The organism is Georgenia thermotolerans (genome assembly GCF_009193185.1).
GTDB lineage: Bacteria > Actinomycetota > Actinomycetes > Actinomycetales > Actinomycetaceae > Georgenia > Georgenia thermotolerans.
The window spans coordinates 1-57671 of the sequence record NZ_VUKF01000007.1 but is presented as its reverse complement, the minus strand read 5'-3'; the positions used below and the strand labels follow the sequence as shown (position 1 = coordinate 57671).

The 57671-nt window shown below is 73.1% G+C and carries 52 protein-coding genes (1 of these 52 running past the window's edge); 22 read left to right on the top strand and 30 right to left on the bottom strand.

Going from position 1 to position 57671, the window contains the following annotated elements:
• From GD970_RS04895 to GD970_RS04845, 11 genes are all read right to left on the bottom strand, one after another.
• Window positions 1–997, bottom strand: partial view of an acyltransferase family protein gene (locus tag GD970_RS04895; protein ID WP_170297213.1) — the 5' portion only. The gene continues 179 nt to the left of window position 1, outside the view; 997 of the gene's 1176 nt are visible here — the first part of the coding sequence; it begins with the start codon at window positions 995–997; the stop codon falls past the left edge of the window.
• A 137-nt stretch (window positions 998–1134) separates the two neighbouring features.
• Window positions 1135–1926: an ABC transporter ATP-binding protein gene (locus GD970_RS04890; RefSeq protein WP_152201498.1), complete on the bottom strand. Its 792-nt coding sequence runs from the start codon at window positions 1924–1926 to the stop codon at window positions 1135–1137.
• Complete coding sequence (locus GD970_RS04885) at window positions 1926–2840, bottom strand: ABC transporter permease (protein ID WP_152201495.1); 915 nt, start codon at window positions 2838–2840, stop codon at window positions 1926–1928. Before GD970_RS04885 ends, GD970_RS04890 begins: the two co-directional genes overlap by 1 nt.
• Window positions 2841–2847: 7 nt before the next feature.
• A complete protein-coding gene (locus GD970_RS04880; protein ID WP_152201493.1) occupies window positions 2848–3855 on the bottom strand; it encodes an ABC transporter substrate-binding protein in 1008 nt (335 codons plus the stop codon).
• A gap of 220 nt (window positions 3856–4075) precedes the next feature.
• Window positions 4076–4960 carry an NAD(P)-dependent oxidoreductase gene (locus tag GD970_RS04875; protein ID WP_152201491.1) on the bottom strand — a complete coding sequence of 295 codons (885 nt, stop codon included), beginning with the start codon at window positions 4958–4960 and terminating at the stop codon, window positions 4076–4078.
• Window positions 4957–5583, bottom strand: a complete 627-nt coding sequence (locus GD970_RS04870; RefSeq protein WP_170297214.1) for a DAK2 domain-containing protein — start codon at window positions 5581–5583, stop codon at window positions 4957–4959. The genes GD970_RS04875 and GD970_RS04870 overlap by 4 nt, the downstream gene beginning before the upstream one ends.
• Window positions 5584–5588: 5 nt before the next feature.
• Complete coding sequence (locus GD970_RS04865) at window positions 5589–6590, bottom strand: dihydroxyacetone kinase subunit DhaK (protein WP_152201486.1); 1002 nt, start codon at window positions 6588–6590, stop codon at window positions 5589–5591.
• Between the two features lie 35 nt (window positions 6591–6625).
• Entirely contained in the window at window positions 6626–7705 is a 1080-nt protein-coding gene (locus GD970_RS04860) for an ABC transporter permease (RefSeq protein ID WP_226925167.1), read from the bottom strand.
• Window positions 7702–8790: an ABC transporter permease gene (locus GD970_RS04855; RefSeq protein WP_152201483.1), complete on the bottom strand. Its 1089-nt coding sequence runs from the start codon at window positions 8788–8790 to the stop codon at window positions 7702–7704. Before GD970_RS04855 ends, GD970_RS04860 begins: the two co-directional genes overlap by 4 nt.
• Window positions 8787–10301, bottom strand: coding sequence for a sugar ABC transporter ATP-binding protein (locus GD970_RS04850; RefSeq protein ID WP_152201481.1), 1515 nt, complete (start codon window positions 10299–10301; stop codon window positions 8787–8789). The genes GD970_RS04855 and GD970_RS04850 overlap by 4 nt, the downstream gene beginning before the upstream one ends.
• Before the next feature lie 61 nt (window positions 10302–10362).
• Window positions 10363–11406, bottom strand: a complete 1044-nt coding sequence (locus tag GD970_RS04845; protein ID WP_152201478.1) for a substrate-binding domain-containing protein — start codon at window positions 11404–11406, stop codon at window positions 10363–10365.
• A gap of 214 nt (window positions 11407–11620) precedes the next feature.
• On the opposite strand from GD970_RS04845, the gene GD970_RS04840 reads away from it, so the two are divergent.
• Window positions 11621–12373: a DeoR/GlpR family DNA-binding transcription regulator gene (locus GD970_RS04840; protein WP_152201476.1), complete on the top strand. Its 753-nt coding sequence runs from the start codon at window positions 11621–11623 to the stop codon at window positions 12371–12373.
• Window positions 12374–12611: 238 nt separating this feature from the next.
• On the opposite strand, the gene GD970_RS04835 is transcribed toward GD970_RS04840, so the two are convergent.
• Window positions 12612–13979, bottom strand: coding sequence for an aspartate aminotransferase family protein (locus GD970_RS04835; protein WP_152201473.1), 1368 nt, complete (start codon window positions 13977–13979; stop codon window positions 12612–12614).
• 23 nt (window positions 13980–14002) lie between these two features.
• Entirely contained in the window at window positions 14003–15529 is a 1527-nt protein-coding gene (locus GD970_RS04830) for a CoA-acylating methylmalonate-semialdehyde dehydrogenase (RefSeq protein WP_152201471.1), read from the bottom strand.
• A gap of 334 nt (window positions 15530–15863) precedes the next feature.
• On the opposite strand from GD970_RS04830, the gene GD970_RS04825 reads away from it, so the two are divergent.
• Window positions 15864–17360: an NCS1 family nucleobase:cation symporter-1 gene (locus GD970_RS04825; protein WP_152201468.1), complete on the top strand. Its 1497-nt coding sequence runs from the start codon at window positions 15864–15866 to the stop codon at window positions 17358–17360.
• Window positions 17361–17474: 114 nt separating this feature from the next.
• Window positions 17475–19103 (top strand): PucR family transcriptional regulator, encoded by a 1629-nt coding sequence (locus GD970_RS04820; protein ID WP_152201465.1) that lies wholly within the window; start codon window positions 17475–17477, stop codon window positions 19101–19103.
• Between the two features lie 10 nt (window positions 19104–19113).
• Here GD970_RS04820 and GD970_RS04815 read toward each other — a convergent pair whose 3' ends face one another.
• The 4 genes from GD970_RS04815 to GD970_RS04800 all read right to left on the bottom strand — a co-directional run bounded on the left by GD970_RS04815 (window position 19114) and on the right by GD970_RS04800 (window position 24812).
• Window positions 19114–20049: an HAD family hydrolase gene (locus GD970_RS04815; RefSeq protein WP_152201463.1), complete on the bottom strand. Its 936-nt coding sequence runs from the start codon at window positions 20047–20049 to the stop codon at window positions 19114–19116.
• 526 nt (window positions 20050–20575) lie between these two features.
• Window positions 20576–22258 (bottom strand): hypothetical protein, encoded by a 1683-nt coding sequence (locus tag GD970_RS04810; protein WP_152201461.1) that lies wholly within the window; start codon window positions 22256–22258, stop codon window positions 20576–20578.
• A 330-nt stretch (window positions 22259–22588) separates the two neighbouring features.
• Window positions 22589–23572 carry a UDP-glucose 4-epimerase GalE gene (galE, locus tag GD970_RS04805; RefSeq protein WP_152201458.1) on the bottom strand — a complete coding sequence of 328 codons (984 nt, stop codon included), beginning with the start codon at window positions 23570–23572 and terminating at the stop codon, window positions 22589–22591.
• A gap of 145 nt (window positions 23573–23717) precedes the next feature.
• Window positions 23718–24812: an LCP family protein gene (locus GD970_RS04800; protein WP_226925166.1), complete on the bottom strand. Its 1095-nt coding sequence runs from the start codon at window positions 24810–24812 to the stop codon at window positions 23718–23720.
• 503 nt (window positions 24813–25315) lie between these two features.
• Here GD970_RS04800 and GD970_RS04795 point away from each other — a divergent pair.
• Genes GD970_RS04795 through GD970_RS22045 form a run of 6 tightly spaced genes read left to right on the top strand, consistent with a single transcriptional unit; the run spans window position 25316 to window position 32215 of the window.
• A complete protein-coding gene (locus GD970_RS04795) occupies window positions 25316–25636 on the top strand; it encodes a hypothetical protein (protein WP_226925165.1) in 321 nt (106 codons plus the stop codon).
• A gap of 33 nt (window positions 25637–25669) precedes the next feature.
• Window positions 25670–27028 (top strand): hypothetical protein, encoded by a 1359-nt coding sequence (locus GD970_RS04790; RefSeq protein ID WP_152201455.1) that lies wholly within the window; start codon window positions 25670–25672, stop codon window positions 27026–27028.
• Window positions 27025–28635 carry a hypothetical protein gene (locus tag GD970_RS04785; RefSeq protein WP_152201453.1) on the top strand — a complete coding sequence of 537 codons (1611 nt, stop codon included), beginning with the start codon at window positions 27025–27027 and terminating at the stop codon, window positions 28633–28635. Before GD970_RS04790 ends, GD970_RS04785 begins: the two co-directional genes overlap by 4 nt.
• A complete protein-coding gene (locus tag GD970_RS04780; RefSeq protein WP_152201451.1) occupies window positions 28632–30179 on the top strand; it encodes an ATP/GTP-binding protein in 1548 nt (515 codons plus the stop codon). Before GD970_RS04785 ends, GD970_RS04780 begins: the two co-directional genes overlap by 4 nt.
• Window positions 30163–30690: a hypothetical protein gene (locus GD970_RS04775; protein WP_152201449.1), complete on the top strand. Its 528-nt coding sequence runs from the start codon at window positions 30163–30165 to the stop codon at window positions 30688–30690. Before GD970_RS04780 ends, GD970_RS04775 begins: the two co-directional genes overlap by 17 nt.
• Before the next feature lies 1 nt (window position 30691).
• Complete coding sequence (locus tag GD970_RS22045; protein ID WP_226925164.1) at window positions 30692–32215, top strand: M23 family metallopeptidase; 1524 nt, start codon at window positions 30692–30694, stop codon at window positions 32213–32215.
• 61 nt (window positions 32216–32276) lie between these two features.
• On the opposite strand, the gene GD970_RS04765 is transcribed toward GD970_RS22045, so the two are convergent.
• Both GD970_RS04765 and GD970_RS04760 read right to left on the bottom strand, forming a co-directional pair.
• A complete protein-coding gene (locus tag GD970_RS04765) occupies window positions 32277–33530 on the bottom strand; it encodes a lanthionine synthetase C family protein (RefSeq protein WP_152201447.1) in 1254 nt (417 codons plus the stop codon).
• Window positions 33531–33727: 197 nt separating this feature from the next.
• Window positions 33728–34366, bottom strand: a complete 639-nt coding sequence (locus GD970_RS04760; protein ID WP_152201444.1) for a TetR/AcrR family transcriptional regulator — start codon at window positions 34364–34366, stop codon at window positions 33728–33730.
• 403 nt (window positions 34367–34769) lie between these two features.
• Here GD970_RS04760 and GD970_RS04755 point away from each other — a divergent pair, with 403 nt between their 5' ends.
• From GD970_RS04755 to GD970_RS04720, 8 genes are all read left to right on the top strand, one after another.
• Window positions 34770–34991 (top strand): Flp family type IVb pilin, encoded by a 222-nt coding sequence (locus tag GD970_RS04755; protein ID WP_152201441.1) that lies wholly within the window; start codon window positions 34770–34772, stop codon window positions 34989–34991.
• Between the two features lie 90 nt (window positions 34992–35081).
• Window positions 35082–35471 (top strand): TadE family protein, encoded by a 390-nt coding sequence (locus GD970_RS04750; protein ID WP_152201439.1) that lies wholly within the window; start codon window positions 35082–35084, stop codon window positions 35469–35471.
• Window positions 35459–36448 carry a pilus assembly protein TadG-related protein gene (locus GD970_RS04745; protein ID WP_152201436.1) on the top strand — a complete coding sequence of 330 codons (990 nt, stop codon included), beginning with the start codon at window positions 35459–35461 and terminating at the stop codon, window positions 36446–36448. The genes GD970_RS04750 and GD970_RS04745 overlap by 13 nt, the downstream gene beginning before the upstream one ends.
• A gap of 10 nt (window positions 36449–36458) precedes the next feature.
• Entirely contained in the window at window positions 36459–37199 is a 741-nt protein-coding gene (gene cpaB / locus GD970_RS04740) for a Flp pilus assembly protein CpaB (protein WP_152201433.1), read from the top strand.
• Window positions 37196–38392, top strand: a complete 1197-nt coding sequence (locus GD970_RS04735; RefSeq protein WP_152201431.1) for an AAA family ATPase — start codon at window positions 37196–37198, stop codon at window positions 38390–38392. Before cpaB ends, GD970_RS04735 begins: the two co-directional genes overlap by 4 nt.
• Complete coding sequence (locus tag GD970_RS04730; RefSeq protein ID WP_226925163.1) at window positions 38392–40083, top strand: CpaF family protein; 1692 nt, start codon at window positions 38392–38394, stop codon at window positions 40081–40083. The genes GD970_RS04735 and GD970_RS04730 overlap by 1 nt, the downstream gene beginning before the upstream one ends.
• A complete protein-coding gene (locus GD970_RS04725) occupies window positions 40080–41012 on the top strand; it encodes a type II secretion system F family protein (RefSeq protein WP_152201428.1) in 933 nt (310 codons plus the stop codon). The genes GD970_RS04730 and GD970_RS04725 overlap by 4 nt, the downstream gene beginning before the upstream one ends.
• Before the next feature lie 10 nt (window positions 41013–41022).
• Window positions 41023–41928: a type II secretion system F family protein gene (locus GD970_RS04720; protein WP_152201426.1), complete on the top strand. Its 906-nt coding sequence runs from the start codon at window positions 41023–41025 to the stop codon at window positions 41926–41928.
• Here the strand turns inward: GD970_RS04720 and GD970_RS04715 are convergent.
• Both GD970_RS04715 and purE read right to left on the bottom strand, forming a co-directional pair.
• Complete coding sequence (locus GD970_RS04715) at window positions 41918–42151, bottom strand: hypothetical protein (protein ID WP_152201423.1); 234 nt, start codon at window positions 42149–42151, stop codon at window positions 41918–41920. The genes GD970_RS04720 and GD970_RS04715 overlap by 11 nt on opposite strands.
• A complete protein-coding gene (gene purE / locus GD970_RS04710) occupies window positions 42144–42647 on the bottom strand; it encodes a 5-(carboxyamino)imidazole ribonucleotide mutase (protein WP_152201633.1) in 504 nt (167 codons plus the stop codon). Before purE ends, GD970_RS04715 begins: the two co-directional genes overlap by 8 nt.
• A 194-nt stretch (window positions 42648–42841) precedes the next feature.
• On the opposite strand from purE, the gene GD970_RS04705 reads away from it, so the two are divergent.
• A complete protein-coding gene (locus GD970_RS04705; protein WP_152201421.1) occupies window positions 42842–43321 on the top strand; it encodes a hypothetical protein in 480 nt (159 codons plus the stop codon).
• Window positions 43322–43490: 169 nt separating this feature from the next.
• Here GD970_RS04705 and GD970_RS04700 read toward each other — a convergent pair whose 3' ends face one another.
• Window positions 43491–44711: a 5-(carboxyamino)imidazole ribonucleotide synthase gene (locus GD970_RS04700; RefSeq protein WP_152201419.1), complete on the bottom strand. Its 1221-nt coding sequence runs from the start codon at window positions 44709–44711 to the stop codon at window positions 43491–43493.
• A 187-nt stretch (window positions 44712–44898) separates the two neighbouring features.
• Between GD970_RS04700 and GD970_RS04695 the strand changes: the two genes are divergently transcribed.
• Window positions 44899–45360 (top strand): GtrA family protein, encoded by a 462-nt coding sequence (locus tag GD970_RS04695; protein WP_226925162.1) that lies wholly within the window; start codon window positions 44899–44901, stop codon window positions 45358–45360.
• Here the strand turns inward: GD970_RS04695 and GD970_RS04690 are convergent.
• The 8 genes from GD970_RS04690 to GD970_RS04655 form a co-directional block, all read right to left on the bottom strand.
• Window positions 45318–46442 (bottom strand): hypothetical protein, encoded by a 1125-nt coding sequence (locus tag GD970_RS04690; protein ID WP_152201416.1) that lies wholly within the window; start codon window positions 46440–46442, stop codon window positions 45318–45320. The genes GD970_RS04695 and GD970_RS04690 overlap by 43 nt on opposite strands.
• 100 nt (window positions 46443–46542) lie before the next feature.
• A complete protein-coding gene (locus GD970_RS04685) occupies window positions 46543–47211 on the bottom strand; it encodes a response regulator transcription factor (RefSeq protein ID WP_152201413.1) in 669 nt (222 codons plus the stop codon).
• Entirely contained in the window at window positions 47208–48443 is a 1236-nt protein-coding gene (locus GD970_RS04680) for a sensor histidine kinase (RefSeq protein ID WP_152201411.1), read from the bottom strand. Before GD970_RS04680 ends, GD970_RS04685 begins: the two co-directional genes overlap by 4 nt.
• Window positions 48444–48658: 215 nt before the next feature.
• Window positions 48659–49981, bottom strand: a complete 1323-nt coding sequence (locus GD970_RS04675) for a sensor histidine kinase (RefSeq protein WP_152201409.1) — start codon at window positions 49979–49981, stop codon at window positions 48659–48661.
• 6 nt (window positions 49982–49987) lie between these two features.
• Window positions 49988–50674 (bottom strand): response regulator transcription factor, encoded by a 687-nt coding sequence (locus GD970_RS04670; protein WP_152201407.1) that lies wholly within the window; start codon window positions 50672–50674, stop codon window positions 49988–49990.
• A 253-nt stretch (window positions 50675–50927) separates the two neighbouring features.
• On the bottom strand, window positions 50928–52133 hold the full coding sequence (locus tag GD970_RS04665; RefSeq protein ID WP_152201404.1) for an adenylate/guanylate cyclase domain-containing protein: 1206 nt from the start codon (window positions 52131–52133) through the stop codon (window positions 50928–50930).
• Between the two features lie 142 nt (window positions 52134–52275).
• Window positions 52276–53121: a biotin--[acetyl-CoA-carboxylase] ligase gene (locus tag GD970_RS04660; protein ID WP_152201401.1), complete on the bottom strand. Its 846-nt coding sequence runs from the start codon at window positions 53119–53121 to the stop codon at window positions 52276–52278.
• Between the two features lie 115 nt (window positions 53122–53236).
• Window positions 53237–54028 carry an SGNH/GDSL hydrolase family protein gene (locus tag GD970_RS04655; RefSeq protein ID WP_226925175.1) on the bottom strand — a complete coding sequence of 264 codons (792 nt, stop codon included), beginning with the start codon at window positions 54026–54028 and terminating at the stop codon, window positions 53237–53239.
• 340 nt (window positions 54029–54368) lie between these two features.
• Here GD970_RS04655 and GD970_RS04650 point away from each other — a divergent pair, with 340 nt between their 5' ends.
• The 3 genes from GD970_RS04650 to GD970_RS04640 all read left to right on the top strand — a co-directional run.
• Entirely contained in the window at window positions 54369–55994 is a 1626-nt protein-coding gene (locus GD970_RS04650; RefSeq protein WP_152201397.1) for an acyl-CoA carboxylase subunit beta, read from the top strand.
• Entirely contained in the window at window positions 55991–56377 is a 387-nt protein-coding gene (locus GD970_RS04645) for an acyl-CoA carboxylase subunit epsilon (RefSeq protein WP_152201387.1), read from the top strand. The genes GD970_RS04650 and GD970_RS04645 overlap by 4 nt, the downstream gene beginning before the upstream one ends.
• Before the next feature lie 187 nt (window positions 56378–56564).
• On the top strand, window positions 56565–57671 hold a 1107-nt coding region (locus GD970_RS04640; protein ID WP_152201384.1), incomplete at its 3' end, for a zinc-binding dehydrogenase.

Sequence of the window (57671 nt, the reverse complement as noted above, 5' to 3'; positions counted from 1 at the left end):
CCGCGAGGACCACCCAGCGGTTGGCATGCGGGGCGAGCTGGGCGATAGCCCACCAGCCCCAGTACTCGTGGATGAGGTAGAGCGGGTAGGTCAGCGCCCCCAGGGGCACCAGCCACGACCAGCGCAGGTGCTGGACGCGGGTGAGGGCGACGAGCGCGACGGCGGCGAAGCAGCCCACAGTGGCGAGCCCGAGGACCCACGGGTTCGGGGTGAAGACGGTGTTGGCCGTCAGCGCGTGCATCTGCCAGGGCACGTTGTTGCGCAGCGCCAGCGCCACGTTGAGCGCGAGCAGCAGCCAGGGCGCCTTGGCGTGGCCGTCCCGGTCCAGCAGGTAGAGCAGCATGCCGCCGGCGAAGTACGGGGCGTACTTGTCCAGCAGCACCGTCGCGACGGCGTTGGGGCCGCCCAGCTCGAGCACGACCTGGGCGGCCACCGGCCACAGCGCGCAGAACCAGAGGAGCCGGCGCCGGGTGATGCCCCAGGCGACGAGCGCGATCATGAGCAGGTAGAACCGGAGCTCGACCCAGAGGGTCCAGTACACCCCGTCGACGTGGCGGACCTCGAAGAGGGACTGGAGCATCGTGAGGTTGACGAGCGCCTCGGTCACGGTGATGTCCTTGCCGCCCGGCCAGATCCACAGCAGCAGCACCGACGTCGCGATGACCGCGATCCAATAGCCCGGGTACAGCCGCGCCACCCGCGAGGCGACGACGTGCGGCACGTCGCGCCCCCACGCCGTCATGAGGATGACGAAGCCGGAGATGACGAAGAACAGCTCCGGGCCCAGCGAGAAGTACATGCTGACGTGGCCCAGCCCCGGGAAGACGTGGCCCGGCTCGTCGCCCCACACCTGGGACCAGCGCGCGGTGAAGTGATACAGCACCACCCCGGCGGCGGCCAGGAAGCGGAGCCCGTCGAGGGCGTACAGGCGCGGGCGGGAACGCGCCGACGTCGCGGCCGCCGACTCTGGGACTGCAGGGCTCAGGACGGTCACCACCCTGGCCACGCTAAGACGGACTTAGTCCATCCGCATCCGGAAAGTCACGATTCGATCACGGCCGGAATGACTGCGGCGTCGATCGCTGCAGGACGAGGTGAGCGCCGGCCCGAGCGATCCGGGCCCGGACGTGTGACCTACTGCAGCATCGTCCGGTCGTCGAGCCGGGCGCCCTTGATCTTCTCGAACTCCCCCAGCAGGTCCGCCACCGTGGTGGTCGCCTTGGTGGCGGCGTCGAGGTCGAGGATGATCCGGCCCTCGTGCATCATCACCAGCCGCGTGCCCAGGCGCAGGGCCTGCTCCATGTTGTGGGTGACCATGAGCGTGGTGAGGCGGTGACGCTCCACCGCCTCCGCCGTCAGCCGGGCCACGAGCTCGGCGCGCTGGGGGTCCAGCGCGGCGGTGTGCTCGTCGAGCAGGAGGATCTTCGGCCGGCTGAAGGTGGCCATCAGCAGCGACAGCGCCTGGCGCTGCCCGCCGGAGAGCATCCCGACCTTGGCCTTGAGCCGCGTCTCCAGGCCCAGCTCGAGGGTGGCCAGCTCGCGGGCGAAGAGCTCGCGCTTGGCGGCGGTGACCCCGCGGCGAAGACCGCGCCGCCGCCCCCGCTCGTAGGCCAGGGCGAGGTTCTCCTCGATGGTCATGTCCGGGGCGGTGCCGGCCATGGGGTCCTGGAACACGCGGGCGACGTCGCGGGCGCGCTGGTGGTCGGCCAGCGCCGTGACGTCCGTGCCGTCGACGGTGACCGTGCCGGTGCCCGGGCGCAGCTTGCCGGCGGCGACGTTGAGCAGCGTGGACTTGCCGGCGCCGTTGGAGCCGATGACGGTGACGAACTCCCCCGGCTCGAGCGCGAGCGAGACGCCGCGCAGGGCGACGCGCTCATTGGCGGTGCCGGCGAAGAAGGTCTGGGTGATGTTCTCGAGGCGCAGCATCAGGCGTCCACCTTCGTCGTCGTCCCGGCGACCTGGGTGCGGCGCACCCCGAGCCGGGAGCCGATCCGCCAGGACCCGCTCCACTGGGGCAGCACCAGCGCGCCGACCACCAGGACGGCGGAGATCAGCTTCATGTCGTTGGGGTCCAGGTTGACCATCAGCGCCAGCTGGATGACCACCCGGTACACCACCGAGCCGAGCACCACCGCGAGGGTGGCGATGACGATGGTCCGGCTGCCGAAGATCGCCTGGCCGATGATCACCGAGGCCAGGCCCGCGACGATGAGGCCGATGCCCATGCCGATGTCGGCGTAGCCCTGGTACTGGGCGATGAGCGCCCCGCACAGGGCCACCAGGCCGTTGGACAGTGCCAGCCCGAGCACCTTCATCCGGTCGGTGCTCACGCCGAAGCTGCGGATCATCTCCGCGTTGTCGCCGGTGGCCTGCAGCGCGAGCCCGAGGTCGGTGTGCAGGAACCAGTCCAGGAGCACCTTGAAGACGAGGGCGACGACGGCGAAGATCGCCACCGCCACCGCGGTGCCCATGAGGCCGCCCTCACGAAGCGGCGTGAGCAGGGTGTCCTCCCGCAGGAGCGAGAGGTTGGAGGTGCCCATGATCCGCAGGTTGATCGAGTACAGGCCGACCTGGGTAAGGATGCCGGCGAGCAACGGATTGATCTTGCCCTTGGTGTGCAGGATCCCGGTGATCGCCCCTGCCGCCAGGCCCGCGGCGATGGCCGCGAGCGTGGCGAGCAGGGGGTTCGTGCCGCCCACGATGAGGATGGCGGCGACGGCGGCGCCGGTGGTGAAGCTGCCGTCGACCGTGAGGTCCGGGAAGTCGAGGATCCGGAACGTCAGGTAAACCCCCAGGGCCATGAGCCCGTAGATCAGTCCCAGCTCGAGGGCGCCGATCATGCGCGGTCTACTCCTCGACGGTGACGTCGGCGCTGTCGAGCAGCTTCTGCGGAATGGTCACGCCCATCCGCTCGGCGGCGGCGGGGTTGACGTACAGCTGCAGGTCGGTGGGCTTCTCGACGGGCATCTCGGCCGGGTCCGCGCCGTCCTTGAGGATCTTCACCGCCATGAGGCCGGTCTGGTAGCCGAGCTGCTCGTAGTCGAAGCCGTAGGTGGCGACGCCGCCGTTGGCCACCGAGTCGCCCTCGCCGACGATGACCGGCACCTGCTTGGTCTCGGCCACCTGGAGGACGGCGTCGAGCGCGGAGACGACGTTGTTGTCGGTGGGGACGTAGAAGGCGTCGACGTCGAGGGAGTTCGCGGCCTGCTGCACCTCGCCGGAGGCGGTGATGGTGCTCAGCTTCAGGGTCAGGCCGAGCTTCTTGGCGGCCTCCTCGGCCAGGTCCACCTGCACCTGGGAGTTGACCTCGCCGGAGGAGTAGACGACGCCGACGGTCTTCGCCTCCGGCGCGAGCTCCTTGACCAGGCTGAGCTGCTCCTCGACGGCGTTGAGGTCGGAGGTGCCGGTGATGTTGCCGCCGGGGGCCTCCCAGCTGTCCACCAGGCCGGCCTCGGCGGGCTCGGTGACCGCGGTGATGAGGATCGGGATGTCCGTGATCGCCTGGGCGGCGGCCTGCGCCGTCGGGGTGGCGATGGCCAGGACGAGGTCCTTGCCGTCGGAGGCGAACTTGTTGGCGATGGAGGTGGCGGTGGCCTGGTCGCCCTGGGCGTTCTTCTCGTCGTAGGTGACGTTCTCGCCCTCGACGTAGCCGTTCTCGGCCAGCGCCTTCTTGAAGCCCTCGCGGGCGGCGTCGAGGGAGGTGTGCGAGACGATCTGGGTGATGCCGATCTCGACGGCGTCCTGCTTGCCGCCGGCGGCGTCGGTGTCTGCCTTGGAGCCGGAGCTGCAGGCGGAGAGGGTGAGGGCGGTGGCCGCGAGTGCCGCGGTGAGGATGCTCGTCGTCGAGCGCTTCATGGGGATCCTTCCGGACAGGCGGGCCGACTGTGGCCCATCGTTCGGTCGCCGGTCGGGGGGTCCGGCGCTGGGACCTGGCGGCCCCGTGTGGGGGCAAACTGTAGTGGACCGTCCAATAAGTGGGGCGCGTTCGTCTCACGTGTCGGCGAACCGGGGCCCCACAGACGGAGGTGCGGCGGGTGGCCACGCCACCCGCCGCACCATCATCAGCCTCGCGACCTCAGCGCTGGGCGAGGTCGACCTCCGCCCAGCCGGCGAGGACCTTGATGAGCGCCGAGGCGTTGAGCTCCCCCAGCCCCGCGGTCATCGCCGCGTCGAGCGTCTCGGCCGCGACCATCGCCCCGGGCACCGGCGCGCCGACCTGCGCGGCGAGCTCGCCGATCAGCCGGACGTCCTTGCGCATGAGGCGCAGCGCGAAGTTCGGGGCGTAGTCGTCCGCGAGCACGGCCGCGCCGACGCCGTCGTAGATCGGCGTGCGGAAGTCCGTCACGGCGACCACCTCGAGCACCTTGGCCAGGTCCAGCCCGGCGGCCCGGGCGAGGGTGAGCCCCTCGCCGAGGGACTGCAGCTGGGCCGCGACGAGCAGGTTGCCCACGAGCTTCATCCGCGCGCCGGAACCGGCCGGGCCCATGTGGTGCACCGACTCGCTCACGGCCTCGAGCACGGGGCGCACACGGGCGAACGTCTCGGCGTCGCCGCCGACGACGACCCACAGCCCGCCGGCCTCGGCCTCGCCCTTGGACCCGAACACCGGCGCGTCGAGGATGGCGACGCCCCGCTCGGCGTAGGCCGCGTGCTCCTCGTCGCTGAGCGCCGCGGAGATCGTCGACATGTCCACGACGACGGTCGGGGCCGCGACGTGGGCGATCACCCCGTCCTCCCCCAGGGAGACGGCGCGCACCGCGGCGTCGTCGGACAGGCAGTAGAGCACGACGTCCTGGCCGCGCACGGCCTCGGCGATCGACGCCGCCGCGCGGGCGCCGGGGACCTCGGGGCGCGTCCCGGGGGTGCGGTTCCACACCGTGACCTCGTGCCCGGCGGCCACCAGGTTGGTGGCCATGCCGCGGCCCATGGTGCCCAGGCCGAGGACCGCGACGGCGCTCATCGCGCCACCACCGCCGCGGCCTTCTGCCAGGACTGGAGGAACCGCAGCATCGCCGTGGCACCCGGGTCCTGCAGGCCGATGCTGCGCTCCTGCAGCCAGGACGCCCGGCCCCGGCGGGACTGCAGGTCGCGGGTCTCGACGACGGCCTTCTCGGCCGCGGCGATGGCGTCCTCCAGACCGGCCGGGCCGTCCGCCGCGGCAGCGAGGGCGTCGGCGGCGGGCAGGATGGCGTCGAGGATCGTCTTGTCCCCCAGCTGGGTCTTGCCGCGCTGGGCGATGTTGTCCCCGGCCGCGCGGACGAAGGTCGCCGCGGCGGCGACGTCGACGTCCTCGACGTCGGCCCACGCCTTGGACCCGGCGAGCAGGCCGCCGGCGACCAGCGCCGCCATCGTGGAGGGGTTGGCGTTGGCGAACGCCTTGGCGGCGGCGCGGGCGATCTCGGCGGGGCGGGCGTCCTCGGCGATGGCGTCGAGGGCCTCGATGACCGCGTTGGCGCCGAGCGAGACGGTGATGCCGAGGTCGCCGTCGCCCAGCGCCTGGTCGAGGTCGCGCAGCTCGTCGGCGTACGTGACCAGCTCCGCCAGGCTGCGCTGGATGGCGCCGACGAGCTCTGTGGACTGCATGATGATCAGACCTCCTGGAAGAACGGGGACGCGGCGGGCGCGTCGAGCAGGGCGAGGCGGGCGTCGTCGAGCGTCAGCAGCGAGATGGACGCCCCGGCCATCTCCAGGCTGGTGGCGTACTCGCCGACGTAGCGGCGCTCGATGGTCACGCCGCGGTCGGCGAGCAGCTGGTGCACGCGGCGGTACATGACGTACAGCTCCTCCAGCGGGGTCGCGCCCAGCCCGTTGACGAGCACGGCCACCCGGTCGCCGGAGGTGAGGTCGAGGTCCTCGACCAGCGCGGAGACGAGGCGGTCGGTGATCTCGTCGGCGGTCTCCAGCGGGCCGCGGTGGATGCCGGGCTCGCCGTGGATGCCGATGCCGATCTCCATCTCGCCGTCGGGCAGGTCGAAGCTCGGCTCCGCCGTGGTCGGCAGGATCGTCGGGGACAGGCCGATGCCCATCGTGGCGGTGTGCTCGACGACGTCCTCGGCGACCGCGGCGACTTCCTCGAGGCTGTCGCCGCGCTCGGCGGCGGCGCCGGCGGCCTTGTAGGCGAAGAAGATGCCGGCCACGCCGCGGCGGTCGTGCTTGCGACCCTTGGGCTGGCTGGCGACGTCGTCGCGGCCGAGCACGGTGCGGGTCTCGATGTCCTCGAGCTCGGCCAGGTCCGCGGCGAGGTCGAAGTTGAAGACGTCGCCGCCGTAGTTGCCGTACAGGTAGAGCACCCCGCGGCCGCCGTCGACCGCCTTGGTGGCCTCGAAGACCTGCTGGGAGCTCGGCGAGCTGAAGACGTTGCCGATCGCCACCCCGGAGGCGAGCCCCTTGCCGACGTAGCCCTTGAACAGCGGCAGGTGGCCGGAGCCGCCGCCGGTGACGATGCCGACCTGGCCGGCGACGGGGGCGTCCGCCCGGACGAGGATCCGCGGGTCCTCCCCCGGCGTCTTCACCTGGTCGGGGTGGGCCAGGAGGATGCCCTCGATCATCTCGTCGACGAAGTTCTCGGGCTTGTTGATGATCTTTCTCATGACGTTCCTTTCGTCGAAGCTTTTCTGGAGGACGCTCACGCGGTGGTCGTCGCGCTGACCGCGCCGACGGGCGGTGCCGGCCGGCGTCGCCGCCGCCACTTGACCTGGTCGAAGACCATCACCGCCACGAGGATCACGCCCTGGGCCATGGCGTACTCGAAGGCCGACAGGCGCACCGCGGTGAAGCCGCTCTGGACGATCTGCAGGGTGAGGGTCGCCAGGACGACGCCGAGCACGGTGGCGAAGCCGCCGTTGGGGTTGGTGCCGGCGAGGACGGCGATGACCACGACGAGCAGCACGTACGAGGCGCCGTAGTCCGCCGAGGCGGTGGGGTTGCGGGCGAGGAACAGCACCCCGGCGATGCCGCCGAGCAGGCCGGTGGTCAGGTAGGTGCTCATGAGCACCCGGGAGCTGTTGATGCCGGAGAAGCGCGCGGCCATCGGGTTCGCGCCCTGCAGCGTCACCTTCAGGCCCAGCGGCGTGCGGTTGACCAGCAGGCCGATCGCCAGGGCGACGAGGATGAAGACGACGAACAGGGTGGGGATCCCGCCGACCGTGGACTGCCCGAAGGCCGTCAGCCCCGCCGGGGCGCCGTAGAGGGTCTTGCCGCCGGTCCAGGCCACCGCGATGCCGTTGTAGATCTGCATCGTGCCCAGCGTCGCGAGGATCGGGGTGATGCCGACCCAGGCGACGAGGACGCCGTTGAGGAACCCGCCCAGGACGCCCACCGCGACGCCCACGAGCAGGATGACCGGGAACAGCTGCTCGGCCCGGGCCGGGTCGCCGGCCGCGATGGCCGTGTACAGCGTCGACATGGTGATCGCGGTGAGGTTCGCGATGGACACGAGCGAGAGGTCGATGCCGCCGGTGAGCATCGCGAGCATCATCGCCAGCGCGAGCACGCCGACCTCGGGCGAGGCGAGCGCGATGTTCTGCAGGTTGATCGGGCCGAGGAACACCGCCGGGTTGAGCACGGTGAACAGCGCGAACGCCGCGACGACGAGCAGCAGCATCCGCCGCGCGCTGCGGTCCACGTGCACCGTGGAGAGCAGGTCCTTCCACCGGGAGTCGACGGACCGGTTGAGCCGTCGCATCGGCTGCTGGGCGTCGTTCATGCCGTCACCTTCTCGTGCTGGACGGGGGTCGTCGCCGGGCCGGCCGCGGCGTCGTCGGACTCGTCGATGGTGCGGATCCGGCGGGCGGAGCGGCGGGCGGCGATCGCCTGGACGCCCACGCCGATGACGAGGAGCAGGCCGACGGCGGTGCGCTGCCAGGCGCTGGGCACCCCGGCGAGGATGAGGCTGTTGTTGATGACCTGGATGAGCAGGACGCCGAGCACGGTGCCGGTCACCGAGCCGCGGCCGCCGAAGATCGACGCCCCGCCCAGGACGACCGCGGCGATGATGTCCAGCTCGTCGCCGACCAGCTCCTGCGGGGTGCCGCTGCGGCCCATGATCATGTAGATCATGCCGCCGACGGCGGCCATCATCCCGACCAGGACGTACATCCAGACCTGGGTGCGGACCACGCGGATCCCGGCGCGGCGGGCGGCCTCGGCGTCGCCGCCGATGGCGTAGATGCTGCGGCCGAACATCGTCCGGCGCAGCATCCAGGCGATGAGGACCGCGAGGAGGATGGCCGGGACGACCATGACGTGCAGGTAGGCGTTGCCCGTCGGGGAGGTCACGGCGACGAGGTTGGTCGTCGAGACCGACGCCATCCCACCCGGCAGGTCGGCGATGTAGCGGGAGCCGACGTAGGTGAGCAGCGCCCCGGTGAAGATGCCGCGGGTACCGAGCGTGACGATCATCGTCGGCAGGCGGAACTTGGCGATGATGAAGCCGTTGATCGCCCCCAGGGCGGCCCCCAGGACCAGCGCCATGACGAAGGCGCCGACGAGGCCGAGGTCGTACCCGCCGGCCAGCTGCAGCTTGATCGTGGTGTAGGCGGCGAAGACCGCGATCGCCGCGAACGACATGTCGATGCCGCCCGAGATGATGACCAGCAGCACCCCGAGGGCGAAGATCATCGGCACGATCGCGCTGCGCAGGATGCCGAACGCGGTCGGGAGCGAGAAGAACACCGGGTTGGCGATCGACATCCCGATGACGAGCACGAGCAGGACGAGGACGAGGACGCCCTCGTTGTTCCGCCCGCGCAGGCGGCGCAGCAGTGCCGCCCTGGACCTGTCCGCACTCATGCGGCCACCTTCTTCCGGATGCTGTCGACGTCGACGTCCTCGCCGGCGAGCTCCTCGACGATGCGGCCGTGGCGCACCACGAGGACGCGGTGGCAGCAGGCGACGAGCTCGGGGACGTCGTCGGAGATGACGATGACGCCCATGCCCTCGGCGGCCTGGGCGCGCAGGATGTCGAGGATCTCGGACTTCGAGCCGACGTCGACGCCGACGGTCGGCCCGTTGAGCATGAGCACCTTGGGCCGCCGCGCGAGCCACTTGGCGAGCACCACGCGCTGGGCGTTGCCGCCGGAGAGGGAGCGCACGGGGGCCTGGACGTTCGGCGCCTTGACCCGCAGGCGGCGGAACAGGGTGTCGATGGTGGAGCGGATCGCGCGCTTGTCGAGGGTGCGCCAGCGGGTGCGGTGCCCCTCGGCGGAGCTGGCGATGATGTTGTCGGCGATGGACTTCTCGAGGAACAGGCCCTGGGTGAGGCGGTCCTCGGGGACGTACCCGATGCCGGCCGCGATGGCGTCGTCGATGCGGCGCACCGTCGTGGGGACGCCGTCGACCTTCACCGTCCCGGACTCGTAGGGGTGGACGCCGAAGAGGGACTCGGCGATCTCCGTGCGGCCGGAGCCGAGCAGGCCGGTCAGGCCGAGGATCTCGCCGCGGCGCAGCGTGAAGGAGACGTCGTGGAACGCGCCCGGGAGGGTCATCCCCTCCACCTCGAGCACCGGCGCGGCGCCGGGGGCGAGCTCGGTGACCCGGCGCGAGTCGTCGACCTCCTGCCCGGTCATGTGCTGGGCGATCGCGCGGGGGTCGAGGTCGGCGGCCGGGGCGGTGACGACGTGCTTGCCGGAGCGCAGCACGGTCACCCGGTCCGAGATCGCCAGGACCTCGTCGAGCTTGTGGGAGACGAAGATGAACGCCACCCCGCGCGCCCGCAGCCGCTCGACGATCGCGAACAGGTGCGCGACCTCCGTGTGGGTCAGGGCCGTGGTGGGCTCGTCCATGACGATCACCCGCGCCTCGTTGACGAGGGAGCGGCAGATCGCCGTCAGCTGCCGGTCCGCGACCGACAGGGTGCCGACCTCGGCGTCCAGGTCGAGGGCGAGGCCGAGGTCGTCGATGATCCGCTGGGCGGCCGGGCGCGCGGCGCGCGGGTTGAAGAACCGCCGCCGCGCGCCGACCGCCGAGGTGAAGACGATGTTCTCGGCGACCGTGAGGTTGGGGAACAGCGAGAAGTCCTGGTAGATGACCTGGATCCCGCTCTTGATGGCGTCGGTGGGGTCCATCGACGCGAACGACTCGCCGTCCACGACGATCGCGCCGGCGTCGGGCTTCTCCGCGCCGGAGATGATCTTGATGAGGGTGGACTTGCCGCAGCCGTTCTCGCCGGCGAGGCACAGCACCTCGCCGGGTCGCAGGTCGAGCGAGACGCCACCCAGGGCGGTCACGCCACCGAACGTCTTGACGATGTCGCGCACCTCGAGGACGGGTGCAGGGGTGCCCGAACGGGCCGTGGTTGTCATGCCGTGCGCCTCTCAGCACCGGCGCGGGGCGGGCCGCTGCGCCCGCCCCGCGCCTGTGGGATCAGAAGTTGTACTGCTTGGCGGCCTCGGCGTCGGCCGCGATGCCGGCGTCACCGACGAAGACGTTGTCGTAGCCGTCCATCTTCTTGAGGCTGGTGTAGCCCTCGATGCCCAGGTCGGTGCCCTCCTCGATCGTGCCGCCGTCGGCGAGGATGCGGGCGATCTCCAGCTGGGCCTCGCCGGCCAGCGCCGGGTCCCAGAAGAAGATCTTGTCGATCGAGCCGGTCGCCAGGTACTTCGCGGCGGCCGAGGGGATCGAGGTGCCCATGTTGCAGACCTTGTCCTCCAGGCCGGCCTCCTCGATCGCGCGGGCGATGCCCGGCACGTCGTTGCCGGCGGAGCCCTGGAAGCCCTTGATGTCCGGGTGCTTCGCGAGGATCTCCTTGGCCTTCTCGTACGCGGCCGTCTCGTTGTCGGTGCTCTCGATCGGGGTCTCGACGCGCGTCATGTTCGGGTAGTTCTCGGTCTGGTAGTCGTAGGCGGCGCCGACCCACTCCATGTGGGTCTTGGCGGTGAGGCCGCCGACGAACTGGACGTACTTGCCCTCCTCGTCCATGCACTGGGCGAGGTTCTCCATGATGTCGATGCCGTAGTCGGCGTTGTCGAACGCCTCGATGTCGATGTCGACGTTCTCGATGCCGGTCGCCTCGTGCGCGACGACCTTGATCCCCTGGGCCTGAGCCTGCTTGAGGACCGCGGAGAGCGCCTCGGGCGAGTTCGGCACGACGGTGATGGCGGTCGGCTTCTGGGCGATGAGGTCCTGGATGATCTGGATCTGCTTCTCCGGCGAGACGTCGTCACCGCCCTCGGTGCGCGTGTCGATGCCGGTCCGCTCGCCGTAGGCGACGACGCCCTCGTCCATGCGGTCGAACCAGGCGATGCCCTTGACCTTCACGACGGTGACCATCGTCTGGTCCGAGCCGCTGCCGCCGCTCGAGGCCTTGTCGCCGCTCGCGGCGGCACCGTCGTTGACGGACCCGCAGGCGGCCAAGAGCAGGGTGGCGAGACCCGCGGCGACAACGCCAGCGGCGCGCTTGTTCCTCATCCGTTCACTCCCTCGTGATGGTGCGCGGGAACCCCCGTGTCCGCGCAGCGATTCCTGTTTTCGTGCGTCAGATTCCCTGACTTGCCGCACACATTAGGGGGCTCCCGTCTGAAAGTCCAACAAGTCGTGCAAGAATGTGCACGAATCCAGGCAGCCATGCGCACGGAGTCGTGCAGGTTGCTACTGTTCGCCCAGGTCAAGCGGAAGGTCAACGATGTCGCGCCGCCAGCAGATCGCCGAGCTCATCGAGCAGCGCGGCTTCCAGAGCGTCACCACCCTCGCGCAGCGGTTCGCCGTGGACAGCTCCACGATCCGGCGCGACCTCGACCGCCTCGCGGCCGACGGCGTCGTGGTGCGCACCCACGGCGGCGCCGCCGCGCCGGCCGGCGCCGGGGAGCAGGCCGAGCCTCCCCCGGACCACGACCCGCAGCTGCCCGAGAAGCGGGCCATCGGGGCGGCGATGGCGGAGCGCATCCACGAGGGGCAGACGGTGCTGCTCGACAGCGGCACCACGTGCCTCGAGGTCGCCCGGGCGCTCCACCACAACCGCCTCACGGTGGTGACCAACGACCTGCACGTCGGCCTGGAGATCTCCACCAAGCCGCAGATCAATCTCGTCTTCATCGGCGGGGAGCTGCTGCCGACCAGCACCTCGATGTGGGGCCCGGCGTCGATCCAGCAGCTCGACACCATGCGGGTCAACGTCGCCGTCTTCGGTGCCGGCACCGTCATGGACGACGGCATCTACGCGGCCAGCAGCTACGCCATCGAGCTCAAGCGCAAGATGCGCTCCATCGCCTCGGAGGCCTTCTTCGTCGCCGACTCGACGAAGTTCGGCCGCGAGGCGCTGTTCAAGGTGTTCGGGTTCGAGAGCTTCACGGCGGGCATCACCGACGACACGCTCGACCCGATCCGGGCGGCGCGGTTCCCCGTCCCGCTGATCCGGGTGACCCCGCGCAAGGACTGAGCACCACCGGGGCCGAGGCGCAGGGTCGTGCCCCGGTCCGCGTTCGCCGGACACCGCTTCGGCGTAGCCGACGCGTGAGGATTCTGCCGGCCTCGCAGAGCGGTGCGGGCGCTCGCGGCGTGCGACCGGGGCGGCGACGACATGCCGAGCGGTGCCGTCCGGGGGCAGAACAAGCAGATTGGGTAGCTTCCGTCAGGCTTGAACCTGACGAAAGCTACCCAATCGCTCGCCGGGGTCCCTACGACGCAGCCACCGCCGCCCCGGCCGTGGTGTGCGCGTCCGCGAGCGCCAGCACCTCGTCGAGGATCGTCAGCCCCTCGTCGAGCTCGGCCTCGCTGACCGTGCACGGCGGGACCACGTGGATGCGGTGGTAGTTGTTGAAGAGCAGCAGCCCGGCCTTCTTCGCCGCGCCCATGAGCTCGGCGATCGCCGGCGAGGATCCGCCGTACGGAGCCAGGGGCTCCTTGGTCTCCCGGTCCACGACGAGGTCCAGCGCCCAGAACACGCCCAGCCCCCGCACGTCCCCGATGACGGGGTGCCGCTCGGCCATCTCCCGCAGCCGCGGGCCGATCACCCGCTCCCCCATCTCGGCGGCGTGCTCGACGATCCGCTCCTCCTCCATGGCCACGATGGTCGCCACGGCGGCGGCGCAGGCCAGCGGGTGCCCGGAGTAGGTCAGCCCGCCGGGGAAGACCCGCTCGTCGAAGGTGGCGGCGATCGCGTCGGAGATGATCACCCCGCCCAGCGGGACGTACCCGGAGTTGACGCCCTTGGCGAAGGTGATGAGGTCCGGCGTCACCCCGTAGTGGTCGACGGCGAACCAGGCCCCGGTGCGGCCGAAGCCGGCCATGACCTCGTCGGCAATGAAGACGATGCCGTGCCGGTCGCACAGCTCGCGCACGCCGGCGAGGTATCCGGGCGGCGGGGGCATGATGCCGGCGGTGCCAGGGACGGTCTCGAGGATGATCGCAGCGACGGTGCCCGGCCCCTCGAAGGTGATGACCTGCTCGAGGTGCTCCAGCGCCCGCGAGCACTCCTCGGCCTCGGTGGTGGCGTGGAAGGGCGAGCGGTAGAGGAACGGGCCGAAGAAGTGCACGAATCCGGCGTTGCCGAACTCGTTGGGCCAGCGCCGCGGGTCGCCGGTGAGGTTGATCGCCGTCGTCGTGGCGCCGTGGTAGCTGCGGTAGGTCGACAGCACCTTCTGCCGGCCGGTGTGCAGGCGCGCCATCCGCACGGCGTTCTCCACCGCCTCGGCGCCGGCGTTGGTGAAGAACACCTTGTTCAGCCCCTCCGGGGCACGCTCGGCGATGAGCCGGGCGGCCTCGGATCGGGCGGTGTTGGCATACGGCGGTCCGATGGTGCACAGGACGTCGGCCTGGGCCTTGATGGCGGCGACGACCTTGGGGTGCTGGTGGCCGATGTTGGTGTTGACGAGCTGGGAGGAGAAGTCGAGGTACCTCCTCCCGTCGCCGTCCCAGACGTAGGAGCCCTCGGCGCGGGTGACGACCATGGGGTCGAGCGCGCCCTGGGCGGACCAGGAGTGGAAGACGTGGGCGCGGTCGAGCTCGTAGGCGCGGCGGGCGACCGGGTCGGTGGGTGCGGGCACGGAAAGTCTCCTTGTCGCCGTCGTCAGTGGTTCTGGGGGAAGCCGAGGTTGATGCCGCCGTGGCTGGGGTCCAGCCAGCGTTCGGTGACCGCCTTGGTCCTGGTGAAGAAGCGCACGCCGTCGGCGCCGTAGGCGTGGGTGTCGCCGAAGAGGGAGTTCTTCCAGCCGCCGAAGGAGTAGTACCCGACCGGCACCGGGATCGGCACGTTGATGCCGACCATGCCGACCTCGACCTCGTTCTGGAACTTCCGGGCGGCGCCGCCGTCGTTGGTGAAGATGGCGGTCCCGTTGCCGTAGGGGTTGGCGTTGATGAGCGCCAGGGCCTCGTCGTAGGTCTCCACCCGCACCACCGAGAGGACCGGGCCGAAGATCTCGTCGGTGTAGACGCTCATCTCCGGGGTGACGTGGTCGAGCAGGGTGGGGCCGAGCCAGAACCCGCCCGCGGCGCCGTCGGGCTCCACGGTGCGGCCGTCGACGACGACGGTGGCGCCGGCCGCCTCGCCCGCGTCGATGTAGCCGGCGACCTTGTCCCGGTGCGGCCTGGTGACCAGGGGGCCCATGTCGCAGCTGCGGCGTCCGTCGCCGGTCTTGATCCCCTGGGCGCGCTCGGCGATCTTGGCGACGAGGTCGTCGGCGACCGGGCCGACGGCGACGAGGGCGGAGATGGCCATGCACCGCTCCCCCGCGGAGCCGAAGCCGGCGTTGACGGCGGAGTCGGCGGCCAGGTCGAGGTCGGCGTCGGGCAGGACGACCATGTGGTTCTTCGCCCCGCCGAGGGCCTGGACGCGCTTGCCGTGCGCGGTGGCGGTCTCGTAGACGTACTTCGCGATCGGGGTGGAGCCGACGAAGGAGACAGCCTTGATGTCGGGGTGGGTGAGCAGGGCGTCGACGGCGACCTTGTCGCCCTGGACGACGTTGAACACCCCGGCGGGCAGGCCCGCCTCGGCCCACAGCTCGGCCAGCCACAGGGAGGCCGAGGGGTCCTTCTCGGACGGCTTGAGCACGACGGTGTTGCCGGCGGCGATGGCGATCGGAAAGAACCACATCGGCACCATGGCCGGGAAGTTGAACGGGGAGATGATCGCGACCGGGCCGAGCGGCTGGCGGATGGAGTAGACGTCGACGCCGGTGGAGGCGTTCTCGGTCATCTCGCCCTTGAGCAGGTGGGCGATGCCGCAGGCGACCTCGACGACCTCGAGGCCGCGGGCGATCTCGCCGAGGGCGTCGGAGAGCACCTTGCCGTGCTCGGCGGTGATGATCTCAGCGAGCTCGTTCTTGCGGGCGTTGAGCAGCTCACGGAAGGCGAAGAGCACCTGAGTGCGCCGCGCCAGGGAGGTGTCGCGCCAGGCGGGGAAGGCGGCCGTGGCGGAGGCCACGGCGGCGGCGACGTCCTCCTCGGACGCGAACGCCACCAGGGAGGTCACCTCGCCGGTGGCCGGGTTGTACACCTCCCCGGTGCGGGTCGAGCCGCCGGCGTAGGGCTTGCCGTCGAGCCAGTGGGAGGCCGGCACCGTGCCGGTGCCGGGGGTGGTGGTCTGCGTGCTGGTCATGGCGGCTCCTTCGGGCACGGGTGATGACCCGAGTGTGGTCACCGCTGACTGTGCAGGGAAGCGGCATAGTGTCGCGCCGTCGGCCGACATTCACACACTGTGTCGGCGCCGAGAGCGGACGCGTCGCCCCGGCCGCGGACCAGGCGCGACAGCCCCCATCGGGCGGAATACGCTGACAACTGCGCGACGCGCAGCTGAGCTCCTCGGCCGCACACCACCGGCCCTCAACTGTGGCGCAGCGGTGGATCATGCGCTCGGAGAACGACCTCCACAACACGACATCCCCAGGGCCGGGGCCGGGGAAGGCCCGCATCTCGACGATGAGGTGACCCGCATGTCAACGAGCAACGTCCCCCCGGGCTTCAGCCCACGGCTCTACAACGCGGACCTCGCTCCGGCCGAGCACCGCAAGTGGGGCTTCTACTCGCTCTTCGCCATGTGGATGTCCGACATCCACTCCATCGGCGGGTACACCTTCGCCGCCGGGCTGTTCGCCCTGGGGCTTGGCGGATTCCAGGTCTTCGGTGCCCTGGTGGTCGGCATCATCCTGGTCTTCCTGCTGATGAACCTCAGCGGCTGGGCGGGCCAGAAGACGGGCCTGCCGTACCCCGTTCTAGCGCGCATTTCCTTCGGCACCTTCGGGGCGAACCTGCCCGCGCTGACGCGCGGCCTCGTCGCGATCGCCTGGTACGGCATCCAGACCTGGCTCGCCTCCCGGGCGGTCCTCGTCATCGCCCTGCGGATCTGGCCCGACCTCGGGCGGCTCACCCACAACAGCCTGCTCGGGGAGTCGACGCTCGGCTGGATCGCCTTCCTCATCATGTGGGCGCTGCAGCTGCTCCTGCTGCGCAACGGCATGGAGACGATCCGCAGGTTCCAGGACTGGGCCGGGCCCGCCGTGTGGGTCGTCATGCTCCTGCTCACGCTCTACGTCCTCAACGCCGCCGGCTGGCACATCTCGTTCTCCCTTCCCGGCGGCGTCGCCAAGTGGGGCGTGGCGCAGGCCTTCTTCGCGGCGATCGCCCTGACGGTGGCCTACTTCTCCACCCTCCTGCTCAACTTCTGCGACTTCTCTCGCTTCGCCCCGACCCGCCGGGCCGTCACCAAGGCGAACGTGTGGGGCCTGCCGGTGAACTTCATCGCGTTCTCGATCGTCTCCGTGGTCGTCACCGCCGGCTCCTTCCAGGTCTACGGGCAGTACATCTACGACCCGGTCGAGCTCGTCGGCCGCATGAACAACATGGTCGCCCTCCTCCTGGGGGCCGTGACGTTCGCCGTCGCCACGCTGGGCATCAACGTCGTGGCCAACTTCGTCTCCCCTGCCTACGACCTCGCGAACGCCTGGCCGTCGAAGATCGACTTCCGCAAGGGCGGGCTCATCGCGGCCGTCGTCGCCCTCGTGATCACGCCGTGGAACCTGTACAACAACCCGCAGGCCGTGAACCTCTTCCTCGGCGGGCTCGGCGCCGTCCTCGGTCCGCTCTTCGGCGTCATCGCCACCGACTACTACATCCTCCGTCGGCAGAAGGTGGTGGTGGCGGACCTCTTCCGCGAGGACGGCTACTACTCCTACAAGCGCGGCTGGAACTCCAAGGCCGTCGTGTCGTTCCTCTTCGCCGCCATCCCCACCGTCATCGTGGCCCTGGTGCCCGTGTTCGCCGTCCTGGCACCCTTCTCGTGGTTCATCGGCGCGGGCCTGGCGGCAGCGGTCCACTACGCCATCGCCCGCAACGACCCGTCGATCGCGGCATCGGTACGCGCCGCCACCAGCCTCGAGCGGGAGACGCCGGGCCAGCTGGCCGAAGCCGAGCCGCCCGAGGTCCTGCCGTAGGCCGAGAGGGCGCCGCTCGTCGATACCGTGTGGCTCATTCGCGTGGTCCCGCCGCGCGCCAGGCCGCTGGCCAATGTGTCCGCCAGACGGCGCGTCGCTCATACACTCTGGCGCATGCCCGTGAGCGTCGGCCAGGTGCTGGCCACCCCGGCCGTCCAGGCCGGCCATCCCGAGGTGCTGTGCGCCGCCGACCGGGTGGACCGGACGGTGCGTTGGGTGCACGTCTTCGAAGGCCCGGATCCCACAGGCCTCCTGTCCGGCGGGGAGCTGCTGCTCACCACGCTCATCGCGCTTCCGGACGACCCCGGCGAGCAGCGCGGCTACGTCCGCGCGCTGGTCGATGCGGGGGCGGTGGCCCTCGTCATCGAGCTGGGCCGGCGCTTCGCCAAGGTGCCCGACGTCATGGTGGCCGAGGCGGCGGACGCTGAGCTTCCGGTGATCGCGCTGCACAAGGTGGTCAAGTTCGTGACGATCACCGAGGCGGTGCACGCCCAGATCGTCGACGAGCAGCACGACCTCCTGACCTTCGCGCGCCAGGTCCACGAGGCGTTCACCGCGTTCGGTGTCGAGGGCGCCGACGCCCAGACGATCGTCGACCGCACGGCGGCGATGGCGGGCGCCGCCGTCGTCCTCGAGGACCTCGGGCACGAGGCGGTGGCGCACGCGCTCGCCGGGGCGTCCGCGAGCGAGGTTCTCCGCGACTGGTCCGCCCGCTCACGGCTCGCCGCGGAGGGCGCGGGCACGCGGGCGGCCCCCGAGCAGGGCTGGCTGGTCACCGACGTCGGCCCGCGGCAGGGGGTGTGGGGCCGCCTGGTGCTCGTCGGCTCCCCCGCCGTGCCGGAACCCGCCGCCCAGATGCTGCTCGAGCGCGCTGCCCAGGCGCTCGCCGTCGCACGTCTTCTGGAGCGCGACGTCGCCTCCGTGCGAGCGAGGGCCCACGCGCGTCTGCTTGGCGAGCTGTTGCACGCGCGCGGCGGCGTCGAGGAGGACCTGCGGGCCGCAGCCGGGGCGCTCGGCCTCGCACCGGCCTCGCGCTACCTGGCCGTGTGCCTCGCGCCGGTGGGCCCGGCGGCCGAGCGCGACGGCTCGGCGCACGGGTCTGGCATCCTCGCTGCCCCCCAGCGGGACCAGGAGCTCGCCGAGACCGTCGTTGCCGCCGCGGCGACGGCCCGGCTGTCCGCCCTCGTGGCGCCGATCGAGGATGGCGTCGTGGGCGCCCTGGTCGCCCTGACCGGCAAGCTCACCGAGACCACGACCCTGGACCGGCTGGCCCGGGCGCTGGACGGCACACCGGTGCGTCACGTGCGGGCGACGGTCCGCGAGCGCGACGGGCTCGTGCGCGCGGGGGCCGACCTGGCCGAAGCCGCGTACGTCGCCCGCGCGGCGGCGCTCATGCCCGAAAGGCAGCGCCCCGCCTACTACCGCATCACCGACATCGGCATCCGTGGCCTCCTCATGCTCCTCGGCGACGACGCCCGGGTGACCGCCTTCGCCGAGCGGGAGCTGCAGGCCCTGCTCGTCCACGACGCCAAGCACGGCGAGGGGCTGGTGGACGTGTTGCGCCAGTACCTCGAGGCGGGCGGCAACATCGCGGCGTTGGCGCGCGCGTCCCACCTGAGCCGGCAGGCCCTGTACGCGCGGCTGCGCAGCATCGAGCGGGTACTGGGCGCGGACCTCGCCGACGCCGAGACCCGTACCGGGCTGCACGTGGCGCTGCTTGCGAAGGACGTCGCCGCGCGCTGACTCGGCGCGCTTAGTGGGTGCCGGCCAGTGACACCGGCTCGTCGGAGGTTGGGCCGCCTGCCAGGTCGAGGAGCTGCTCGAGCACCTGAGCGACGCCGTCCTCGGCCGCGGGCCGCGCGACGTGCGCGGCCGCGGCGACCGCGTCCGGGTGGCCGCCGCTCATCGCATAGCCTCGCCCCGCCCAGCGCAGCATCTCCACGTCGTTCGGCATGTCCCCGAACGCCACCACGTCCGACCGCGCGACGCCGAGGGACCCGGCGACGTCGGCCAGCGTGGAGGCCTTGGACACCCCCAGCGGGCCCATCTCGAGCAGGGCCATCCCGGTGCTGGAGTGGGTGGGGGCGACGAGGTCTGACAGGTGGGCCCGCCCCAGGGCCAGGAGCTCGTCCGGGCGCGAGGCCGGGCTCAGGGCGACGGCCTTGACGATGGGGGCGCCGTCGAGAAGGTCCTCCACCTGCCTGGCGTGCCGGATCCGCGGCGGGAGCTTCGGCACCAGGCCCTCCGCCCGCCGTCGTCCCCGAAGCTCGAGGTAGCCGCTCTCGACCCGGAGGTCCTCGGTGGTCTCGACGGCGAAGATCACGTCCGGCACCCGCGCGCGCAGACGGCCGGCCACCTCGCGGACGTGCTCGGGCGAGATGGGGTGGGCGGTGGCGACCCGGCTGTGGCCGTCGAGCACCACCGCGCCGTTGGCGCAGATGACCGGCCCGCGGTGACCGGTGGCCTCGAGCACGGGCGGCAGCCAGCGCGGCGGCCGGCCGGTGACGAGGAGCACGGGCACGCCCCGGCGTACGGAGCCCTGGAGGGCCGCGCGGGTGCGGGCGGAGATCGCTCCCCCGTGGGGCAGGATGGTGCCGTCGATGTCGGTGGCGACCAGGCGCGGCGGCCGGGGGCGGCCCGCGTGACCGGCGGATGCGCCGTTCCGAACCGATTCCTGCTTGCCGGTCATGCGTTGCCTCGCCAGCTCCACACCATCTCCGATCCGCACGTAGAACCTTCGGCCACCATGTCACACGGGCGTCGATGGGCGAAAAAGCCCGGATCTCAGCGCGTCGGCCGTGATGTGGGGCACCGGTCCGTCGGCGCCCGCGGGTCGCTGGTGGTCCGCCGCGCTGGCGAGCCGCGCCGGCTCCTCAGCCGGCCCAGTTGTTACCGACCGTCTCGGTCTCCAGCCACCCGGGTCGGCTTCGCCGCGGCGACGATGCGAGGGCCGACCCCCAGGCGGGACGGCCGCTTACGTGCACTCGTGACGGGCCGCTTCCGGCCGGTGGCGGGACTGAACTTCAGTGGGGTGATGGACATGCGTGACTTTCCTCCATGCGCCCCCGTCCCGGGCGCTGCTGCAACTGCGCCGGTGGGACTGCACCTGACAGGGTAGAGCGTCCGGATGACTCAGCGGTAACCCGTGGGTAACGGCGTGGAGAACGGCCGTGGGCAGCGGTGCGCCTTCCGCGCACCGCCACCCGCGCCGGCCCCTACCGGCGCAGCGCCCACCCGTAGCCGCCGCGCCGCTCGGCCGGCACGCCGCCGGCCGGCTCGCGGTCGAGGATCCACACCGGGTTGGAGAAGCCGATGACGGCGTCGTCCGCGCCGCGGACCTCCACGCGCACGTACCGCCCGGACGGCACCGGCAGCACCACGTGCCCGCGCTTGCCCTTCATCTCCAGGTCCTGGCTGGTGATGGCCGGGGTGGGGTCGGCCAGCCCGGCGAAGTCCACCTTGCCGACGACGAGCCGCACGGTGGCGCCGTCGGGCAGGTCCGTAGCGGTGACCTCCACCGGGACCTGGGCGGCCGGCGTGACGGCGACGCCGCCCATGGGCACCACGCCCTGGACGACGATGTCGAGCTCTCCGCGCCAGAACTGGGGGTCGTAGAACCAGGCGCGGCCCCCGCGCAGGGCGGCGAACAGGTCGGCCTCCTCGGTGGAGTCGGCCCACACGGAGGTGATCCACCGCTGCTTCTGGCCGATCCAGTCCTGGCCGCCGTGGTCGTCGCTCACCCCGGTGGCGGTGACGAGAACGGCGTTGCGGGCGGCGGCGTCGAAGCCGTAGACCGACTCGCCGAAGTCCTCCTTGCTGCCGATCTCCACCATGTCGGCGCCCAGCGAGTGGGTCTCGATGAGCAGGCGGGCGAGCCCCGGACCGGACGGGGCCTCCTCCAGCGGGTGGTTGAAGGTCACGAGGCCCTGGTTCGCGTGGACGAAGTCGACCATGTCCAGGGCCGCCTGGACCGTCTTGACCTTGGTAGGTGGGGCATCGCCGTAGTCGGGGAGGGTGAAGTTCCCGCCGTAGAAGTTGAGGTGGCGCACGAGAGAGAGCTCGGAGCCGTGGAACTGACGCACAGCCGGGTAGCGGCGCGCGTACTCCTCCATCAGGGCGGCCTGGATCGCGACCGTGGCGTCGCCGTCGCGGCCCGTGCGCACGAACCGCAGCCGGTCGAACAGGCCCGAGGCCAAGGCGCCGTTGCGGGAGCGGGCGCCGACACGGAGCCGGTGCAGGCCGGAGTCGGCGGCCAGGAGGTCCGGCCACAGCGCCGCGACGTCGGCCTCGAGGTCCAGCGCGAGCCGCTGCCACTGCCCGGGGACGGCGGCGATGCCGACGACGCCGAGCAGCCCGTTCTCCTCCGTCCAGCGCCCGGTCTGCTCGCCGATGCGGTACTCGAGGGTGTAGCGCCCCTTGGGGCGCCCGCCGGTGGCGGGGCGGTAGGAGGACATCACACGCACGACGAGCTCGGCGTCGGCGCTCAGCTGCTCGGCGAGCACGTCGAGCTCCAGCACGGTGCCGGCCACGCTCGTGGTGTAGGTGCTGTTCCACGCGATGCCCTCGTAGAGCAGCTCACCCCACTGCGCTGCCGGCCCCTGGGCGGTGAGACGCATGGCCTTGCCCGGCTCGTCGGGGGTGTGGGGCTCGGCGACAAAGGCCGCGGTGGCGATGTCGAGTGGGCTGCCCGCGAGAATCTGCTTCCAGGTCCATGAGCGCTTGTTCTCGGCCTCGTTGAGGCCCTCGAAGCGCACCGCGTGGCGGTAGCCGTGGGCCTGCATGCGGAAGTCGTGGTCGGTCCACCAGATGACGTCGACGCCGTGCTCGGTGGCCTGCTGGAGGTGTGCCTCCATGCTGCCGACGCCCTCGCTGAAGGACGAGTGGATGTGCATCGCCATGCTGATGGCGCGGGTACCCCGTGTACCGCGCCCGTTGGCGCGGGCGGGAGCAGCGACGGCCGGAACCGGGCCAACGGCGGCCCCGATCCCCAGTGCCGCTCCTGCCGTGAGGACGCCGCGTCGTGTGAGTGCCGATGTCATGCCCTGCTCCTGTTCGTGCCGGCTGATAGCTCACCGGCACGCTAGGTAGCGGACATGACCCGTCCATGAACGGGCGGGGGCCACAGCCCGAACTAGCGGCCCACCACCGAACGTGGGGCCCGACGACGCGAAGCCGACAGCGACGTGGCGTCGGAGAAGGGCGCGCAGACGCCGCCGACCGCTCGAACGTCAGCCGATACGTCGCGGCCCGACCTGCCAGGCCTCCCAGGCGCTGCGGATGATGTCCTCGAGGCGGTGCTCGGCCTTCCAGCCCAGCACCTGCTTGATGCGCTCCGGGTCGCCGACGAGACGCGGTGGGTCGCCCGGGCGGCGGGGCTCGACGTCCGCCGTGGTGTCCAGGCCGGAGACCTCACCGAGGGTGTCGACGACCTGGCGCACCGAGGCGCCCTCCCCCGTGCCGACATTGAAGATGTGCTCGGCGAGCGGGGCGTCGCCCTCGAGGTAGTCCATGGCGGCAAGGTGGGCGTGGGCGAGGTCGAGGACGTGGATGTAGTCGCGGATGCAGGTGCCGTCCGGCGTGGGGTAGTCGTCGCCGAAGATCTTCGGCCGGTCCCCGCGGGCGAGGCGGTCGAGCACCATGGGCACGAGGTTGAGGATCGCCGGGTCGCCCAGCTCGGGCCAGCCGGCGCCGGCGACGTTGAAGTAGCGCAGCGCGGCCCAGCGCAGCCCCCAGGCGCGCTCGCAGTCGGCGAGCATCCACTCCCCGACGAGCTTGGTCTCGCCGTAGGGGTTGATGGGGCGGCAGTCGATGTCCTCCTGAACGAGGCCGACGTCCGGCATGCCATACACGGCGGCCGAGGAGGAGAAGATCATGTTGCTCACGCCGGCGTTCTCCATGGCGGCGAGGACGTTCGCCAGGCCACCGACGTTCTGCTGGTAGTACCAGGCCGGCTTCGCAACCGACTCGCCCACCTGCTTCTTCGCCGCGAAGTGGATGACGGCGGTGACACCCCGCTCCGTCATGAGCTTCTCGAGGGCCTCCTGCCCGCCCGGGGCGGCGACGTCCAGCTCGGCCAGCGTCGCCTGCCCGACCCGCTCGCCGGTGCCGGTGGACAGGTCGTCGACGACGACGACGTCCTCCCCGCGCTCGAGCAGCAGACGGACCACATGGGCGCCGATGTAGCCGGCGCCGCCAATCACCAGGGTGCTCACAGGGCCAGGGTATGTGACGCCGCGGTAGGTCCCATCCTGGCCCGTACGCGTTTCCCAGCTCGTTTGTCTAGTAGTAATGCACGGAGCCGACACCACCACAGTGGTCCGAATCGACTTGTCGTGCGAGCGAAAACGCCCAGGCGCCTCACGCCACGTCGTCACCCAGCGTCACGACCGCCCCGGGGTTCACCTCGAGGTAGTTGGCCACGCTGTCGGCGGCGAGAGCATTGCACAAGGCACCGAAGCGTCCCTCGTCGAGGAGCACGATCGACTGCGCGCCGTCCGGGCTCCTTCCGGTGCCCAAGTTCGGCGCGGTCATAAACACGAGATCGTTCGGGCGGATGTCACGCATCGAGACCGCCAGATTCCGCATCTTCCCCATCGTGAAGCCTTCGTCCACGGCCACGGTCTGCCCCACAGTCTGGAGGAGTCTCGTGAGCCCGACTGGGTCGGCAAGCCGGTCCGCGCGATAAACGGCCTGAAGGATTGAACGCATCCAGTTCTGTTGGCGCTGAACGCGTCCCAAGTCGCCGCCGGGTACGCCGTGACGCTGACGGGCATACGCCAGCGCCTGCTCGCCGTCCAGTGTGTGCGTGCCCGGGGGCAGCGCCACCCCAGTGTTGTCCAGGCCGTTAGGCATCGTGATCTCGACCCCGCCGAGCTCGTCGGTAAGCGCGGCGAACGACTCGAAGTCAGCGATGGCGAAATGGTCGATACGGATGCCGGTGAGGTTCTCGACGGTCTGGATCATCAAGGACGGGCCGCCGAACGAGTAGGCGGCGTTGATCTTGTTCTGGCCGTGGCCGGGGATCTCCACCCAGGAGTCACGGGGGATGGACATGACGTAGGCGTGCTCTCGGTCACCAGAGATCTGAACGACCATCATGGTGTCGGTGCGCTGCGCACCGGCGGCCCACTGCGACGGCTCACCGGCGGAGATTCGCGAGTCCGAACCGAGCACCAGGATGTTGACAGGTCCAGCACCGCTCGCCACTCGGTCCGGCCGGTTGGTGAGGGGGGCAAAGGGGTCGTCGATCCGCTCGATACTGGCGTCGATCCGTGCCTGAAGGTATGCGGCCACGCCCGCCAGCCCAGCGACAAGCACGACGACGATTCCCACGACAATCAACAGCGCCCGGCGAGCACGTCGGCGTCGTTGTTGCCCCCGATCGACTGGCCCGCCTTCCTGAGCGCCGGCGTCTTCGGCGATCCCGGGAGAACTCGTATCGCTGAGGTTCACTCCGCCTCCTGGCCAGTCGGGACGCGCCTAGTTGCGTTGCTGCGAAGTGGCCTTCGGATCAGCAGGCAGGTGCCCACACCAATACACGCTGCATTTGCGTCCCTAATCGTTACCCCTCAGTGCAGCGAGGGTCGCTACTCGAGGTCGCAGTCGTCAAACCAGCGCTCGTCCACGTCGTTCATCACGCCAACCTCCTCGTCTGCCCCCGAAAGTTACACGCCTGACGTGGCATATCGGTAAACCGAGGGCCGTTTTTGCCTCGGCGTGTCCCGACGACTCGCCGTCGTCTCATGTCTGGTCACCGAAAGGGTGGGCAGACCTCGCCCCCGGAGGCAGAATCGAGTACGCGTTCGGAGGGTGCTGCGCGATGCCGCCTGGCAAACTCCGACGGGTGGCGTCCGGTGCAACGGTGCCGGTCGAAGTGCTGCACGAGGGGGTGGGCATGTCGGCAGGAATCGGCGGGGGCAACGCTGTCATCAGCGTGCGCGGAGCCGGGAGCGACCGTGCTTGATCGGCTCGGCGCCCAGGTGCTTGCGGCCCAGGCGTCCATCAAGAACCCGATCGACGGGATCCTGCCCGACTTCACCATCTTCGGCGCCGAGTTCACCCAGTGGTGGCAGAAGGTCTTCGCCGCGCTGTGGGCCCTCGCGCTGCTGGTGACGATCGTGTTCCTGCTCCAGGGGATCGTCGTCATGGCCACCGCCGGGGACAACCCCCACGACCACAGCCGAGGTCGCTCCCGCGCCGTCACGGCCGCCATCTCGCTCGTGTGCGTGGCCGCGTTCGGCGTCATCGTCGGCGCGATCCTCCAGGTCGCGGGCTGACGGGAGCGCGCCCATGAGCACCGGAGCCCCGACGTGACGCCCGGCGTCCTGGGAGCCACCGTCCCGCCCCCGGCGCCGGTGGTCTCCTTCGACGTCGACCCGCTCGGGTTCCTCTTCGCCAACATCAAAGAGGCGGCGCACGGCCTGGCCAGCGACCTGCTGCCCTGGCTGCTCACCGCCACCCAGCCCGACCTCAGCGCCGGCTGGTTCCTCGAGGCCTACCGGATCTCCTTCGCCGCCGCGATCTTCCTGTGGGCGGTGCTGCTGCTGTGGAACGTCGTGCGCGCCGCGCGGCGCCTCATCACCGGCCACGAGCTGCTCGAGTCCTTCACCACCTACTCCGTCCTCTTCCTGGGCGGGGCGATCTACGGGCCGGCGGCCGGATGGGTGGTGGTGCGCTTCTTCGGCGCGCTCAGTCAGTCCCTCATCGACTGGGCCGCGGGCGGCTCGGTCACCGGTGCCGTCGCGAACCTCACCGCGATGATCGACGCCACCGAGCCGAGCGGGGTGGTCGGCGGCGTCGTCGTCGCCCTGCTCGTCATGAGCCTCATGCTCCTCGGGCTGCTGCTCGTCGCGCTGGTGCTGGTCGTGGCCATGGTGACGCTGTACTTCACCGGTGCCCTCGTGCCGCTGGCCCTGGCCTGGCTGGTCGACCCGGCGCACCGGCGCACCGGCACCCGGATGGTGCTGGCGTGGGTGGCGATCCTGGCCGCCAAGCCGCTGCTGTTCTTTCTCATCGGCCTGACGCTGCGGATGACCGCCGCGCAGACCCGCTGGCTGTCCACCGACCCGCGCATCGAGCAGCTCGCCAACCTCACCGCCGCCGCGGTGGCGATGATCCTCGCCGCCCTCGCCCCGATCGCCCTGCTCAGCCTGCGCCCGGCCCCCGCGCCGGACCTGCCCGGCACCGGCGGGACGACGACGGCGGCACGCACCGGTCCCGCGCCGGCCGGGGAGTCCTCGGTCGCCCGGGTGGCCCGACTGCAGGCCAGCCGGCCGCTGTCCCTCGGCGGCTCGGCGACTTTCGACGGCACCGCGACGCTGCTCCCCCTGCTGTCCAACACGGTCCACGGACGTCCCGCGCCGCCCGAGCCGGGCCCGGTGCAGCGCGCCGCGATGGCCCAGCAGTCCCGCGAGGAGGGGCCGGACATCCCTGCGACGCCCGGCGGCCCGGAGGGGACCGGCACCTCCCCTGACGGGGCGACCGGCGCCACCGCCGGCGGTGCCACGCCTGCCGGGGCCCCGGCGGTCGGCGCCGAGGCGGGCCCGGCCGGCGCCTCCGCCGCACGTGCCGACGGCCCTGCGCCCGGCGGTGCGGGCGGCGCCGCACCCGACGCCACCGCCACCGCCGCCGTCGTCCACCGCCACCGCAAGCCGGGGGCCGCCCGATGAGCCGCACCTCGATCCTCGGCGGGGAGAGCGGGCACCGGAGCTTCTTCGGCGGCTCGGTCCCGCACAGCCGGCTCTTCGCGCTGCTGGCGGCCGCCGTCGCCGGCATGGTGCTGACGATCACGCTGGGCACGCCGGGCTTCGCGGGCGGCGCCGCGCTGGTCATCGTCACCTGGCTGGTGACGTCCCCGACCGTGCACGGCTCGCTGGCCGAGCGGTGGGTGGCGCGGCGCCGGTGGAGGGAGCGCACCCGCACGGGCACGGTCGCCTACGTCCCCTTCGACGACGCCCGCTGGACCGAGCTCGGCGCCCGTCGGCGCCACCGGCGTGTCGCCGCCCGGGAGGCCGCCGCGCTGCGCGAGCGCCCCGACGGCGCCGAGGGCATGGGCTGGCTGGACCGGCGCCCCGGCCGGCCCGGCATCGCCTGGCACGCCCCGACCGGTGAGGAGCCGTACCTGTCGGTGGCCTTCGAGGTCTCCGGCCAGGTCCGCGGGATCGAGTCCGAGCACGCCGTGGAGCAGGCCCAGGTGGCCTGGGGGGCGTTCCTCGCCTCGCTGGGCAGCGAGGACTCCCTCGCCCGCGCGGTGCAGAGCGTGACTCGGGTGCTGCCGCCGGACTCCGCGGGCCACGAGGCCTGGGTGGTCTCCCAGGTGGACGCCGACGCCCCCGAGGAGCTGCTGCGCTCCTACGACGACCTGCTCCACCGGATGGGCCGGCGCGAGATGGTCCAGCGCCACTACGTCGCCGTGCGCTGGCCGCTCACCGGGGCCTTCTCCCGCGCCGCCGCCCGCTACGGGCCCGGCCGCGACGGCTGGCGCCGGCTCATGGTCGACGAGGTCGACGCGATCACCCGCGGCCTGCGGCGCGCCCGGATGGGCCGGGTGCGGGCGCTGACCGCGCACGAGGCGGCCGCCGTCATCGCCCACATGCAGAACCCCTCCCGGCCCGTCGACCAGACCCACGACGTCGACCCCGAGGCCCTCGGCCTGCCCAGCACCGACGTCTACTCCGCGCACGTGGTCGACGACGTCGACCCCACCACCGGCGCGCCGGTCCGGTGGTGGCACCGCACCGCGGTCGTCACCGCCACGGCCATGGCCACCGGCGAGCGCAACAGCCTGTGGGTGACGCCGCTGCTGTCGGGGATGCCCGAGCGCATCGTGCGCACCCTGTCGCTGCAGACGTGGATGGTGCCCGCGCGGGAGGCCAAGGCCACCGCCCGTATCGACGCCACCAGCGACCACTCCGAGATCCTGCGCCGACGCGAGGCCGGCCGGCTGCTCGACGACGAGAGCGAGGCCTCCCTCTCCGCCGCCCAGCGCCGCCTCGAGGACCTGCGCCCGGGCACCCAGCACCACGGCGCGGAGTGGCTCGGGCACGTCACCGTCTCCGCGCCCTCGAGAGACGAGCTCGCCCAGGCGGTGCGGCTGGTGACGGCGACGGCGGAGCGGGGCCTGGGCATCGAGCGCCTGGAGTGGCTCGACACCTACCAGGCGGCGGCGTCGGGGTGCACGTGGCCGATCGTGCGCGGCATGCGCCCGCCGGCGCCCACCGCGGCGCAGCGGATGATGCGCTCGCTCAGCGGGCACGGGGCGAGGGAGGCGCTGTGAGCCCGTTCCGCCGTCGGCAGCAGCTGGCCGACCCCGAGACCGCCACGGACGTCGCCGAGGCGACGCCGGACGCCGCACCGGTCGAGGCGACGCCGGAGGACGCACCAGCGGAGGTGGCGGAGGACGCCGCACCCGCCGAGACGGCCCCGCCCAAGAAGCGCCGCAACTTCTTCCGCGCCCCGGTGTCCGCCCCCGGCGAGGGCGAGGGCCGCCCGCCGTGGGAGGCCCGCGGCTGGCCGACCCGGCCCAAGCTGCGGCGCGCCCGGCGCGGCTACTACGCCCCGCTGCACCGCGGCGCTCCCACCACCACCCGGCAGGCGGAGGTGCTCAACACCGCCGTCGTCGCCGCCCCCACCGACGCCGAGGGGGTGGCGATCGGCCGGGACTGCCTGTCCAACGCCGTCGTCGCGCACGACCCGTTCACCGCCTACGCCAAGGGCCTGATCTCCTCCCCCAACGTCCTGGTGCTCGGTGACATCGGCGCCGGGAAGTCGAGCCTGCTCAAGACCGTCTACGTGCTGCGCCCGCTGACCCTCGCCGGGCGCCGGTCGGTGATCTTCGACAAGAAGGACCGCGGCGGCGAGGGCGAGTACTGCGCGCTGGTCGAGCGCTACGGCGCCGCGCCGCTGCGCTTCTCCCTCGAGCCCGGCGGCACGGTCATCAACCTGCTCGACCCGGTCATCACCGGCGGCACCGGCGCGAAGAACCAGGCGCACCTGCTGCAGGTGGCCGCCGAGCTCGCCCAGGGCGGCGCGCCGCTGGACCAGTGGGAGCGCGAGGCGCTGCGCAGCGCCTACCGCCTGGCCATGCGCGCCGCCGAGGCCGACGAGCGCATCCCGGTCCTGCCCGACGTCCTCGCCCAGGCCGGCCACGCGGCCGAGGACCCCGCCTACGCCGACCTCACCCCCGGGGCCCTGGAGCGCCTGCACGAGGCCGGCCTGGGCGTGCGGTTCCTGCTCGACGGGCTGCTCGAGGAGTACTCGGGCATCTTCGACGGGCCCACCTCCCCGTGGGTGTCGCTGGGCGAGAAGCTCACCAGCTTCGACGTCTCCCAGCTGCCCGAGGACGGCCCCGCGGTGCCGACCGTCATGGCCATCGCGAACATGTGGCTGCTCGGCACGCTGCGCCGCGAGCGCGGCCGGTTCACCAACCTCATCGCCGAGGAGGGCTGGCACCTGGTCGGCGGGCCCAACGCCCAGCTCATGCGGGCCAACACCAAGCTCGCCCGCGGGCTGGGCCTGGCGCTGGTCGTCGCCATCCACAAGATCGCCGACATCCCGGCCGACTCCCCCGCGATGACCGTGCTGCAGGAGGCCCAGACGGTGCACTGCTACCGCCAGTCCCGCGCCGACGACATCGACCGGGTGGTGCACGACTTCGGCTTCGAGCCGGGCCTCGCCGCGACGCTGCCGGCGCTGGGTGACGGCTTCCACCTCTTCAAGCGCGGCCGGGATCCCGAGGTCATGGTCGAGCACATCCGCTCGGCGTTCGAGACGGGGCTGACCAACACCGACGAGGCCATGACCCGTGGCGGGCGCAGGTAGGGCCGGCGCGACGGCGGTGCTCGCCGTCGCGCTGCTCGCCGCCTGCTCCCCCACTCCGGAGCCGCCGTCGCCGAGCCCGACGACGACGGCGACCCTCGCGCCGTCGTCGACCCCCTCCCCCACCGACAGCGCCCCGATGGAGGGCGACCTGGGCGGCCAGGACCAGGAGCACACGCCCCCGGTGTGGGACGAGGCAGCCAAGCACGACGCCGAGGCTCAGGCGGTGGCGTTCATGCGCGCGTTCGCCCGGCCGGACCTGCCGGCCCGGGACTGGCTGGCCGGCATCCAGCCGCTCATGGCGCCCGAGGCGCGCACCTACTACGCCGCCGTCGACCCGCGCAACGTGCCGCCCACCGCGGTGACCGGGACCGCCACCGCGCAGGACTGGCCGTCCGCGTACGTGGCGACCGTCGTCGTCGGCACCGACGCAGGCGACTACGCCGTCACCCTCACCCGCACCGCCGCCGGCGCGCCCTGGCTGGTGCAGCACGCCGAGCCGGCGGGTGGGTGAGGTGCGCAAGCTGCTCGCCGCCGTCGTCGTCCTCGCCCTGCTCGGCGGCGCGGGCCTGGCGCTGGTGCTGTTCGTTGGAGCCGGGCTGAGCAACCGGCCGCAGGCGTGGTGCCAGCCCGGCGGGTCCGGCGTCGACGTCGCGGGCGTGCCCGACGGCGAGGTGGCCGGCTACGCCGGGGAGCAGTTGCAGAACGCGGCGACCATCCTGAGAGTGGGCAAGGAGCTCGGGTTCGACCCGTGGGGCCAGACCGTCGCCGTGATGACGGCGATGGGCGAGTCCTCGCTGCGCAACCTGCCCTTCGGCGACGCCGTGCACGGGGTGACCAACCCTGACGGGCGGCCGACCACCTCCGTCGGGCTGTTCCAGCAGCAGGACAACTGGGGCAGTTACGCCGAGCGGATGGCGCCAGAGCGCTCGGCCCGGCTGTTCTTCCAGGCGCTCGACCGGGTGGAGGGCTGGCGCGAGCTCGAGCCGACCATCGCGGCCAACCGGGTGCAGCGCAACGCCGACCCGCGCCACTACGCCAAGTACTGGGCCGACGCCGTCGCGGTGGTGGCCGCGCTCGCCGGGGTACCGGGCGGCCAGCCCACCCCCACGCCGCCGGCCGGGCCGTCGCCCTCGGGCGGGCCGTCACCTTCCGCCACCTCGCCCGGCACGGGTGCCGTGCCGGCCGTCCCCGCCAGCTACGACCTCGGGCCGGTCGCTCCGCACACCGCGGCGGTCGCGGCGGAGATCGGGCAGCGCTTCGCCGTCGCCGAGATCGGCGGGTACCGGGAGAACGCCGTCGACAGCGGCGGCCACCCGGCCGGGCTGGCGCTGGACTTCATGGTGGGCGACGACGCCGCCAAGGGCGACGCGATTGTCGACTACGCCATCGCCAACGCCACGCGCCTCGGGATCGACTACATCATCTGGCGCCAGCGCATCTGGTTCGCCGCCTCCCCCCAGGACGGCTGGCGCCTGATGGACGACCGCGGCAGCCCGACGGCGAACCACATGGACCACCCGCACATCAACCTCTCCCCGGCCCCCGGGCCGGGTGCCGGCGCGCTGACCTGCCTTATGGCGAGCAGCGTGCGCCCGGCGGCGTTCGGCACCGGCCAGTGGCTCGCCCCCCTCGACGCCCCGGTGAGCTCCCGCTACGGGCCGCGGGTGCTCGCCGTCGGCGACGGCGGGGAGGGGTCACACTTCCACGCCGGCACCGACCTCGCCGCCGCGTGCGGCACGCCGGTGTACGCCGCCGCCGAGGGCGTCGTGACGTATGCGGGCGGCCCGTTCCGGGGGCTGACCGGGCGGGTGGTGTTCGTCGACCACGGCGGCGGGGTGGAGACGTCCTACAACCACATGGACGCCGGCGGGGTGCTCGTCCGCTCCGGCGACCACGTGGCCGCCGGTCAGGTCATCGCCCTGGTCGGGAACTCGGGCAACTCCACCGGGTGCCACCTGCACTTCGGGGTGTACGAGAACGGCCGGCACGTCGACCCCGAGCCGTTCATGGCCGCCCTGGGGGCACCGCTGGGCTGAGGCCCGCGGGCTGCGGCGCCGCGCCCGCCCGGCGACCGCTCACCCGAGGGCACTCAGCGCCTCACCAGAAGAACGGCAGCCGCCGGTCCCCGGCCATCCCCAGGTGCCCCAGCGCCAGCAGGATGCCCGCCGCGCCGTCCTCGAGGCCGAGAGGCAGGGGGGTGGACGGCTCGGTGCCGAGGGCGGAGCCGTGCACGGTGAGCGGCTCGAGGAAGGGCCGCATGCGCGCGAACCGCTCCTCCGCCGTCTCCCACGGGTGCGAGCGCAGGTACTGCAGGGCGAGGACCGCGCCCGCGCGTCCGCGCGAGAGGCCGGGCCGCTCGAGCAGCCAGATCTCGGCGGCCTCGGTGATGTCGGCGGCGGCCTGGGCCACCCAGGGGGCGTCGAGGTGCTGCATCGCCTGGTGGAGCACCACGCCGACACCGATGCTGCCCTCGCTGAGCGAGCCGGGCCGCAACCACAGCGGCAGCGCGGCGTGCCGGCCGAACGAGCCCCAGCCCAGCATGGCGAGGTCGTGGCGCAGGCACTGCTCGATGGGCGCGAGGAGGGACTCGTCCTCGGTGAGGTCGTAGACGTGCAGCAGGAACAGCGCCGCGCCCGCCCCGCCACGCATGAGACCGAGGCGGTCCATCCGCGGCTCCTCGCGCAGCTGGTCCGCCAGCGCGCGGGCCAGCGTCTCCACGCGGGCGAGGAGCGCCTCGCCGTCGCGGATGGGGGCCCGCTCGAGCAGGGCCAGGCCGACGCCGGCCAGGCCGTCGGCGAGTGTGAGCCCGAGGTCCTCCGGATCGGTCAGCTCGACGGCGGCCCACTGACGGGCGGCGGCGTCATGGTCGCCCAGGGCGTCCAGGGCGAGCGCGAGGCCGCTGCGGCCCTGCGCGAGTCCGGGGCCGAGCGGCGCCCGGTCGGAGGCCTCGGCGAGCCAGGTCACGAGCGCGTCGGGGACGTGCGCGCCCACCTCGGCGAGCGCCCAGAGCACCCCAGCCATCCCGTGCGAGAAGCCGAGGGCCTGGGCCGGGGGCGGCGGGTCGCCCGCGAGCAGCTCGGTGTCGAGTTGGGCGGCGGCCGCGATGCCACCGGCGAGGCTGGCGACGAGCTGGTGACGCCGGCCCGCGTCCGCGAGGTTGATGACGCGGTCGCGCCGCTCCCCGACGCGGCGTGCCCAGGGCAGCAGCCCGCCGACGGCGTCGCGCTCGCCGCGTCCGCTCGTGACGTGCACCGCGGAGCGCCGGGTGAGAGGCATGACCTCGGCCGGTCGCTCTGGCAGCACCGTGGTGAGCAGGTCAGCAACCGGCACGCGGACGGACGGGACAGACATGGGTGACTTCCTTCGCCATGCCCGGTGCTCCGCCCCAGCAGCCGGGTTCGTGTTCACCGGCCGGGGCCGACGAATGTGATGACCACATGCTGCCCCACGCGGTGGGGGGTGGAACCGTTCAAGGGGTGACAGGGTGCTGCCATGGCCGGAACGTGCCAGGTGGACGCTCCCGCCGCACCGGCGCTCGCCGGGTGACGTCAGCGGCGCGGGACCGGCAGGCCGGCGCTGACCTGGTTGAACGCGTCCTGGATGAACGGCGCGAGGCGCCCGGCGTCGTCGCCGGCGCGCGCCCACAGCTGCAGGGCGGAGCGGAGGCACGACACCGCCGCGGCAGCGACGAGCCAGGGGTAGACGTCCGTGTCCGGCTGCGTGCCGGTCTTCTTGGCGACGGCGCCGCGCAGCCCCTCCTCCAGCCGGTCGTACTGCGCGGACTGGAACGGCAGCAGGGACGGGTAGCGCTGGACGAGCTCGAGCTTCTCGACGATGACGCGCAGCTGCTCGTCCGTCCGGGAGCTGGCGTGGTCGGAGAGCACCTGGCACAGCGCCTTGAGCGGCGGCTCGGCGTCCGCCACCGCGAGGAACGCGGCGACGAGGACGGCGGGGTCGGCCGCGCCGGCCGTCACGACGGCTTCCTCCTTGCAGGAGAAGTAGTTCGAGAAGGTGCGCGGGGAGACGATGGCGGCGCGGGCGATCTCCTCGATGGTGACGTTGTCGAGGCCCTTCTCGCCGGTCAGTCGGAGCGCGGCGTCCGCGAGCGCCTCCCGGGTCATCTGCTTCTTGAGCTCACGCAGACCCATCTCCCGGGCTTCGTTCACCGTCGTCTCCGTCGCCGTCATGCGCCACACCCTAGGGCATGCCGAACCAGCGAGCTTGCTGGGCACGCAGGTTTTCGCGCTTGGTCAGCATGAGGTATTCAGGGCGTGATGATGCCCACAGCGTAGCGTCCGCGCAGCCCCGTCGAGCAGCAGGTGAATCAGCGGCGAAACGGTCCCCGAGCCGGACACCTGAGAGCGGAGGGTGCAATTACGGGCGTCACGCAGCCGCATTCGACAGCCGTTGACGTCCACCGACGATCCACGAACCGCTCACGCCCCGTGTTTGCGCAGTAGGTAAGTCAACCTGGTCTGCACTCTTGCCGGATCAGCAAACATCTGCCACCTTGATCCCAGACGCCGGGTCGCCCGATCCGACGCAGTCCGCGGTCCGGAAATCCGGAGCGCCAAGCCAAGGAAGATCAACATGAACCGTGCAGCCGCTTACCTGCTCACCATGTTCCACGTCGTCCAGGGCCGCTTCGAGGGCCAGAAGGACCGTGGCGCCACCGCCGTCGAGTACGGCCTCATGGTCGGCCTCATCGCCGTCGTGATCATCGTTGCCGTCGCGCTTCTGGGGCGGCAGCTCGACGGCCTCTTCGACAAGGTCACCGAGCAGCTGGGTGCTGGCTCGGGCATCACCGAGTAACCAACCGGCCGGTCCGGCGCAGCGAACCCCCTGAGCGCTGCGCCGGGACCAGCCCGGCAGGTCGGAGGCTCGAGGAACAGAGGAGGCACGGTGAGCCGCAAGCAACGCGATCGCGGCGCAGCCGCCGTCGAGTTCGCCCTGATCCTCCCCCTGCTGCTCCTCCTCGTGGTCGGCATCGCCGAGTTCGGCCGGGCCTACCACCTCCAGACCACCCTCTCGGGCGCCGCCCGCGAAGGCGTGCGAGTGATGGCCCTGCACAACAGCGTGACGAGCACCCGCGAGACGGTCCGCGGCTACGCCCCGGACCTCCACCTCACCGACGACCAGATCCGGGTGACGCCCTCCAGCTGCCTCACCACGGCGTCCACGCCGACGGCGACCGCCACGGTCACCGTCACCTATCCGATGCGCTTCGTCACCGGCCTGTTCGGTGCGGATCTCACTCTCACGGGGAAGGGGACCATGCGATGTCACGGCTGAGGGACGAGCGCGGGGCGGTCAACGTCATTGTGGCGCTGCTCGTCATCCCGCTCATCGGCTTCGCGGCCATCTCAATCGACGTGGCCGCGATGTGGTCCGAGCGTCAGCAGCTCCAGACCGCCGCCGACGCCGCGGCCCTGGCCATCGCGCAGGACTGCGCTCGCGGCAACTGCCGCACCCCGACGGTGACCGCCCAGGATCTGGCGGAGGCGAACGTCGACGATGAGGACGTGCGGGGCCAGGTCCTGACTCCCGGCCTCACCCCCGCGTCTGGCCGCGTCACCGTCCAGACCTCCGGCGTCACCGAGCACTGGTTCGCGCCGGTGCTCGGCGCCGACAGCACCACCCTCGGCGCGCGCGCCACGGCAGCGTGGGGTCGGCCCACGGGCGGGACGGCGGTCCTTCCTCTCGCCCTGCACAAGTGCGAGCTGCAGGCACAGATCAAGCGCCAGGGCGGCAGCCTCACGTCGGCCAGCCCCGTGCTCCTCACCATCCTGCGGTCGAAGGACCTCAAGCTCAGCGACCTGCCCGCCAGCTGGCCCTGCCCGACCACGAACTCCGGCAACCCCGTCCCGGGCGGCTTCGGCTGGCTCAAGACGAATCCGGGCACGTGCCAGACCACCAGTGCCATCGGCACCAACGTCCAGGGATCCGACCCTGGCAACTCCCTGCCGTCCGAGTGCGAGACGACGGACATCAAGGCCCTGCGCAACGCCACGGTGCTGCTGCCCGTCTACGACCGCTACGGCGGTCAGGGCAACTCGGCCTGGTACGACATCGTGGGCTACGCGGCCTTCACCCTCCGCGGGTACGCGTTCGTCGGCCACGGCGGCGACGTCTGGGGCACGCCCTGCCCGCAGAGCGTCAACACCTGCATCAGTGGCCAGTTCGTCGAGTTCGTCGACCTCTCCGACGCCTTCCGCTACGGCGCGGGCGCCCCCGACCTGGGCGCCTCAGTCGTCGCCCTTACCGAGTGAACGAGACATCGTGAAACGTCGTGTCCTCGCCGCGGTCGCGGCGATCGTCCTGGCCGTCCTCGGCGGGGTCCTCGTGCTCACCTACGTCGCGGGCGCCGACCAGCGAGCCCTGGCCGGCATGCAGCCCGTCGACGTCCTCGTCGTCACCCAGCCCGTCCCCCAGGGGACGCCCGCCGACCAGCTCGGCGGCGCCGTCGCCCTCACGGAGCTGCCCGCCACGGCCGTCGCGGACGGCGCCCTGACCACGCTCGACGACCTCGCCGGGCAGGTCACGACCACGGACCTGCAGGTGGGCGAGCAGCTCCTCGCCGCCCGGTTCGCCGACCCCTCCGTCGTCGACACCGGTGCGGTCGAGATCCCCGCCGGCATGCACCAGGTCTCGGTCCTCCTGGACCCCAGCCGCGTCGTCGGCGGCCGGGTCCAGCCCGGCGACCTCGTGGGCGTGTTCGTCTCGCTCACCGAACCGGCCCGCACCCGCCTGACGCTGGACAAGGTGCTGGTCACCGCCGTCCAGGGCGGCGTCGCACCGGCCCCCGAGACCGAGGGCGACGCGGCACCCGCAGCGGACGCACCCCCCGGACCCGACGTCGCCCCCACCGGGGCCGTCATGGTCACCCTGGCCGTCAACCCGCCGGACGCCGAACGTCTCGTGTTCGCCGCCGAGCATGCCACCGTCTGGCTCTCCCTGGAGCCCGAGGACGCCACCACCGACGGCACCCGCATCGTCACCGAGGAGAACGTGTACCCATGAGCCACGTCGTGCTGGCCACCGCCTCCCCCGAGCTCGCCGCCACCGTCGCGGCGGCGACCGGCGGCGCATACGTGGCCCTGCCCCAGCTGCCCACCACGCCCGGAGAGGTGCTCGCCGTCGCCGGCGGCCTGCCCGAGGCCGTCGTCCTCGACGCGCGCACCGCCCCCGACCAGGTGCTCGACGTCGCCGCGGGTCTCACCGCCATCTCCCCCGGCATCGGCATCATCCTCGTCAGCGACTGCCCCGCCGAGGTGGGCCTGGCGGCGATGCGAGCCGGCGTCCGGGACATCCTCACGCCGGCCGCCGACGCCACCGAGATGCGCGACGCGCTCGGCCGCGCCGCCCAGCTCGCCCGCCCGCAGACGCCCCCCGCAGGGCTGCCGCTGACCACGGACGCCGGCGCCGAGGGCAAGGTCATCACGGTCGTCTCGCCCAAGGGCGGCGTCGGCAAGACCACCGTGGCGACCAACCTCGCCGTCGGGCTGGCCCGCACGGTGCCGCACTCGACCGTCCTGGTCGACCTCGACCTGCAGTTCGGCGACGTCGCCAGCGCCCTCAACCTCGACCCCGAGTACTCCCTGGCCGACGCCGTCCACAACCCGGCCCGGCGCGACACCATGGTGCTCAAGACCTTCCTCACGCTGCACGAGACGGGGCTGTACGTGCTGTGCGCGCCGGAGTCGCCGGCGGCGGCGGACGGCATCTCCGGCGACGACGTGGGCCGGCTGCTGCAGGCCCTGGCCTCGCAGTTCCGGTACGTCGTGGTCGACACCGCCCCGGGTCTCAACGAGCACACTCTCTCCGCGCTCGACCAGACCACCGACCCGGTGCTGCTGACGAGCATGGACGTGCCCGGCGTGCGCGGGCTGCGCAAGGAGCTCGACACCCTCACCGACCTCGGCATGTTCGCCGAGGGCCGCTTCGTGCTGCTCAACTTCGAGGACCCCGCGAACGGGCTCTCCATCGCCGACGTCGAGGCCACCATCGCCCGTGCGGTCGACCTGACGCTGCCGCGCTGCCCGGCCGTGCCCGCGTCGGTCAACCAGGGCGTCCCTCTGCTGCAGGTGGGCGGCAAGAACTCCATGACCCGCCAGCTCGGCCGGCTCGTGGAACGCTTCGCCGGCGTGCCCACCCTTGTGGCGAAGCCGGGCCGCCGGCGCGGCCGCCACCGCGGCGTCAAGGTCGGCGCCTGATGAACCTCGCCCAGCGCCTGCGCGCCACCGGTGCGCACGCGGCCGACCACCCTGGCTCTGACCTCGCCCCGACGGGCACGACCGCCGCCACGCCGGACGACGGCGCCACGCGGCACCGGGCCGGCGGGCGGCGCGCGGCCGCCGCGGAACCGATGCTCGGCCCGGGCAGCCCGTTCGCCGCTCCAGCCGAGGGACTGCCCCTCGCCGCGACGGCCCCGACCGCACCGGCCGCTCCCGCTGGTGCGGCCCCCCTCGGTGACGTGCCGGGGCCGCCTACCTTCGCCGTCGTCCCGCCCTCCCCCGGCACGCCCGCCGCCAACGTCGCCGCCCCGGCCACCGAGCGCGCCACGCTCTCCGGCCGCCGCGCTGCGGGCGCCACCGCCGTCTCGGCGACCGCGGCGCCCAGCGACGCCCTGGGCCGGCTCAAGGACCGAGCCGCCACGGCGCTGTTCGAGCGCATGGGCGCGCGCCTGACCGACCCCTCGCTGAGCGAGGACCAGCTGCACGCCCTGGTGCGCGCCGAGCTCAACCAGGTGGTCGAGGAGGAGAAGGTCCCGCTGACCGGGGATGAGCGCAAGCGCCTCATCCGCGACGTGCAGGACGACGCCCTCGGCCTCGGCCCGCTCCAGCGCCTGCTCGACGACGACTCGATCACCGAGATCATGGTCAACGGCCCGGAGATGGTCTACGTCGAGCAGCACGGCAAGCTCTCCCGCAGCCCGGTGCGGTTCGCCTCCGAGGAGCACCTGCGCCGGATCATCGAGCGCATCGTCTCCAAGGTCGGCCGGCGCATCGACGAGTCTTCCCCGCTCGTCGACGCCCGCCTCGCCGACGGCTCGCGCGTCAACGCGGTCATCCCGCCGCTGGCGTTCAACGGCTCCTCCCTGACGATCCGGAAGTTCGCGCGCGACCCGTTCCAGGTCCACGACCTCATCCGCTTCGGCACGATGAGCCCGGAGATGGCCGAGCTCCTCCACGCCTGCGTCGAGGCCCGGCTCAACATCATCGTCTCCGGCGGCACCGGCACCGGTAAGACCACCCTGCTCAACGTCCTCTCCTCGTTCATCCCCGAGGGCGAGCGCATCGTCACCATCGAGGACGCCGTCGAGCTGCAGCTCCAGCAGGAGCACGTCGTGCGGCTGGAGGCCCGGCCGGCCAACACCGAGGGCAAGGGCGAGATCACCATCCGCGACCTGGTCCGCAACTCTTTGCGCATGCGGCCCGACCGCATCGTCGTCGGCGAGGTCCGCGGCGGGGAGTCCCTGGACATGCTCCAGGCGATGAACACCGGCCACGACGGGTCGCTGTCCACCGTGCACGCGAACTCGCCGCGCGATGCCATCGCCCGCCTGGAGACCCTCGTGCTCATGGCCGGCATGGACCTGCCGCTGCGGGCCATCCGCGAGCAGATCGCCTCCGCCGTCGACGTCATCGTCCAGCTCACGCGCCTGCGCGACGGCACCCGCCGGGTCACCGCCGTCACCGAGGTCCAGGGCATGGAGGGCCAGACGGTCACCCTGCAGGACGCCTTCCTCTTCGACTACTCCGCCGGCGTCGCCCCCGACGGCCGCTTCCTGGGCACCACCCGGCCCACCGGCGTGCGCCCCCGGTTCACCGACCGCTTCGCCGAGCTCGGCATCTCGGTCTCCCCGCGGGTGTTCGGCGTCCCGGAGGAGTGGACGCTGCGATGATCCAGCTCCAACTGGGCCTGGGCGCCCTCGTGCTAGGTCTCGGCGTGGCCGTCTACCTCCTCCTCGGCCCGCGCCCCGCGCGCCTGCCGCTGGACCGCCGCCGGCTCGGCGCCGCCCCGAGCCCGGGACTGCTCGCCGGGGCCGCCGCGCTCACCACCGAGGCGGCCGCCAAGGCGCTGCAGCGCCGCCGCGCGGGGGCCGGTGTCGCGGCGCTGGAGCGGGCCGGGATCAAGAGCCGCCCGCAGGACCTGCTCGTGCTGCTCGTCGTGGGGATGGTGGTCGCCGGCGCGGTCGGGGCCGTGCTCGCCGGTCCCCTGCTGGGGCTGGTGCTCGCGGCCCTGGTGCCCGTCGGAGCGCGGGTGCGGGTCGGCATGCTCATCGGCAAGCGGCAGGCCGCCTTCGCCGACCAGCTCGACGACTCGCTCCAGCTCATGGCGTCCAGCCTGCGGGCCGGGCACAGCCTCCCCCAGGCGCTGGCTTCGGTGGCGCGGGAGTCCGAGCAGCCCACCTCCGAGGAGCTCGCGCGGGTCATCAACGAGACCCGGGTGGGCCGCGAGCTCGGCGAGGCGCTGGCCGAGACCGCCGCCCGGATGGGCAGCGAGGACTTCGACTGGGTCACCCAGGCCATCGCCATCAACCGGGAGGTGGGCGGCAACCTCGCCGAGGTGCTCGACGGCGTGGGCCGCACCATCCGCGAGCGCAACCAGATCCGCCGCCAGGTCAAGGCCCTGAGCGCCGAGGGGAAGCTCTCCGCGATCGTCCTCATGGCGCTGCCGTTCGGCATCGTCGCGTTCCTGCTGGTGGCCAACCCCGCCTACCTCGCCAAGTTCACCCAGAGCCTGCTCGGTTACGGGCTCATGGGGCTCGCCGTCGTCCTGCTCGTGGTGGGCGGGGTGTGGCTGAGCAAGACCGTCAAGATCAAGTTCTGAGAGGACGCCCGTGCCCGCCCTGGTCCTAGGTGCCGTCGCCGCGCTGACTGCGGCGATCGCCGTGCTGGTCTGGCTGCTGCTCGCCGGCCCGAACACCGCCCGACGGCGCACGGTCGTCAACCTCCAGCGCGGCTTCGAGCGGAGCGACCCGGCCGCCGCCGAGCTGGCCGCGGCGGGGCTCGCCTCCGACGCGGGCGGGCTGGCCGCGCTCGCCCGCCGGCTCACCCCCGGCGCGTCGATCCGGCTGCTCGACCGGCTCCTCGCCCGTGCCGGCCGCCCGGCGGCCTGGCCCCTGGACCGGCTGCTGGCCGGCAAGCTGCTCCTCGGCCTGGGCGCCGCGACGCTCGTGGTGCTCTATGCCTCGGCGCGGCCGGGCGCGCTGACGCTCCTGATCGGCTCCGTCGTGGTGGTGGTCGCCTACTTCCTGCCCGAGCTGCTCCTGCACAGCCGCGCCCAAGAGCGGGGCGAGCAGATCCAGCTCGAGCTGGCCGACACCCTGGACCAGATGACCATCGCCGTCGAGGCCGGGCTGGGGTTCGACTCCGCCATGGCCCGGGCGGGCAAGAACGGCCGGGGCCCGCTGGCCGAGGAGCTGGTCCGCACCCTGCAGGACATCCAGGTGGGCCAGTCGCGCCGGCAGGCCTACGAGTCGCTGGCGACCCGCACCGACGTGGCCGACCTGCGCCGGTTCGTGCGCGCCGTCGTCCAGGCCGACACCTACGGCATCGCCATCGGCGAGGTGCTGCGCACCCAGGCGAACGAGATGCGGCTCAAGCGGCGCCAGCGCGCCGAGGAGAAGGCCATGCAGATCCCGGTCAAGGTGATCTTCCCGCTGATCCTGTGCATCCTGCCGGTGCTGTTCATCGTGCTCATGGGTCCGGCGGCGATGGACATCATGGAGGCGTTCAGCGGCTGACGCCGCGGCTGGGACGCCGCGGGCACCGCCGGACCAGCCGGCGGCCGAAGTAGATGAACAGCCCGCCGCCGGCGAGGAGCCGGGCGACGGCGTAGAGGAACGGCCCCGTCACGCCGTCGGCCCCGCGCCACACTCCCACGACGAGGCCGGCGACGACGAAGCCGGCGCCCGCCACGACCATGATCCAGCCCAGGACCGCCCGGCCGAGCTCCCGCTCAGCCACCGAAGCCGATCTTGTGCCCGCGCTGCGCGCGCAGGCGCGCGCCCTTCTCCTGCGCGACCTGGCGCAGCCCCTCCTGGTAGGTGACCATCTGCTCCCGGACCCGGGCGGCGTCGTCGTCGCTGCCGGAGCCGAGGATGCGGGCCGCGAGCAGGCCGGCGTTCTTCGCCCCGCCGACCGACACCGTGGCGACCGGCACGCCGGCAGGCATCTGGACGATGGACAACAGCGAGTCCATCCCATCGAGGTGCTGCAGCGGCACCGGCACCCCGATCACCGGCAGCGGGGTGACGGCGGCGAGCATGCCGGGCAGGTGCGCCGCGCCGCCCGCGCCGGCGATGATCACCCGCAGACCGCGCTCGGCGGCGCTGCGGCCGTACTCGAGCATCTCGGCGGGCATCCGGTGCGCCGAGACGACGTCGACCTCGGCCTCGACGCCGAAGTCGGCCAGGACGTCGGCGGCCTCCTCCATCACCGGCCAGTCCGAGTCCGAGCCCATGACGATCCCGACGACGGCGCCCACGTTGCCTCCCGCTGCTCTGGCCGGCGGGGCCCCGCCGGCTCCTGGCGTCAGTCAACCACCGCCCGCCGACGGGCGGCGGGGCCGTTCATTCTCGGCGCAGCCCGCGCCGCGCCGCCCCCGGGCTGGCACGCTGGGTCGGGCACGTACCGGCCCTCCGAAGGAGCATCGCCATGGACGTACCCCTCGCGACGGCGGCCACCGCCTTCGCCGGCGCCACGGCGTTCGGCGGCCTGACCGCCGTCTCCACCGAGACGCCCTGCCGGCCCTTCGGTCGCACGGTGCCCGGCTCGGCCGCCGTGCAGCAGGGCCTGGGACTGGGCACGGGGCTCTCCGCGCCGTGGCCGCTCGCGGCCGGCGCGCTGTGGCAAGCGCTGCTCGGGGACGCGGAGAGCCCGCTGCCCGGCCGGGTCTGCGCCGTCATGGGCGGTGCCGCGTTGCTCGACACGCTCGTCCAGCCGTCGACCTGGCGGCCACGCTCGGTCGGGGCGGCCGTCGCCGTCGGGCTCAACGTGCTGACCGCGAGCGCGCTGCTCACCGCCGGCGTGCTGTCGGCGCGGGCGGCCGCCCGCAAGCAGCTGCCCTCGGCCGGTGGCTGGTCGGGAGCCGCCGCGGCGCCGGCTGCGCCGGACCAGCAGACCCGCCGGGCGTAGACCCGGCGGATCTTCACGTCGCGTGCCTCGTCTGGTAATTCTCCACGTCGAGCGTGCGGCAGTCCCCAGGTGCGGAATCGCTAGGTGAAGACCTCGTAAGGGATATCCGTACTTTCTCTTCAGCCAGCAGCGCGAGACGCGCCCAGGCTTCTCCCGAGGCGCGTCGGGGTCAGCGGTCCACGGTGTCCAGGTCGCCGGCCGCCAGGTCCTCGCCCTCGACGTGCTCGTCCCCGCGCAGCAGCGCGACGGCGGCGTGGGCGGTGGCGCGAGCCTGCGCCAGGTCCGCGCCGGTGACGGTGACGTGGCCGAGCTTGCGGCCCGGGCGGACCTCCTTGCCGTACAGGTGCACCTTGGCCTGGGGGTAGCGGGCCAGGAGGGTGGGGTAGGCCGCCCGGGGCTCCTCGAGCTGCGAGCCGAGCAGGTTCACCATCACAGCGTGCTCGGCGGTGGCCGCCGTCTCTCCCAGCGGCAGGTCGAGCACGGCGCGCAGGTGCTGCTCGAACTGGCTGGTCACGGCGCCGTCGATGGTCCAGTGGCCGGAGTTGTGCGGGCGCATGGCGAGCTCGTTGACCACGAGGCGGGAGGTGCCGTCGTCGTGGTGGACCTCGAACATCTCCACCGCCAGCACGCCGGTCACGCCGAGCCCGGTGGCGATCCGCTCGCCGATCTCCTGCGCCCGGGCGGCGGTCTCGGCCGACAGGCCCGGCGCGGGCGCGAGCACCTCGCTGCACACGCCGTGCTCCTGGATGGTCTCCACCACCGGCCAGGCGCGGACCTCGCCGTCGCCGTCGGCGCCGCCGGAGGGCCGGCGGGCGACCAGCACCGCCAGCTCCCGGGTGAACGGGACCTTCTCCTCAGCCAGCAGCGCGTCGCCGGGCGCGAGGGCGGCGAGCCAGTCGGCCGCCTCGGCGGCGTTGTTCACGACCCGCACCCCCTTGCCGTCGTAGCCGCCACGGGCGGTCTTGACGACGACGGGCCAGCCGGTGGCGTCGCCGAACTCGGTCAGCTCCGCCTCGGTGCTCACCGCGGCCCACGCCGGGCAGGGGGCGCCGACCTCGGTGAGGCGGCGGCGCATGACGATCTTGTCCTGGGCGTGGACGAGGGCGGCGGGGCCCGGGCGCACGGGCACGCCGTCGGCCTCCAGCTCGCGGAGGAGGTCATTGGGCACGTGCTCGTGCTCAAAGGTGAGGACGGCGGCCCCGTCGACCAACTTCCGGATGGCGGCGGCGTCGTCGGCCGCGCCGACCGGCGCGTCCGGGACCACCTGCGCGGTGGAGACCGTCGGCGACTCGACGAGCACCCGCAGGTGCACCCCCAATGCGATGGCCTGCTGCTGCATCATCCGGGCCAGCTGGCCCCCGCCCACGACTGCGACTACCGGTGCTCCCACGAGCATCGACTGTAACGGCGTCTAGGCTTCGGGGGTGACCGTGTCCCGCTCTGCCGACGCCGGGAGTCGCCCGGCGGCGGCCCCGAGCGCCGGCGTGCCCGCCGGCCCTGGCATGCCCGAGTCCGCTCCGGCCGCCGTGTCCGCTGCAGCTGCAGCGCCGGCCGCGCCCGCTGCCCGGCCCGGCCTGGTGCATCGGCTGACGCGCGGGCAGAGCCTGGGCGCCTGGCTGCTCGAGCTCGTCCGCTTCGGCGCGGTCGGCGGCGCGGCGTTCGTCGTCGACGTCGGCCTGTTCAACCTGCTGCGCTACGGCCCCGGCGAGCTGCTCGGCGACAAGCCGCTGACCGCCAAGGTGATCTCCGTGGCGGTCTCGGTGCTCGTGGCTTGGCTGGGCAACCGGTACTGGGCCTTCGCCGGCGGCAAGCGCTCCTCCCGGGCCCGGGAGCTGGCGATGTTCATCGCCGTCAACCTCGGCGGGATGGCGATCGCCGTCGCCTGCCTCGCGGTCAGCCACTACGTGCTCGGCCTGACCTCGCCGCTGGCGGACAACATCGCCGCCAACGGCGTCGGCCTGGTGCTCGGGACCGCCTTCCGCTACGTCTGCTACCGCTACCTGGTCTTCACCGGCTCCCCGCGCCGCGCGAGCGCGTAGCCCAGCGCCGCGGCCGCCAGCGCCACGCCCCACAGCGGCCACAGCAGAGTCGGTCCGACGGCCGCCCAGCTCTCCGCGAGGACCCCGGCCGGCTCGTCCCGCACGCTCAGCAGCATGCTCGCACCGGCCGGGACGACGAGGAGGGCGACGGCGCAGGCCGGCACGACCGCGGCGGCGACGGGCACCGGGCGTCCGCCCAGGCCCGGGATCCATCGGGGGAACCGCCGCCCCCAGGGGCGGGTGAGGCCGATCGTCAGCCAGGCGCCGACCAGGCCGAACGCGCCCAGCCACACCCCGGCGACGAGGTCGCTGCGGCCGGCCTCCCAGAACTCCCTGTCGATGCCGAGCGGGTAGACCATCCAGACGAACCGGCTCAACGCGTACAGGGCCGGGACGAGGGCCGCCACGTACGCCGCGACGCGCCCCCACCGCGCCGCGGCGGCCGGGGTGGTCCAGCGCGCCGAGTGCCCCGGGACGGCGGTGGCCCGCTGGTAGGCAAGCACGGCGCCCGCCCACAGCCCCAGGCCGACGGCGACGACGAGCTCGAGCAGCAGCCCCGCGGTGAGTGCGGCCTCCAGGCTCGCGCGCATCTCGGCGCTGAACGGCGCGGTGACCACCAGCAGCGGGAGGTAGCCGACCAGGGCGAGGAGCTCGGCGTCGAGCAGCGTGAGCGCCGCGACCGTCAGCAGCCCCCAGGCGAGCGCCAGGACGGCGCCTCGGCCCGCCCGCGCGGCCGTGAGTCGCCCGCTGCCGGCCAGAGCGCCGGCGCGGAGCATCCAGGCCCCGGCGGCGGCCACCAGGACGGCGAGCGCGGTGACCGCGGTCAGGAGCACCCGGGGCGGGACGTCGTCGACGAGCGCGGGAAAGCCCGTGGGTCCGGCGCTGCCGACGGCGACCTCGGCGCGGGTGGCGAGCAGGAGGACACCGACCAGGGCGACGGCGGCCCAGTAGCCGGCGGCGACCAGCGGCACCCACGGGCGCCGACGGGTCGGCGCGTGGCGCGTCGGGCGCGGCAGGCGCGGCGGCCGCTCGGCGGCGACCGGCGGGTGGGGCGATGGGATGTGACGAGGCGTGGTTTCCATGCGGACCACGCTGCCGGGCCCGCGCCGGGCGCGGATCACCTGGGCGGGTGAACGGGCTCGGCGGTGCTCCCCCGGCTGGGGGACGGCGCCCCCTAGGGCGTCAGGGCGTCGGGCCCGGTTCGACGAAGCCGGCCTCGTACGCCGCGATGACCGCCTGCGTCCGGTCGCGCGCGCCGACCTTGGCCAGCACGTTGGCCACGTGGGTCCGCACGGTCTCGACGCCGAGGAACAGCTCGGCGGCGATCTCGGCGTTGGACCGCCCGGCGCACATCAGCCGGAGCACCTCCTGCTCGCGGCCGGTCAGGCCGGCCCGGGTCAGCCGGTCGGCGCCCGAGTGCACGCGCCCCGCGGCCAGGCGGCGCAGCGCGGCCGGGAAGAGCAGGCTGTCCCCGCGGGCCACCACCCGCACCGCCTCGATGACCTCCTCGGGCCGGGCCCGCTTGAGCAGGAAGCCGCTGGCGCCGGCGCGCAGCGCGTCGAAGACGTAGTCGTCGTTCTCGAACGTCGTGAGCACGAGCACTTGCGGCCCGCGCGCCCCGGCCCGCTCGGCCCGCTCGACCAGCACCCGGGTCGCCGCGATGCCGTCCACGCGCGGCATCCGCACGTCCATGAGCACGACGTCGGGCGCCAGCCTGCCCACCGCGTCGGCGACGCCCGCGCCGTCGGCCACCTCCCCGACCACCTCGAGTTCCGCCTCGCCCTCGAGGATGACCCGGAGCCCGGCGCGCACCAGCGCCTCGTCGTCGACCAGCAGCACCCGCACGCTCATCGCGCCACCCCCTCGTCAGGCAGGTGCGCGCGCAGGCGCCACCCGCCGTCGGCCGGCCCCCATCGCACCGCGCCGCCGAGCAGGCCGACCCGCTCGCGCAGCCCGGCCAGCCCCCGCCCGGCGCCGCGCCGGCGCCACCGGCCCGTCGTCGCCAGGTCGTTGTCCACGCGCAGCTCCAGGCCGCCGTCGCCTACCTGGACGCTGACGGCCAGGCGCCGCCCGCCGTGGCGCAGCGCGTTGGTCACCGCCTCGCGCAGGACGGCGAAGGCCTCCCGGGACGTCACCGGCGCCAGCGCGGCGAGCGCGGCCGGCTCGGGCAGCTCGAGGGTGACCTCCGCGCCCGCCCGGCGCGCCTCGGCGACGAGCGCGGGCACGTCGGCGAGCGTCCGGACGGGGGCGTCGTCGTCCCGGTCCTGGCGGTCCTCGCCGGCGCGCAGCAGGCCGAGGACACGGTCGAGGTCGGCGACGGCGGCCCGGCCGGTCTCCTCGATGGCCGCCAGGGCGCTCCGGGCGAAGGCGGGGTCGCGGTCGAAGGCCCGCGCCGCGGCGGCGGCCTGCAGGGTGGTGATGGTCAGGGCGTGCCCGACCGTGTCGTGCAGCTCCCGGGCGAGCCGGTTGCGGGCGGCGAGCCGGCGCTGGCTGGCCTCGAGCGCGGCGATGCGCTCGGCGGCGGAGGGACCGAGCAACGTCGTGGCGGCCCGTCGCAGGACGGCCCGCAGGCCGGCGACGACGTAGGCGGGCACCGTCACGAGCACGAGCGCCACCGGCACGGCGAGCACCGGGGGGAGCCCGGCGAGGATCCCGAGCGGGGCGCGGAGCAGCTCGCCCCGGTCCAGCTGCCACACCAGCAGCGCGACGCCCATCGGCACGGCGCCGAGGACGGCGAAGGTCGCGATCCCGCCTGTGGCGAGGTGCAGCAGGTACCAGGCGGCGCCGCGCGCCCGGGCGTTCGGCGAGGGGGCGGGCTCGGGTGGCACGTCGGCGTCGAGCAGGGCCCGGGCGGCGTGGCGCTCCAACGCGTGCACGGGGCGCAGGGCGACCGGGGCGAGGGCGATGACGGCGGTGACCGCGACGAGCGCCACCACCGCGGCGGTGGGCACGGTAGGGTCGGCGGCCATCTGGGCGAAGCCGACCACCAGCACGACGTAGGCGCCCAGCAGGATGCCGCCGACGACGAGGAAGACGCCCGCGCGCAGGGTGGACCCGCTGGTGAGCGGCGCGAGCAGGGGCATGGCGGCAGTGTGGCAGGGCCCGGGGCCGCCGGTCCTCCCCCGCGCGGGGGACGGCGGCGACGACGACCACGGCGCCCGCCCTGCGCCGTCGTCCATCCCACACCGCGAGGAGGGGCAACCCGGCGGGCTGACGTCTCGCGACCGACTTGACGCGTCGCGACCTACTTGACGCGTCGCGACCTACTTGACGTCTCGCCGCTGTCGGGGCGGGTGGCTCAGCGGCGCCGGCGGCGCCGCCCGACCGAGACCAGCGCCCCCTGGGGCAGCACGACGTCGGGGTCGAGGGACTTCGGCACGGCGTTGAGGAAGATCGTGAACACCGGCGGGCGGCGCTGGCTCAGCTCGAGCCGGCCGCCGTCGGCGGCGACGAGGTCCTTGGCCAGGGCCAGGCCCAGCCCGGTGCCGGAACCGCCGGAGACGTGCTTGGTGAAGATGTCCGGCGCGAGGTCGTCGTCCACGCCCGGGCCCTCGTCGGAGACGTCGATGAACACGCCCTGCCCGCCGGACGCCTCGCGGGTGACCACCTTGGTGGCGCCGGCGCCGTACTTCAGGGCGTTCTCCAGCAAGGTGGCGAGCACCTGGGCGAGCGCGCCGGGGGTGGCCAGCACGGCGAGCCGGGCGGCGTCGTCGAAGACGAGCTGACGCTTGGCGCGGCGGAAGGGCCGGCCCCACTCCTCTTCCTGCTGGGCGAAGACCTCGCCGAGGTGCACCGCCTCGGTGGTGCCGCCGCCGGCGGAGCGGGAGGTCTTGAGCAGGTCCTCGACCACCCCGGTCAGGCGCTCGACCTGCTCGAGGGAGACCCGGGCCTCCTCGCGGACCTCCTCGCTGTCGCTGAGCGCGAGGATCTCCTCGAGCCGCATGGACAGCGCGGTCAGCGGGGTGCGCAGCTGGTGGGAGGCGTCGGCGGCGAACTGCCGCTCGGCGGCCAGGCGGCCGGCCATGCGGTCGGCCGTGCGCACGAGCTCGGCGGCCACCAGGTCGATCTCCTCGATGCCCGAGGGCTTCAGCCGCGGGCGCACCTGCCCCGAGCCGATCTGCTCGGCGGAGGCAGCCAGGTAGATCAGCGGCGCGGAGAGGCGTCTGGCCTGGTGGCGGGCGAGCAGGATGCCCATCCCGAGCGCGACGGCGGCGCCGAAGATGACGAGCAGCACCACCTGCGCCGAGCGCCAGGTGATCTCCCCGGCGTCGACGTCCATCCGGACCGTCGCGCCGGAGGGGGTGATCTGCAGGGAGCGGATGACCCGGTCGGTGAACACCGGCCCGGCGCGGAACTGCTCGCCGGTGGGGCTCTGGACGAGGATCGAGGCCTCGAGGTTGCTCACCCCGCCGACCCACGGCTCGAGCATGTCCTGGTCGAGCTCCTCGCCGGACACCAGCCGGCGCTCGACCGAGCGGCCGAGCTGGGAGACGCGCTGGTCGAGGCTGGCCTGCTCGGAGTCCCAGACGAAGATGGCGCCCAGGACCGCCATGGGCACGCCCAGCAGCAGCACCGCCACCGTAACGGCCACGACGATCATCTGGACCGCGCGGCGACGCACGGCGGGCTAGCTCCCGGCTGTCTCGAACCGGAAGCCCATCCCGCGCACGGTGGTGATGTACTTCGGGTCGTTCGCGTCGTCGCCGAGCTTGCGCCGCAGCCACGACACGTGCATGTCGAGAGTCTTCGTCGAGCCGGTGGGGTCGGTGCCCCACACCTCGCGCATGAGGGTCTCGCGGCCGACGACGGAGCCCGCCTCGCGCACGAGCACGCGCAGCAGCTCGAACTCCTTGGCGGTCAGGTGCAGCTCGCGCGAGCCGCGGAAGGCGCGGTGGGCGGCGACGTCGACGCGCACGTCCTGGGCGGCGAGCTCGTCGTCGTCGGTGACCTCCCCGCCGGCGCGGCGCAGCAGGGCCCGGACGCGGGCGAGCAGCTCGGCGAGGCGGAAGGGCTTGGTGACGTAGTCGTCGGCGCCGGCGTCGAGCCCGACGACGAGGTCGACCTCGTCCGCGCGGGCGGTGAGCACGAGGATCGGCAGCGTCAGGCCCTGGCTGCGGATGTTGCGGGCGACGTCGAGGCCGTCCATGTCCGGCAGGCCCAGGTCGAGGACCACGAGGTCGGCGCCGTTGGACAGGTCGTCCAGGGCAGCTTGCCCGGTGCCGTGCGGCCGCACGTCGTAGCCTTCCCGGCCGAGGGCCCGGGCGAGGGGCTCCGAGATGGCCGGGTCGTCTTCAACGAGCAGCACGTTAGTCACGCGGCGATCATAAGCCAGAGCGTCAAGTTTCGGTCAAGTCGGTGTCACAGGCGGGCGTCGTCGCAGGTCACGAGGTTGCTGGGCGACGGCCGGAGGCGGGTCGCGGCGCTGTTCGCGCGCCGTTCACCGGGTGTTTGCGGCGTGGTTGCCTGCCGCCCCGGTCCGCTGGGTCCGCTCGCGGCCGCCGTCCCCCCGCTTCGCCACCGCGAATCCCCGCTCGCCCCGCCGAGCCCTCGCCCGAGCGGGCGCCGGCTCACTCCGGGATGCGGCGCAGCTCGATCGGCCGGACCTCGCCCAGCCCCTGCAGCTCCACGCCCTCGCGCGGGACCATCGTGTAGTGCCGCGCCGCCGGGCTGGCGGCGAGGGCCTCGGCGGTGTCGCGGTCCATGAGGATACCGCCCGGCGGGGCGACGTCGACGAGCCGGGACGCGAGGTTGACGGTGGGTCCGAAGACGTCGCCGTTGCGCGAGAGCACCCCGCCCCACACGAGCGAGGCGCGCACGGGCAGCATGTTCTCCTTGGCGTGCAAGGCCGCGATGAGCTCGACCGCCACGTCCGCGGCGACGGTCAGGTCGTCGGCGACCCACAGCACCGCGTCGCCGATCGTCTTGACCACCCGCGCGCCGTGCGTGGTGATCACGTCGCGGGAGGTGTACTCGAAGGTCTGGACGAGGTCGGCCAGCGCCCGGGTGCCCAGCTCGGTGGAGCGGCGGGTGTAGGCGACCATGTCGAGGAAGCCCAGGGCGCGCTGCAGCGGCATGTGGAAGGGGTCGGTGCTCGGGCGCCGGCTCTCGGAGACCTCGGCGTCGGTGCGGGCGATGAGCGCGGCGAGCTGACGGCGCCAGGAGTAGTCCAGCTGCGCCTGCAGCACCTCCGTCACGCCGGTGATCCGGTCGAGGACCACGAGCCGGGCGGAGACGTCGTCGAGGCTGCGCCGCCGGGCGACGCCCTCCACCAGCGCCTCGGTCTGCCACAGCGCCAGCCGGTCGGTCATGTGCGACTGGGCACGCAGCAGCGAGATCGCCGTGGTGGTGTCGATGGTGTCGTCCTCGATGAGCGTGGCCATCGAGCGCAGCGCCCGGACGTCGTACTCGCCGAAGATCACGCTGGTGTCGCGCACGTTGGGAAAGCCCATCGCCTTCCAGAAGGTGCGCGCGAACTCCACGCTCACCCCGGCCCGCTCGGCCAGCTCGACGATCGTCATGGTGCGCGGGCCGCCGAGCATCGCATCGATCCGGGCGGTGACGGTGGACGACGGCGGCTCCTGGGTGTCCGGGACGTCGATGCCGTCGTCGAGGCCGTCGCTGCCGGGCGCCGGCGGGACCCCGGGCGGCGGCGGGCCCCCGGCCTCGGCGTGCACGCCGTCCGGCAGCGCCTCGGTGGGGACGGGGGTGGCCGGGTCGTCGGAAGGCGTACCCGGTCGAGGATCGGGTGCGGTCCTGCCTGTATCCGTGCTCACACGGCGAGCCTAACGCGCGTCCCTGGGAGGACTTTCGGACGTCGGTCACGCCCCGCACGGGCGGGCGCGGCCGGCCGCGGCGGGCGCTCACCGAACGGTGTATCGAGCCGGTCCGGTCCGGCTACGGACTCCCCCGCCGGCCTCAGGCCCCGGCGGTGCGCATGTGCAGCACGTCGCCGGCGCGCACGGTGGTGCGCTCGCCGTCGGCCGTCCGGACGACCAGGTGGCCATCGGGGTCGAGCTCCACCGCCACGCCGGTGACCGAACGCTCGCCGGGCAGCTCGGCGCGCACCCGCCGCCCCAGGGTCACGCACGCCCCGCGGACCTGCTCGGCCAGGCCGGCGGCGTGCGCGTCGCCGTCGAACTCCTCCCAGCGGGCCACGAGCGCGGCGAGGTGCCGCCCGCACGCGAGCAGCACCTCCGAGACGGTCGGGCGGGCGGCCGCGCCAGCCCGTCCGGCGGCCAGGTGCAGGGAGGTCGCCCACGGCACCGGCAGCTGGCTCTCGGCCTGGGCGACGTTGACGCCGATGCCGATGATGACGCCGGGCTCGGCCTCCGGGTGGGCCTCGGGCAGCACCTCGGCGAGGATGCCCGCGACCTTGCGGTCGGTGCCCCAGCCGTCGATCTCCTCGTCTCCGGCGCGCAGCACGAGGACGTCGTTGGGCCACTTCACCCCGGTGGGCAGCCCGGTCAGCTCGGCCGTCGCCCGCTTGACCGCCAGGCCGGCGAGCAGCGTGACCCAGGCGAGGCGCCCGGCGGGCACCCGGGGGCGCAGCAGCACCGAGGCGGTCAGGGCGGTGCCCGGCGCGGTGACCCAGGTCCGCCCGGCCCGGCCGCGCCCGGCGTCCTGGGCGTCGGCGACCAGGACGGACATGTGCGGCCAGGCGGCAGGGTCGGCCGTCGCGGCCTCCCGCAGGTCGGTGCTCGTCGAGCCCGTGCGGTCCACGTGCAGCACGTGGGTGAAGGGCCTCAGCTCGTGCGCGGTCATGCCACCAGGGTGGCATCCCGGTCGTCGGCGAGGGCGGCATCTCGACCCCGCGAGGCTCGGGCCGTTCGATCAGGCGGTCCAGCGGCCAGCCGGACCCAGAACGCCATATCTGGTGTTAGCCGGCGGGAAGCGGCTCCGCCTCGACTCCGAGGGCGGAAAGGGCGTCACCCAGGTACGGGGCCAGCGCAGTGTGTCCCTTCTGGGTGAAATGCAACCCGTCCACCAGCTCGCCCGCGACACCGGCGTCGGCGACCCAGGATGTCGCATCGATGAACGGCACGTCTTCTTCCGTGGCCACGGCCGCCAGGACGGCGGCCGTCTTCACCCTCAGCGACCTCGGGTCACCGGCCTGGTTGAGCGGGCCAAGCATGAGGACCTCAGCCTCTGGATACTCCTCCCGCACGAGGCGGATCGCCTCCCGGGCCGCGGCGCTGATGTCTTTGGCCGGGTCGAACGCATCATTCCCGCCGCCCTCGAGCACCACGAGCTGGACGTGGTCCGCCGGCGGCAGGTTATACAGCCCCTCACGGAGGGACGTGACGTAGTTGGGATGACCGTCCTGGTCGCCGTGGGCGGGGCGGTCGTGCACGTACCCGGTGCCGGGATATCCGACGATGACTGGTTGGAAGCCTGCCGACCTGAGACCCTGGGCAACCCACGTCTCCAGTGCTCCGACACCGAAGCCACCCATCGCCTGAGAGTCCCCGATGACCAGAGCGAGCGGATTCCTGGATGGCAGCGTGACCGCCGGTTGGGGCCGATTCAGCACCTCTGTCGGCGTGGGATGGGTCCGAAGAAGCGTGACCGCAACCAGCGCAAACGAGACGAGTGCGAGCGAGCCGACAACACCCAGCGTGCGGCCCTTGCTCCGCTGGCGTGAGCGACCAGACCGGCGTGGGCGCGGCATGCCGCGCATCATTCCACGTCACCGGACAAAGGCTCTGCCGCCCGGGCGGTGCCCGGATTCGGCGGCCACGTTGTGATCTCGAGCCCGAAGAGTGCGAACCGCGCCCCTGGTGACATGCCGTCCACAGCGGTCGGCCCCGGCTGACCACCGAACATCGACGTAGTGGTCGAGGAGGTCAGGCAGGCCGTCACGCGGGCGGCCGTAGCAGCGTGGCCCTGGTGGCCACCGTCGCGGCCCGGACGACCGTGATCCCGGTTGTGGGAACCACACAACCCGGCAGCACCAGACCCGCGCATGTGTGCAACCAGGTGGTGGGGATGCGACAAGTACGCTGTCGCAAGTGACCGATTCGACCTCCTCCGCGACCGCGGCTCCGCCGTCCTCCAGCACCGAGCACAAGCTCCAGTCCCTCGCCGAGCGCACCGCCCGGGACCTCACGGGACCGGCCGAGGCGGCGGCGGAGAAGCAGCACAAGCGCGGCAAGAAGTCGGCCCGCGAGCGCATCGAGGCCCTGCTCGACCCGGGCTCGTTCACCGAGCTCGACGCCTTCGCCACGCACCACTCGACGAACTTCGGGCTGGAGAAGAAGCGCCTGGCCGGCGACGGCGTCGTCACCGGCTTCGGCACCGTCGACGGGCGCCAGGTCTGCATCTACTCCCAGGACTTCACCGTCTTCGGCGGCTCGCTCGGCGAGATGCACGGGCAGAAGATCACCAAGGTCATGGACATGGCGCTGCGCACCGGCGTGCCGCTGATCGGCATCTCCGACGGCGGCGGCGCCCGCATCCAGGAGGGCGTGGCGGCGCTGACCCAGTTCGCCGAGATCTTCCGCCGCAACGTCGCCGCCTCCGGGGTCATCCCGCAGATCTCGCTCATCCTCGGCCCCTCGGCCGGCGGGGCGGTCTACTCCCCCGCGCTGACCGACTTCATCGTCATGGCCGAGGGCACCTCGAACATGTTCATCACCGGCCCGGACGTCATCAAGGCGGTCACCGGCGAGGAGGTCGGCTTCGAGGAGCTCGGCGGGGCGGCCACCCACGCCCAGCGCTCCGGGGTGGCCCACTACCAGGCCGCCGACGAGGACGACGCCCTGGACTACGTCCGGGCGCTGCTGGCGTACCTGCCGAGCAACAACCTCTCCGAGCCGCCGAGCTGGCCGGTGCCGCCGGCCGAGGCGGAGGCCGCGCTGGAGGTCACCGACGCCGACCGCGAGCTCGACACCCTCGTGCCGGACTCGGACAACCAGCCCTACGACATGCGCACGGTGATCGAGCACGTGCTCGACGACGGCGAGATGCTCGAGGTCCAGCCCGGCTACGCGCCGAACATGATCACCGCGTTCGGGCACGTCGAGGGCCGCCCGGTGGGCGTCGTCGCCAACCAGCCGCTGCAGATGGCCGGGACGCTGGACATCAACGCCTCGGAGAAGGCGGCGCGGTTCGTGCGCACCTGCGACGCGTTCAACATCCCGGTGCTGACCTTCGTGGACGTGCCGGGCTTCCTGCCGGGCACCGACCAGGAGTGGAACGGCATCATCCGCCGCGGCGCCAAGCTGATCTACGCCTACGCCGAGGCCACCGTCCCGCTGGTCACGCTCATCACCCGCAAGGCCTACGGCGGGGCGTACATCGTCATGGGCTCGAAGAAGCTCGGCGCGGACGTCAACCTCGCCTGGCCGACCGCGCAGATCGCCGTCATGGGCTCGGGCGGCGCGGTGAACATCCTGCAGCGCCGGGCCCTGCAGAAGGTCGCGGACGAGGGCGGCGACGTCGAGGCCGAGCGGGCCCGGCTCGTGGCCGACTACGAGGAGGCGCTGGTGAACCCCTGGGACGCCGCCGAGCGCGGCTTCATCGACGGCGTGATAGCGCCCGCCGACACCCGTGTGCACGTGGTGAAGGCGCTGCGGGCGCTGCGCACCAAGCGGGCCGCCGGGCCCGCCAAGAAGCACGGGAACATCCCGCTGTGAGCGCCGTGAGCCTGGTCCGCCGCGACCGCCACCGCGCCGTGGCCCCGCCCGTGCCGGTCACGCCCGCCTCCCCCGCGGAGTGGTCGTCGGGCGGGGAGGACGACGTCGTCGCCCTCGCCCTGGCCGCGCCGCCCGCCCCCGCCGCGCCGGCTCCGCCGGCCGCGCCGCCCGACGTGCGGGTGGTGCGCGGGCGGCCCGACGAGGTCGAGCTCGCCGCGCTGGTGGCCGGGATCGTCGCGGCCCGCGGGCTGGCGCACGAGGCCGGCGGCGGGCCGGACGAGGCGGCCGAGACCGGACGGGGCCGCTGGGCCGACCACGGCCGGGTGATCGGCGCGCCGCCGGCCCCCGGCGCCGACGCGTGGCGCTGGTCCCTCCACCCCTGAGCCGTCGCCCCCGCGAGACGTCAAGTGCGTCGCGAGACGTCAAGTTCGGCGCGAGGGGTCAATCCGGCGAAGAGTCGGGCGGTCCGCCGGCCGAGCGCGGCTCCACGGGCCGATCCAGGAACCGACCCGAGAGCGGATGATTGAGGGGCTTGACCTCAACCGCGCTTCACCTTGTGGAATCGCGGGCATGCGCGCCATCCGCCTTCACGAGTTCGGTCCGGCCACCAACCTGGTCCTCGACGAGCTGCCCGACCTGACGCCCGCCGCCGGCCAGGTGCGGGTGGCGGTCGAGGCCAGCGGGGTGCACCTGCTGGACACCAGCCTGCGCCGCGGGGAGCCCGGCCCCATGCCGGCACCCGAGCTGCCCACGATCCCGGGACGCGAGGTGGCCGGCGTGGTCGACCGGGTCGGCGCCGGCGTGGACGGTTCCTGGCGGGGCCGTCGGGTCGTGGCGCACCTGGGGCTCGTGCCCGGCGGGTACGCCGAGCAGGCCGTGACCGGCGTCGCGGCCCTGTTCCCGGTGCCGGACCACGTGTCGTTCCCCGACGCCGTCGCCGCGGTGGGCACCGGCCGCACCGCCCAGGGCATCCTCGAGCTCGAACCGCCCACGCCCGACGACGTCGTGCTGGTCCCCTCCGCGGCCGGCGGGCTCGGCTGGCTGCTGGCCCAGGCCGCCCGGGCGGTCGACGCCACCGTGGTGGCGGCCGCCGGCGGCCCGGCGCGGGTGGCCGCGCTGGCCCCGCTGGATGCAGACCTGGTCGCCGACTACACCGGGCCGGGCTGGGCCGAGACGGTCCGGGCGGCCACCGGCGGCGTGACGCTCGTGTACGACGGCGTGGGCGGGGACGTGGGCCGGGCCGCCCTGGAGCTGCTCCGGCCGGGCGGCCGGCTGGTGATGTTCGGCCACTCCGCCGGGGAACCGACCCGCTTCGACACCGACGACGTCGTCTCCCGCGCGATCAGCGTCGGGTGGAGCCTGGGGCCGCGGATGCAGAGCCTGCCCGGTGGGGTCCCGGGTCTCGCCGCCCGCGCGCTGGACCGGGTCGGCGCGAGCGAGTGGCGCCCGCTCGTCACCACCTACCCCTTGGCCGAGGCAGCACGCGCGCACGCGGACCTCGAGGCGCGCCGCGCGCTGGGCAAGGTGGTGCTAGTGACTGGTCGACAGTGGGCGCTCTCAAGGGGTGAGTGCATAGGCCTGGGACGTTTTCGTCCTGGAGGGCTGCGGGTGTGGGTTCGCATGCGGGGTTGGAAGTGCGTGGGCTGGCGGTGGATCTGCTGGCCGAGGGGCATCCGG

Bases quoted from the DNA above. Each gene is read 5' to 3' on its own strand.
- GD970_RS04745 (WP_152201436.1), top strand. From the start codon at position 35,459: ATGTCACGGCTGAGGGACGAGCGCGGGGCGGTCAACGTCATTGTGGCG.
- GD970_RS04855 (WP_152201483.1), bottom strand. From the start codon at position 8,790: ATGAGTGCGGACAGGTCCAGGGCGGCACTGCTGCGCCGCCTGCGCGGG.
- GD970_RS04660 (WP_152201401.1), bottom strand. From the start codon at position 53,121: ATGACCGCGCACGAGCTGAGGCCCTTCACCCACGTGCTGCACGTGGAC.
- GD970_RS04725 (WP_152201428.1), top strand. From the start codon at position 40,080: ATGATCCAGCTCCAACTGGGCCTGGGCGCCCTCGTGCTAGGTCTCGGC.
- GD970_RS04840 (WP_152201476.1), top strand. From the start codon at position 11,621: ATGTCGCGCCGCCAGCAGATCGCCGAGCTCATCGAGCAGCGCGGCTTC.
- GD970_RS04785 (WP_152201453.1), top strand. From the start codon at position 27,025: ATGAGCCGCACCTCGATCCTCGGCGGGGAGAGCGGGCACCGGAGCTTC.
- GD970_RS04735 (WP_152201431.1), top strand. From the start codon at position 37,196: ATGAGCCACGTCGTGCTGGCCACCGCCTCCCCCGAGCTCGCCGCCACC.
- purE (WP_152201633.1), bottom strand. From the start codon at position 42,647: ATGGGCTCGGACTCGGACTGGCCGGTGATGGAGGAGGCCGCCGACGTC.
- GD970_RS04765 (WP_152201447.1), bottom strand. From the start codon at position 33,530: ATGTCTGTCCCGTCCGTCCGCGTGCCGGTTGCTGACCTGCTCACCACG.
- GD970_RS04685 (WP_152201413.1), bottom strand. From the start codon at position 47,211: ATGAGCGTGCGGGTGCTGCTGGTCGACGACGAGGCGCTGGTGCGCGCC.
- GD970_RS04825 (WP_152201468.1), top strand. From the start codon at position 15,864: ATGTCAACGAGCAACGTCCCCCCGGGCTTCAGCCCACGGCTCTACAAC.
- GD970_RS04890 (WP_152201498.1), bottom strand. From the start codon at position 1,926: ATGCTGCGCCTCGAGAACATCACCCAGACCTTCTTCGCCGGCACCGCC.
- GD970_RS04850 (WP_152201481.1), bottom strand. From the start codon at position 10,301: ATGACAACCACGGCCCGTTCGGGCACCCCTGCACCCGTCCTCGAGGTG.
- GD970_RS04810 (WP_152201461.1), bottom strand. From the start codon at position 22,258: ATGGCGATGCACATCCACTCGTCCTTCAGCGAGGGCGTCGGCAGCATG.
- GD970_RS04860 (WP_226925167.1), bottom strand. From the start codon at position 7,705: ATGAACGACGCCCAGCAGCCGATGCGACGGCTCAACCGGTCCGTCGAC.
- GD970_RS04730 (WP_226925163.1), top strand. From the start codon at position 38,392: ATGAACCTCGCCCAGCGCCTGCGCGCCACCGGTGCGCACGCGGCCGAC.
- GD970_RS04875 (WP_152201491.1), bottom strand. From the start codon at position 4,960: ATGAGCGCCGTCGCGGTCCTCGGCCTGGGCACCATGGGCCGCGGCATG.
- GD970_RS04680 (WP_152201411.1), bottom strand. From the start codon at position 48,443: ATGCCCCTGCTCGCGCCGCTCACCAGCGGGTCCACCCTGCGCGCGGGC.
- GD970_RS04705 (WP_152201421.1), top strand. From the start codon at position 42,842: ATGGACGTACCCCTCGCGACGGCGGCCACCGCCTTCGCCGGCGCCACG.
- GD970_RS04760 (WP_152201444.1), bottom strand. From the start codon at position 34,366: ATGACGGCGACGGAGACGACGGTGAACGAAGCCCGGGAGATGGGTCTG.
- GD970_RS04845 (WP_152201478.1), bottom strand. From the start codon at position 11,406: ATGAGGAACAAGCGCGCCGCTGGCGTTGTCGCCGCGGGTCTCGCCACC.
- GD970_RS04885 (WP_152201495.1), bottom strand. From the start codon at position 2,840: ATGATCGGCGCCCTCGAGCTGGGACTGATCTACGGGCTCATGGCCCTG.
- GD970_RS04820 (WP_152201465.1), top strand. From the start codon at position 17,475: ATGCCCGTGAGCGTCGGCCAGGTGCTGGCCACCCCGGCCGTCCAGGCC.
- GD970_RS04830 (WP_152201471.1), bottom strand. From the start codon at position 15,529: ATGACCAGCACGCAGACCACCACCCCCGGCACCGGCACGGTGCCGGCC.
- GD970_RS04690 (WP_152201416.1), bottom strand. From the start codon at position 46,442: ATGGAAACCACGCCTCGTCACATCCCATCGCCCCACCCGCCGGTCGCC.
- GD970_RS04870 (WP_170297214.1), bottom strand. From the start codon at position 5,583: ATGCAGTCCACAGAGCTCGTCGGCGCCATCCAGCGCAGCCTGGCGGAG.
- GD970_RS04880 (WP_152201493.1), bottom strand. From the start codon at position 3,855: ATGAAGCGCTCGACGACGAGCATCCTCACCGCGGCACTCGCGGCCACC.
- GD970_RS04865 (WP_152201486.1), bottom strand. From the start codon at position 6,590: ATGAGAAAGATCATCAACAAGCCCGAGAACTTCGTCGACGAGATGATC.
- GD970_RS04815 (WP_152201463.1), bottom strand. From the start codon at position 20,049: ATGACCGGCAAGCAGGAATCGGTTCGGAACGGCGCATCCGCCGGTCAC.
- GD970_RS04655 (WP_226925175.1), bottom strand. From the start codon at position 54,028: ATGCCGCGCCCACGCCGGTCTGGTCGCTCACGCCAGCGGAGCAAGGGC.
- GD970_RS04755 (WP_152201441.1), top strand. From the start codon at position 34,770: ATGAACCGTGCAGCCGCTTACCTGCTCACCATGTTCCACGTCGTCCAG.